We start from the raw sequence: 56,543 nt of genomic DNA on the forward strand, positions 1-56,543 counted from the left end.
ATCATCCCCCGACCGCCCCACCCCTCGCGCGGCGGGCCCGCCGTTCCGACCGACAGGGCGCCCCCGTGCGGCCCTGGCCCGTTCCGTCGTGCCGTGATCGGAGCCCCCCATGCACCGCCGTACCCTGCTCGCGACGGGCGCCGCCCTGGCGGTCGGCCCCGCCGTCGCGGCCCCCATCCCCGCCCTGGGAGCCACCACCGTGCTGAGACCGACGACCTCCCGGCGCCGGACGGACGCCTCCGTCCGGGCCCTGTGGCACAGCTGGACCGCGCTGCTGCGCCACGACGCGGCCCGCGGCTGGTGGGCCGTGCGCGCCGACGCCCAGGGCGGGGCGAACGCCTACGTCGCCGAGGGGCAGGGCTACGGCCTGATGCTCTGCGCCCAGCTCGCCCCCGCCGACCCCCGGGCGCGCACCTACGCCGAAGGGATCACCCGGTACGTCCTGGACCACCCCTCCCGCATCGACCCCGGACTGCACGCCGCCGAGCAGGACCACCGGATGGTCACCCAGCACGGCGGGGACAGCGCCACCGACGGGGACCTGGACATCGCCATGGGCTGGCTGATGGCCCACCGGCGGTGGGGGTCCGCCGGCACCTACGACTACCTCCGGCTGGCCCGGGACCGGATCGCCGCCGTGAAGCGCTCCCTGGTCTCGCCCACCACCGGGCTGCTCGAGCTCGGCGACTGGTCCCACGGGGCCTGGCAGAACGTCTCCCGCCCCAGCGACTGGATGATCGGGCACTTCGGGGCGTTCCACCGCGCCACCGGCGACGCGAGCTGGGGCACCGTCTGGGCCCGGCACCTGGTGGCGATCCGACGGCTGCAGTCGGTGCACGCGCCCCGGACCGGCCTGCTGCCCGACTTCACGGTCGGCCCGCCGGCGAGCATCGCCCCGGCACCGGCCCACACCCTGGAGTCCGCCCACGACGGGCACTGCTACTACAACTCCTGCCGCCTCCCGCTGCGGCTCGGCTCGTCCCGGCATCCCGAGGCGCGCGCCGCCGCGGCCCGCATCTCCCGCTGGGCCAGGACGAAGTGCGGAGGCGACCCCGCCCGCCTGCCCACCGGCTACACCCTGGGCGGGGCCACCCTGCCCGGCGGGGCCTACCAGGACCTGGCCTTCATCGCGCCCCTGGCGGTCGGCGCCCGCTGGGGCGGGGACCAGGCGTGGCTCGACGCCCTGTGGCGTCACCTGGCCGCCCGCACCCAGCTCAACGGCTACTACGCGAGCTCCCTGCAGCTGCTGTCCATGGTGCAGGTCTCCGGCACCTACGCCCTGAGCCCCTGACCGGGCGGGCGGACCCGGACGCCGGGCTCAGGACTCCGCCTGCCCCTGCCGCCAGTAGCCCATGAAGGAGACGTTGTCCTTGGGGATGCCCGCGGCGTCCACGCACAGCCGGCGCAGCGCCTTGACCGTGCCGGACTCCCCGGCGAGGAAGACGTAGGGGACGTCGGGGTGCCCGGGAGCCGCCACCGACCACGCCCGGGGCTCCTCGGGCCGCTCGCCGACCCGCAGCGGCACCGGCGCGTGCTCCCCGCGCTGCGGGCGCCGGCCCGCCAGGACGTCGTCCACGGCCCCGCCGGGCAGCCCCAGCAGGCGCGCGAGCCGCGTGGCGGCCCGGTGCCCGTGCCCCGCGGGGGCCCCGCGGCCGGCGCGGGGCAGGACGTGCAGGCGCACGTCGGGCAGCTCGGCGGCCAGCCGGTGGGCCGCCACGTCGTCGTGGTGCGGCACCTCCAGCACCACGTCGAGACGGGGGCGGGAGCCGTCGGCGGCGGCCGCGCCCGGGAACTCCTCGGCGAACTTCTCGGCGAACTCCTCGGCCACGGACATCAGGGCCGGCGCCGCGGTCTCGTCCCCCACGGCCAGCACGCGCCGCGCGACGCCGTGGTCCCAGGCCGCCCACGGCCGCTCCTGGGGGCCGGGGCCCAGCAGGTAGACGCGCTCGCCGGGGGCTGCGGCCGCCGCCCACCGGCTGCCGGGCCCGTCCTGGCCGTGCCCGTCGTGCACCACGACGTCGATCACCAGCTCCGGCACCACGATCCCGCAGAAGGTGGTGCGCCGGACGCCGCGCACGGTGTAGGTGCGCATCCAGCCGCGCTCCTCGGCGGGGCGGGCGAACCAGCCCTCGCGCAGGCCCAGGGAGAGGTCCGCCCGCTCGGGTGCCCGGCCGGGCGGCGGGACGAGCAGCTTGATGTACGCGTCCCGGCACCGGGTCAGGTCCCCGGCCCCGAGCAGGGCGGGGGAGAGGCCGGCGAGCTCCGGGCCCGCCAGGGTGATGCGGCGGAAGGACGGGCACAGCTGCGTCACGGACGTCACGGCGGCCTCGACGCAGAGCACAGGGGCGGCGGGGGCGGTCCCCGGGATGCTGGTGACGGTCACGACAGGTTCCTCACGGTCTCGGCGGCGGGACGGGCGCCCGCCGCGGGGGTCGGGTCCAGGGCCACGGCGGGCGGAGCGGGGTGGGCGCCCTCCCGGGCCCGCCCGCGGGGCAGGACGACGGGGCGCCCGCCCACGGGGTCGGGCACCACGTCGGCGCGCAGCCCGAAGACCTCGGCCAGCAGCTCCGGGGTGAGCACCTCGGCCGGCGGCCCCACGGCCACGATCCGGCCCGCGGCCATCGCCACGAGCCGGTCGGCCACGCGGGCGGCCAGGTTGAGCTCGTGCAGGACGGCCACCACGGTGGCCCGGCCCCGGCGCGGCCCCTCCGGGTGCTCGAGCCCGCGCAGCATGTCCAGCAGGTCCACCTGGTGGGCCAGGTCGAGGTAGGAGGTGGGCTCGTCGAGCAGCATGGTGCGGGCCCGCTGGGCCAGGGTGAGGGCGATCCAGACCCGCTGGCGTTGCCCGCCGGAGAGCTCCTCCACGGGGCGCCCGGCGAGCTCGGTGAGCTCCGTGAGCTCCATGGCCCGCGCCACGGCCGCGTCGTCGTCGGGGGAGGGGGCGCCCCACCAGCGGCGGTGCGGGTGCCGCCCGCGCTCCACGAGCTCGGCGACGGTCAGCCCCTCCGGCACCACCGGGGACTGCGGCAGGAGGCTGACGGAGCGGGCGTACTGGCGGGAGTGCCACTCGCGCACCCCGCGGCCGTCGGCCTCGAGGGTCCCGGCCAGCGGCCTGAGCTGCCGGGACAGGCCCTTGAGCAGCGTCGTCTTGCCGCACCCGTTGGCGCCGATGAGCACGGTGGTGCCGCCGTGCGGGATGTCCAGGTCGACCTCCCGCACCACGGTGCGGTCGTCGTAGCCCAGGGACAGCCTGCGCATCCGGAACGCCGGGACCTCGCCCTCCGGGTCCGCCACGGCGTGCAGATCGGGTGTCATGCGGTACCTCCTCTCCGCTGCCGTACGAGCAGCCACAGCATCACGGGGGCGCCCACGGCCCCGGTGACCACACCGGCCGGCAGCTGCGTGCCCGCCAGCAGGTCGGAGCCGAGCGAGTCGGCGACCACCACGACCACCGCGCCCACCAGGGCGCAGGCCAGGATCGAGGTCCGGCCGCGGGTCAGGGCGGTGGCCACCGGGGTGGACATCAGGGCCACGAAGGCCAGCGGGCCGGTGGCGGCCGTCGCGGCGGCGGCCAGCAGCACGCCCAGGCCCAGGGCGAGGGCCCGGCTGCGGCCCGGGTGCGCGCCCAGTCCCGCGGCGAGCTCGGGGCCGAGCTCGGCGGGCTCGAGGGCCCGGTGCACGGCCACGGCCGCGGGCACCGCCAGCAGCAGGCAGGCGCCGAGCACGGTGATCCGCTCCCACGTGGCGGCGCTCAGGGACCCCGCGGTCCACACCGCGGCGTCCTGGGCGGAGTTCAGGGCCAGCCGCGTCAGCATGGCGGCGGTGACCGCCTGGGCCAGGGCGGCCACGCCGATCCCGGCGAGCAGGAACCGTTCGCCCACGATCCCGCCGCCGCGCAGGCGCACCGAGGCGGTGGCGATCAGGGCGGCGGCGAGCAGCGCCCCGGCCAGCGCCGTCCAGGACACGGCGGTGCCGCGCAGGCCCCACAGCGCCGTGCCCGCCACGGCGCCCGCGGCCGCCCCGTAGGTGATGCCCAGGATGTCGGGGCTGGCCAGCGGATTGCGCAGCACCCGGCGGAACAGCGCCCCGGAGCAGCCGAGGGCGGTCCCCGCCAGGGCGCCCAGCACCGCGCGCGGCAGCTTCTCCTGCAGGACGATGAAGCTCGCCCCGGGGATCTGCTCGCCTGCGAGGATCGCGAAGAAGTCGGGGATCGTCACCGTGTAGCGCCCCAGCAGCACCCGCACGGCCAGGGCCGCCAGCAGGGCGAGGGCGAGCAGGGCCACGGCGCGGCGGGTCCGCCGGGCGCGGGTGCGGCGGACCGCCCGCAGCGCCTCGGCGGCCCCGGTCCCCTCCGGGGCGGCGGGGGCCAGCACGGTGCCGGTCACAGGGTCACGCTCCGTCCCCGGCGCAGCAGCGCCAGCAGCACGGGCACGCCGAGGACCACCGTGGTGATGCCCACGTGGATCTCCTGCGGCGGGGTGAGCACGCGCCCCAGGACGTCGGCCAGCAGCAGCAGCGCCGGCCCGAGCACCGCGCTGAGCAGCACGATCCAGCGGTAGTCGCCGCCCAGGAGGCGGCGCACGGCGTGCGGGACGAGCAGGCCCACGAAGGCGATGGGCCCGGCCAGGGCGGTCGCGGAGCCCGAGAGCAGGACCACGCCCACGAAGACCAGCACGCGCTGCAGGCCCAGGTCCACACCGAGGCCGCGCGCGAGCTCGTCGCCCAGGGCCATGGCGTTGAGCCCGGAGGAGCCGCCCAGCACGAGCAGCACGCCGAGGAGCACGAGGGGGGCCACGGCGGTGAGGTCGGTGCTCTCGGCGCGGGCGACCGAGCCGATGCTCCAGAACCGGAAGCGGTCCAGCACCGCCGGCTGGCTCAGCACCACGGAGGTGGTCAGCGCGGTGAAGCCGGCGCTGACCGCGGCGCCGGAGAGGACCAGGCCCGCCGGGGTGGGGGCGCCGCCGCCCAGCCGGGAGGAGCCGAAGACGAGCACGGCGGCCACGGCGGAGCCCGTGAGGGCGAGCGCGGTCAGCTGCCACGTGGCCGCCACGCCGAGCCAGCCGAGGCCGAGCACCACGGCGCAGGAGGCGCCGGCGGTCAGGCCCAGCAGCCCCGGGTCGCCCAGGGGGTTGCGGCTGACGCCCTGCATCCCGGCGCCGGCCACGGCGAGCGCCGCCCCGACGAGCACGGCGGTGAGGGTCCGCGGGATCCGGCTCTGCACCACGGCGGCGTCGATGCCCAGCCCGGCGGTGAGCTGGGACCCGCCGTCCAGCAGGGCGGCGGGCAGCCCGGCGAGCACCTGGACCACCGTGGCGGGATTCACCGAGCGGGCGCCCCAGAACAGGGACGCCGCCGCGGAGACCGCCAGGAGCAGGAGGGCGGCGAGCAGGGCGAGGCCCCGGCGCCGCTGGGCGGCGCCGGGGATCCGGGGGGCGGCGGGGGAGGCCGTGCTGGTGCTGCTCACCGGGACCGGGGACTCACTGCCCGTCGGCGGAGGCCGCGGCCTCGGCGATGTCCGGCAGCACGTTCTCGAGCGCCCACGGGATGCTCAGCGGGGACGCCGCCGAGACCGAGAGCACCTCCTGCTGGTCGCTCTGGAGCACCAGGGCGCCGTCGGCCACCGCGGGGACGCGGCTGAGCAGGGGGTCGTTCTCGATGGCCTCGCGCACGCCCTCGTCCTCGGCCCAGCTCACGAAGACGTCCGAGGTCAGCTGGTCGGCCCGCTCCGGGGACCAGGTGATGTAGAACTCGTCCTCCTTGCCCGCGGCGGCCTCCTCGACCGCCTCGGACTGGACCATGCCGAGGGACTGGAGGAACTTGGGGCGGTTGTCCACCGCGGTGTAGGCGAAGATCTGGTCGGCCGCGGACGGGTCCAGCGTGCCGTACACGAAGGAGGTGCCCGCCAGCTCCGGGTACTCGGCGGCCGCGTCCGCGATCTGCTGCTCGACGTCCGCCACGACCTCGGCGGCCTGCTCCTCCCGGCCCAGGGCCTGGCCGATGAGCTCCGTGGAGTCCTGCCAGGACGTCCCGTAGGCCACGGCGTCCTCGGGGTAGGCCACGACGGGGGCGATCTCCGAGAGCTTGTCGTAGTCCTCCTGCGTCAGCCCGGAGTAGGCGCCCAGGATGACGTCCGGCTCCAGGGCGGCGATCGCCTCGAAGTTGATGCCGTCCGTCTCGGAGTAGGTCTCCGGGGCCTCGGCGCCGGACTCCTCGAGCGCGGCGTCGAACCAGTCCGTGGACCCGTTCTCGTTGGCGCCGAAGTCCAGGGCGGGCACCCCGACCGGGACCACGCCGAGAGCGGTCGCCACGTCGTGGTTGACCCAGGAGACCGTGGCCACGCGCTCGGGGGCCTCCTCGATCGTGGTCTCGCCGAACTCGTGTTGCACGGTGCGGGGGAACTCGCCGGTGGCGCCGGCCGCGGCGGTCGACCCGCTCCCGGACTCCCCGCCCGCCGTCCCGGTCGAGCACCCGGTGAGCAGCAGGGCCCCGGTGGTCAGCAGGGCGACCGGCGCGAGGGCGCGGCGGGCGGAGGACAGCGGGCGCGGAGCGCGGGGGAGGAGAGGGGCCACGGCCACCCTTTCGACGGACGACGGCGGGGCCGCCGGTGCGAATGCGGTTAGGGAAGGTTTGCCTAACCACCGGACACGGATCACCCTAGGGTGGAGAACTGCGAATACGCAACACGGGCATGATGTAATCGCTGCGCCGATGTGGTTAGGTAAGGCTTGCCTCACTCCGAGGCGAGCCCCCGGCCCCATCGATCCCCCTTGCGAGGAGCCCATGAACGACTTCCTGTTCACCCGTCGCACCCCGGCCCAGTACGCCGGTGCCCTGCACGGCGCCGTCGACGCGGTGGCCGTCCACCTGGCCGGCACGGAGCGCCCCCGCTCCGCCGCCACGCCCGCCGAGCTCGAGGACCTCGTCGCGCGCGTCGACCTCGACCGCCCCCTCGGGGACGTCGCCGCCGCGCTGGAGGAGACGCGCCGGCTCTACCTCGACCACGCGGTGCACTTCCACGACCCCGGCTACATAGCCCACCTCAACTGCCCGGTGGCCATCCCCGCCGTGGCCGCCGAGGCCCTCACCGCGGCCGTGAACACCGCGGTCGAGACGTGGGACCAGTCCACCACCGCGACGCTGGTGGAGCAGCGGCTCGTGGACTGGACCACCGCCCGGATCGGCTTCCCCGCGGCGGGGGAGCCGGACGGGGTGTTCACCACCGGGGGCACCCAGTCCAACCTCCAGGCCCTCTTCACCGCCCGCGAGCAGCGGCTGTCCCGCCCGCACCCGGCCCCGCGGCAGGAGCGCCTCGGGCGGCTGCGGATCGTGGCGGGCGAGCACGCGCACTTCAGCGTGGACCGGGCCGCCCACCTGCTCGGGCTGCCCGCGGACGCGGTCGTCCCCGTGCCCGCCGGCCGGGACGGGGCGCTGGACCCGGTCGCCCTCGAACGGGCCCTGCACGAGGTCGCCGTGTCCGGCGACGAGGTCGCCGCCGTGGTGGCCACCGCCGGGAGCACGGACCTCGGCGTGATCGACCCGCTGCCGGCGGTCGCGGACCTGTGCCGGGCGCACGAGGTGTGGCTGCACGTGGACGCCGCCTACGGCGGGGGCCTGCTCGTCTCGCCCACCCGGCGGCACCTGCTGGAAGGGATCGAGCGGGCCGACTCCGTGACCGTGGACTTCCACAAGTCCTGGTTCCAGCCGGTGGCCGCCTCCGCGCTGCTGCTGGCCCGGGGACGGGACCTGCGCTTCTCGACCTGGAGCGCCGAGTACCTCAACCCCCGCCACGCGGTGCGGCCCAACCTGGTGGACAAGTCCCTGCAGACCACCCGGCGCTTCGACGCGCTCAAGCTGTGGATGACCCTGCGCACCGTCGGGGCCCCGGAGCTCGGCCGGGCCCTGGACCGGGTCCTGGACCTCGCGCAGGAGGCCGGCCGGATCGTGGCGGACGCCCCCGACATGGAGCTCGTGGCCCGGCCGGTGCTCTCCACCGTCCTGTTCCGGCACCGGCCCCAGGGCACCGACGACGACGACGCAGAGCGTCTCGTCGAGCCGGTCCGGGCCGCGCTGTTCGACTCGGGGCGCGCGGTCGTGGCCTCGACCGTCGTCGGCGGCCGCCGCTGCCTGAAGTTCACCTTCCTCAACCCGGTGACCACCGCCGCGGACGTCGAGCGGGTGCTGGACCTGGTCCGCGCCGCCGCGCGGGACGCCGCGCCGCTGCCCGCCGCGGCGGGGGCGCGCTGATGGCCGCCGCGACCGGGCGCGTGCACGACCTGCTCGGCATCGGGATCGGCCCCTTCAACCTGGGCCTGGCCTGCCTCGCCGCGCCCCTGGAGGACCTCGACGCGGTGTTCCTCGACGCCCGCGAGGGCTTCGACTGGCACCCCGGACTGATGCTCGAGGACGCCACCATCCAGGTCCCGTTCCTCGCCGACCTGGTCACGCTGGCCGACCCGACCTCCCCCTGGTCGTTCCTCAACTACCTCAAGCGGACCGGGCGGCTCTACCCCTTCTACATCCGCGAGGACTTCAACCCGCTGCGCGCCGAGTACAGCGCCTACTGCCGGTGGGCGAGCGAGCGGCTGGAGAGCCTGCACTGGGGCCGCGAGGTCGTCGCCGTCGAGCGCGACGCCGCCGCGGACGCCTACACGGTCACCGCCCGCACCCGGACCGGGACGGAGCAGTGGCGGACCCGGCGCCTGGTCCTCGGCGTGGGCACCGTGCCGTGGGTGCCCGCCGGTGTCGAGCCCGGGGCCGGACCCGTCCTGCACACCAGCGACTACCTGCCCCGGCGCGAGGAGCTGCTGGGGCGGGAGAGCGTGACCGTGCTCGGCAGCGGCCAGTCCGCCGCGGAGGTCTACCGGGACCTGCTCGAGCGCGCCGGGGCGGACGGTCCCCGGGTCGACTGGATCACCCGCTCCCCACGGTTCTTCCCCATGGAGTACACCAAGCTCACCCTCGAGATGACCTCCCCCGAGTACGTCGACCACTTCCACGGCCTCGACCGGCACCGGCGGGACCGGCTCAACCGCGAGCACACGACGCTCTACAAGGGCATCAGCACGGACCTCGTCAACGGAATCCACGAGCTGCTCTACCGCCGCTCGGTGCACGGGCACCCGGCGGGGCTGCTCACCACGAACACCTCCCTGACGGGCGCCCGGTGGGACGCCGCGGCCGGGACGGTGGAGCTGGCGCTGCGCGACGACGAGCTCGAGCGCTGTTGGCAGCATACCACCGGCGCCCTGGTGCTCGCCACCGGCTACCGCCCCGAGGTCCCGGCCTTCCTGGACCCGGTGCGCGAGGAGATCGCCTGGGACGCCGCCGGGCGCTACGACGTCTCCCGCGACTACGCGATCGACCGGGAGCGGAGCCGGATCTGGGTGCAGAACGCCGAGGTGCACACCCACGGCCTGACCGCCCCCGACCTCGGCATGGGCGCCTACCGCAACAGCGTGATCCTCCGGGCCGTGACGGGCCGGGAGGTCTATCCGGTCGAGCCCGCCATCGCCTTCCAGACCTTCGGCATTCCCCAGGAGACCGCATGAGCACCCCGCACCCCGCCCCCGTCGAGCGCTTCGCCACCCCCGGCGGCGTCCTCACCCTCGAGCCGCTGGTGCTGGACGGACCCATCGTGGAGCTCCTCCACGCGTGGCTGACCCACCCCCGGTCCCGCTTCTGGGGCCTGCTCGACGCCGACCCCGCCACCGTCCGGGGCGCCTTCGAGGCCGTCGCGGCCCACCCCCGCTGCGAGGCCCGGCTGGCCCGCCTCGACGGGGTCCCGCTGGGCGTCGTGGAGACCTACGACCCCGCCGAGGTGCTCCTCGCCGGCCGCTACGCCCACCGCGCCGGCGACGTGGGGATGCACCTGCTCCTCGCCCCGGCCCGGACCCCGGTGCCCGGCACGAGCGCCGCCCTGATGGCCGCCACGCTGCGCGGGCTGTTCGAGCGGCCCGGGACCCGGCGCGTCGTCGTCGAGCCCGACGTCCGCAACGAGGCCGTGCACCGGCTCAACGCCCGGGCGGGCTTCGAGGTCCACGGGCCCCTGCCGCTGCCGGAGAAGACGGCGCTGCTCAGCACCTGCACCCGGGAGCAGTTCGAGGCCTCGGAGCTGGCGGGGTCCGCCCGCCCGGTCCCGGCCGCCGCCGGCCCCGCCGGCCCCGCCGAGGCCGGCCACCTGGGCCTGCACCCGATGCGCGTCGCCCACCGCCACCTGTGCTGCAAGGCCCTGGCCGAGTTCGCCCACGAGCGGCTGGTGCACCCCGAGCCGGTCGGCGAGGACGCCTTCGAGGTCCGGGCCGGGGCCGCCCGCTACCGGTTCCGGGCGCGGCGCACCCCGCTGGAGCACTGGGTGCTCGACGAGGGCTCGCTGCGCCGCACGGTGGCCGGCGTCGCCGCCGAGCCCGACGCCCAGGCCCTGGTCACCGAGCTCGCCCCGCAGCTGGGCATCCCCGCGCACCTGCTGGCCACCTACCTCGAGGAGATCGCGAGCACCCTCGCCTCCGCGGCCTACAAGCTGGTGCACCGCACCCGCCCGGCATCGGCGCTGGCGGACGCCGGCTTCCAGGAGGTCGAGGCCGCCATGACCGAGGGGCACCCCGGCTTCGTGGCCAACAACGGGCGGATCGGCCTGGGCGTCACCGAGCACGACCGGTACGCCCCCGAGGCGGCCCGGCCCGTGCACCTCGTGTGGGTGGCCGCGCGCCGCCCGCTCAGCCGCCTCGACACCGGGCGCGGCCTCGACGAGGACGCCCTGTACGCCGCGGAGCTGGACACCGGGACCCGCGCACGCTTCCGGGCCCGGCTGACCGGGCTGGGCCTGGACCCACGGGACTACCGCTTCCTGCCGGTGCACCCCCACCAGTGGGAGCACCGCGTCACCGTGACCTTCGCCCCCGACCTCGCCCGCCGGGACCTCGTGCTGCTGGGGGAGGGCGGGGACGCGCACCGCGCCCAGCAGTCCGTGCGCACCTTCTTCAACTCGACCCGCCCCGAGCGGCACTACGTGAAGACGGCCCTGGCCGTGCAGAACATGGGCTTCCTGCGCGGGCTCTCCCCCCGGTACATGCGCGACACCCCCGCGATCAACGACTGGGTGGCCGACCTCGTGGCCGCCGACCCGGTGCTGGCCCGCACCGGGTTCTCGGTCCTGCGCGAGGTCGCGGCGATCGGCTACACCGGGGACGCCTACCACCGCGCGGCCGCCTCGGGCCACGGGGAGGAGGGCCCGCACACCAAGATGCTCGCGGCGCTGTGGCGGGAGAGCCCCGTGGCGCGCACCGGACCGGGGGAGCGGCTGGCGACCCTCGCCTCCCTGCTGCACGTGGACGCCCTGGGCACCCCGCTCGTCTCCGTGCACGTGCGGGCCTCCGGGCTGAGCGCCGAGGAGTGGGTCCGGCGGCTGCTGGACGCCTACCTCGCCCCGGTCGCCCGGTGCCTGCTCGCCCACGACCTCGTGTTCATGCCCCACGGCGAGAACGTGGTCCTCGTGCTGCACGAGCACGTCCCGCGGCGGGCGATCATGAAGGACATCGGCGAGGAGGTCGCCGTCGTCACCGACCGTCCCCTGCCGGAGGGCCTCGACCGGATCCGGCACGTCGTGGACCCCGCGACCGCGGCCCTGTCCGTGCACACCGACGTGTTCGACGGCGTGCTGCGCCACCTGGCGGGCCTGCTCGAGGCCGACGGGCTGCTGGCGGCCGGCGCGTTCTGGGACCTGGCGGCGCGGTGCCTGCACGAGGTGGCCGAGGCCGATCCGGCCGGTGCGGCGCGGGTGCCGCTCTTCGCGCCCCGCTTCGAGCACTCCTGCCTCAACCGGCTGCAGCTGCTCAACACCCTGCAGATGGTCGACCTCACGGACCAGGCCGCGTCCCTGCAGTACGCCGGGACGCTGGAGAACCCGGTGGCGGCCCGGGTGCCCGCCCGCTGACCCGGCCGTTCCGTCCGCCCCGTCCCTGCGGGGCGGACGGAACGAGGGGCTCAGGCCGCGTCGCGGGCGTCGAGCTCGTGCACGACCTCCTGGAGCCGGTCGGTGGTGCAGGGGTGGGGGCCCTCCGGTCCGGTCAGGTACTCCCGGTCGAGCTGGCGGCAGATCCTGGAGTGCAGCACCTGCAGCTCGCCCATGCTCAGGGCGGCCAGGGCGGCCGGGAAGGTCTCGTCCGGCCCCAGGCAGGAGCAGGGCCGGCCCTGCGGGGACGGGGCGGGGCTGTGGCTGTGCTGGGTCACGGTGGGTGCGCTCATGGTGATGTCCTTCGCGGGAAGTGCGGTGCAGATGTGTGGAGCAGGGGCCGCACCCGAGGGGACGCGGTAATGGTCACGGTGGTGGTCACGGTGCGGGTCGCAGTGCGGGGAAGGCGGCGGTGCCCGGTCCGGCGGCCCGTTCATCGGGGAAGGACGGGCCATGCGGAGGGGCACCGGGCGGGGCGCGCGGGACGAGGGCGCAGGGAAGGCGGTCCGGGATCTCCTGGTGTGCAGCCGTCACGGGGAAAGGCCGTGTGCTCGACCTGCTCCCACCGTAGGCGAGACCTCCGGTATTGACCATCCCGGCGCCGGCCGCCCGTGGGTGCCCGACGGCGACTCGGGGCGGGTGCGGTCCGCGGGTCCCCATGCCCCGGCCGCAGGCGCCGCCGGTCCGTGCGCGTCCCGGCCGGAGCGTGTATGCTTCATCGGTTGTCGCATTTCGCGTTCTCGCCGGTCCGGCTGTCCGCCCCTCCGGGCGCAGCAGGTCTTCCGGACGACGTCCACGGCACGCAGCGCAGCGCCCGAGTGCCCCGGACACGGGGGACGCGCCGTGGTCCCGGACGACGGGCCGCACCCGACGAGCGGCAGGGCGCAGCGGTCCGGCGCCGCCGAGGGCGTCGGCCGCAGCACCCCCGTGGACCGCTCGACGGGCGGGGTCGGGCCCGTCCCGGCGACCGGCTCCAACGGTGCCGCTCACTCGAGCGGCACCGGCCCACGGAGCTCGACACCCAGCACGGCACCCAGGCCGCGGACGTCGCCGTCCTCACCCGGGGCCGCACTGATCTCCTGAGCTCTCCGGCGCCCGGGCACGGCACGGGGCCGGACCCGTCATCGGGCACACCGCGCGCTTCCGGGGCGCGGTCCCGCGTCCGGGACGCCCGCCCGTGGCACCGCCCCCGGTGGTGCGGTGCCCGGGCTCCAGCACTGCCACGGCACCCCCGGAGGTGCCCTGCCCCCGGCAGCGCCCTGTGCTCCGCAGCGTCCGGCAACCCGCTGCGTCCTGCACCCGGCCGGCCGCACGGCCCGCCCGGGCGGCTCCTCGGACCGACCGGCGGCGCCGGCCCGTCCGTTCCTCACCGGCGACCAGCACGGTCGCCGCCCCCGATTCTCGAAAGTTCTCATCATGAAACACACCATGTCCGTCCTGGTCCAGGTGGACCTCGACGCCACCCACGTCCGCGTCCTCGTCACGGGATGCCTCACGGAGGCCAACCAGCACGTGCTCCACCCCGTGATCGGCCGCGCCCGCACGCTCGGCGCCGCCGTGCACGTCGACCTGGACTCCGTCCGGCACCTGCAGCCCGCCGCGGCGACGCAGCTGCGCGCGGCCGTCGACCACGAGGGGGCCTCGCCCGGCCTCGGGGCCGTGCGCATCAGCGTCCCCACCGGGCCCCGCACCCATCCGCTGGGGGAGCTGCCGGTCCGACCGCTCCCGGACTCCGCGCCCCTCCCCGCCCTGGCCGCCTGAACCGCACCCGGCGGCCACCGGCTCCCGTCCGCACCCCGTTGCCGGAGCCGGCGGCGCCCTCGGTCGAAGGGGCACCGTCCTGCGCCGGGTGGGCCAGGGCGCCGCGGGGCGTCGGGGAGTGGCAATTCCGCGGGTCCTGGCGCAGGATTGAGCGGTGCCCGACGACCGTTCCGCCACCGCCGCCGACCCCGCTGCCGCCCACGAACCCGTGCCGGAGCTGCTGGTCGGCCTCGTCCTCTCGCCCCAGATCGCCGGTGTCCTGCCCCGGGACCTCGCCGGCTCCCTGCTCAACCCGCTGCACGAGCGCTACCCCGGGGTGCGCTGGCGCCTGACCGCGGCCGAGGACCGGCTGGTGGTACCGCCGGCCGACGGGCTCGACCTGCTGGAGGCCGCCCGCGACCGGATGCTCGACGAGGACTGGGACCTCGTCGTCGTCCTCACGGACGTCCCGCTCAAGGACGGCCGCAGCCCGGTGCTCACGCAGCTGAGCCCCGTGCACGGCGTGGGCCTCGTCGCCGTCCCGGCCCTCGGACCGGTGCACGTGGGGCAGAAGGTCCGGCAGACCGTGGTCCGGGTGGTCGGCCACCTGCTGGGCCACGACGCCGAGGACGCGGACGACGCCGAGGCGCAGGAGGAGCTCGTCCGGCGCGCCCGGCAGCGCTCGGAGGACCTCGAGGACCGGCCGGAGGACAACGCCGTGCAGTTCACCGCCCGGGTGCTGGGCGGCAACGTGCGCCTGCTGCTGGGGATGATCCGGGCCAACCGGCCCTGGACCCTGGTGGTGCGGCTGTCCCGGCTGCTCGCCCTGGCCGCGGCCACCGGGGTGCTGACCCTGGTGGCCTCGGACCTGTGGCTGCTCGCCGCCGCCTACGGGCCGTGGCGCCTGGGGCTGCTGGGCCTGCTCTCGGTGGGTGCGGTGACCGGTGCGCTGATCGTGGGCGCCCGGCTCTGGGAGCGTCCGCGACGGCGCGCCGAGCGCGAGCAGGTGGCGCTGTTCAACCTGGCCACGGCCGCGACCGTGGCCATCGGCGTGGTCGTGTTCTACGCCGCGGTCTTCGCCCTGTCCTGGCTCGGCGCCCTGCTGCTCGTGGACGGCGACGTCTTCGCGGCGGTGATCGGCGCCCCGGCCGGGGCGGACGAGTACGGCAAGCTGGCGTGGCTGACGGCCACGCTCGCCACCGTGGGCGGGGCCCTCGGCGCCGGGCTCGAGGACGACGACGCCGTGCGCGCCGCCGCGTACACCCGCTCGGAGCCCTGAGCGCCGCGGCGCTCAGCGGCCGGACCGGCCAGCCGGCTCCTCGCGGTGGCGCCGTGCCGGGTGGGGCAGGCGGCGAGCACGCGCACGGCGGGTCCTTCCGCTCGGTGGGCGTGCTTCGGGGCTCCGTCGCGCCGCGGTCGTGCTCCAGGAGACGGCCCAGGGGGACGCAGTGCGCCGCAGCCGCGGTGATCAGTAGACTTGGTGTCCCCGGCGTGGTCCGGGAACTCTTCCCGAGAGGACACGATGACCGCCACGCAGCAGACCCCTCCCGCGCCCCGCACCCCGCGCCGGCCGCGGCTCCGGCGCAGCAACTGCCACCGCCCCGGCATCACGCGCCGCGGCCACGGCAGGGGCTACGTGTACCGGCACGCCGACGGGACCAAGGTCGAGGCGCCCGAGGAGCTCGACCGGATCCGGGGCCTGGCGATCCCCCCGGCCTGGAAGAACGTCTGGATCAGCCCGCAGCCCAACGGCCACATCCAGGCCACCGGGACGGACGACGCCGGGCGGCGCCAGTACATCTACCACCCCCGGTGGCGGGAGCTGAAGGACCGGGAGAAGTTCGACCGGGTCCTGGACTTCGGCGACACCCTGCCCCGGGCCCGGCCGGCGGTGACGCGGCTGCTGCGCGCGGAGGGACTCACGGAGGAGAAGGCGTGCGCCGCGGCCTTCCGGCTGATGGACGACGCGGCCCTGCGGATCGGCAACGAGGAGTACGCCCAGTCCAACGGCTCCTACGGAGTGACCACCCTGCTGGTGCGGCACGTGCGGGTGGACGGGGACGACGTGCACCTGGACTTCCCCGGCAAGAGCGGGCACCAGTGGTCGCTGACCCTCCGGGACGCGGACCTCGCCGCCGCGCTGGCCCCCATGCTCGAGCGGGATCCGGACGAGCCCGCCCTGGCCTACCGGGACGAGGACGGGCAGTGGGCCACCACCACCAGCGCCCGGCTCAACGACTTCGTCCGGGACCGGTGCGGACAGGACTTCACCGCCAAGGACTTCCGCACGTGGCAGGGCACGGTGAGCGCCGCCCTCGCGCTGGCCGCCCGCGCGGACACGCGCCCCAGCCAGAGCGCCCGCAAGAAAGCCGTCTCCGCGGCCATGCGGGAGGTCGCCGAGCACCTGGGGAACACCCCCACCGTGGCCCGCAGCTCCTACGTGGACCCGCGGGTGGTCGACCGCTTCCACCACGGGGAGACCATCGACGCCGACACCTACCGGGCGGCCGAGCGGAACCTGCGGTCCTTCCTGACCTGAGGCGGTTCCGCCCGCGCGTCAGCGCCGGATGCCGTACCGGAAGTACAGGACGGGCCCGACGAAGTTGATCGCGATGATCGCCGCCCACTTGCCCTTGCCGCCGTCGACCTCCTCAGTGGGGCGCAGGGCCAGGTCCGCCCAGGCGGTGGCGGCCAGTGAGACCTGCACGGAGGCCAGCGCCAGCAGCGCCGTCTGCTGCCCGGCCGTGAGGTCCTGCCACCTGGTCCTCCACCCACGGGCGCTCCTGCGGGTGGTGCTCCTGCTCGTCCCGGTGCGGGTCATGGTCGTCCTCCCGTTGGTCGGGGACGCGGTGTCCCCCTCGGCCGGCCGCTCCTGTCACGTCGGCGCCGCGGCCAGGCGCTCGACGAGCAGCGGGTGCCGAAGTATCCCGTCCCCGTGGACAGCCTCTGACGCGGGGGCGGGGCGTGGCCGGCCATGCGTGCGGCCGCCGGCGCGTTGCGCGCTGCGCTGCATCCCACGTCCACGACGACCTCCTCCGGCCGCTCGCGGCGCGGCCCCGGTCCTCATGGTGGAGCGGGCGCCGCCGGCAGTCAATGCCGCCGTCCCGGCACGGCCCGCGTGGCTTCACACACTGGTGCCGTGCCACAGGGAGCGCAGGCCACCGCGAGGCCCAGCGCACCGGCCGGGGCGGTGACGGCAGCGCCGCCCCGGTCGCGGCGACCACCCCGCTGCGGCTCCGTGTCCCAGTGTGACCGAGGAGCACGGGCGTCCGCCGCGACCGCGGCCGGGTGGCCGGTCTAGCGTGGGGGAATGACCCGGTGCCCCACCCCGTCGCAGGCCCCGCCCGGCCTCGTCCCCTGGCCGCCCGCGGCAGTGCGCGCCCAACTGCTCGCCGGCCTCACCCCCGTCCCGGACACGGGGCCGCGGTCCCCGTTCCGGGAGCCGACCGGTGCACCGCGGCCGGTGCCCCTGCTGCACTTCCCGGCGGCCGACGTCCCGGTGCCCCGGAGCCGGCCGTGACCCGGCCGCTGCCGCGCGCCGCCCGGAGGCACTGGGCTGCCCTGGAGCGCACGGGCTCCCCGGCGCCGCCCGCCGCGGCTCCCGCGGCGCTCGCCGGCCTGCCCGAGCCCGCGCGCCGCTGGCTGGCCCGCGCCGTGCCGCCCGGCACTCCGGTGTGGTCGATGGCGGAGCTGCGGATGCGCGGTGAGATCCGGCTGGGCGGCAGGTGGCGCGCCTTCTCCGCGCGCCAGCTCCTGGCACCGGGGGTCGGCTTCGTGTGGGCCGCCCGCACCCGGGTCCTCGGCCTGCCGGTGACCGGCTTCGACCGCTACGGCGCCGACGAGGGCGAGCTGCGGTGGCGGCTGCTGGGGGTCGTGCCCGTGCTGTCCGCGACGGGTCCGGACATCACTCGCAGCGCCGCCGGGAGGCTCGCCGGCGAGGGCGTCCTCGTTCCGCCGGCCTGCGTGCGCGCCGCCTGGTCCGCGGGGACGGTCCCGGGCACCGCCGTCATGTCCTGGGTCCTGGACGGAACGCCCGAGGAATGCCTGGTCCGGGTCGACCCGGAGGGCCGGCTCGTGGAGCTGCGCATGCAGCGGTGGGGTGATCCGGACGGCACCGGATCCGGCCGTCACCCGTTCGGGGTCGCGCTGTCCGCGGAGAAGTCCTTCGACGGCGTGCGGGTGCCCACCGCGCTGCGCGCCGGATGGGGGTGGGGGACCGACCGGCAGGCCGAGGGGGAGTTCTTCCGGGCCCGGATCGAGGACGTCCGCTTCCGCTGAGCCCCTCGAACGGCGCCCCGGAGGGACCGCCCCGGAAGAGCCCGATCAGCGCGCCGGGTCCTGGTCGCCCAGGGGGTCACCCGATCGGTCGTCCCGGCGGTCCGGGGCCGGAGGATCCGCGGGCGCCGGGGGCATCGCCGCTTCCCGGGGCGGAGGCTCCACAGGACCCTGGTCGAGCCGGAAGGGCGGGTACTCGTCCCGCATCAGCAGGACGTAGGCCAGCACCCGGTTGACCCAGCGGTTGATGCCCACCACGAGGGCGAACAGCTCGGGGCGGTACCGGCCCGTGAAGAGCAGGATCACAGCGGCGACGAGCACGAGCAGACCGAGCAGGGACGGCCCCCAGCTGGTCGTGGTCGTGCTGCCGTCCGTCTCCGAGACGCTGGTCCACCTGCTCCCGCCCGTGAGCACGCCCAGGACCAGCAGGTGCGGGATCGCCAGCAGCCACCACTTCACGAGCACCAGGCCGCGGGACAGCCGCTCCGGATAGGCGACCTCCAGCTCCGCGGGGTAGTCCGCGCGGGCCGGCGTGAACGGCGGGTACCGGTCGGTGCCCAGCGCCGCGTACGAGTAGAACCCCACGCGCCAGCTCCACCGCAGCACCCCGGCGCAGAAGGAGAACCACGAGGGCGGGTACCGACCCGTGAACAGGACGACGATCCCCGCCGCCACCGTGGTGACCACGAGGGCGAACCACAGCACGGCCAGCACGATCAGGTGCGGGATCACCAGCAGCCACTTCACCAGCCACAGCCACCGGGACAGCCCCGTGTCGAGGAGGCCGGTCAGGCGCACCGGATACGGCGGTGCCGGTGCCCCGTCCCGGGACGGGACCCCGGCGAGGGCCGCACCCGGGCCCGTGCCGCGCGGCGGGGTGCCCGGGCCGATGTCCCGGCCGAGTCCGGCGGCGCCGAGCAGCAGCAGCGGGACGCCCGCGGCCAGGCCCACCAGACCGCCGATCAGCTGGCCGCCGGCCAGCGGGCCGAACAGGTCCGAGCGCGCCCCGACCTGCACGTCGGCCCACACGGGGCGGGTGGCGTCGGCGTTCATGACCACCAGCGTCCAGCTGCCCGAGCGCAGGTCCAGGGTGAGCTCCCGGGTGCCGGGGCCCTGGTCCGAGTCGGCCCAGAAGGTCCGGTTCCCGGGCCGGCCGGGCGCCCGCTCGCCGGGGACCCGGTCCGGGGCGTCGTCCCCGGCCTCCGTGCCGGCGCCCATCCGGGCATGGGCCACGCCGTCCAGGTACCGGTCGACGTCCTCCGAGGCGGCGACGCCCACGAAGAGCTCCTGCCCCGGGTCCACGGCCGTGACCCGGACCTGCACGCTGCCCAGCTCGTTCAGGAAGGGCACGGGGGACACCTCGGCCTCCCCGAGGTCGAGCACGGCCGGCGGTCCGACCAGGGCGTAGGTGATGGTCTGGTGCCGGTCCGGGGGCGAGCTGAGGTAGCGGCCTCCCTGCTGGGCCGAGGCGGCGGCGGCGAGGACCAGCCCGCTGACCAGCGCCGCCAGGCCCAGGGCCGTGAGAAGGGTGCCCACCACCAGCAGCACCCACTGCCCGGGCCGGGTGGGGCGCGGGCCGGGGTGCCGGCCGGCGGGAGCGGGCGGATCGGAGACGGGCTGCGCGGTCACGGGAACCCCCTGGTCGAGTGGTGGCGGGGCCGGGGACTCCCGGTCCGGTGGGCTCGGGGCGCGGCGGGACCCGCCGCGAGCGCCGCGCCGGCCCGGCGGATGCTGCCGTGCGCCGGCTCGTGGACGACCGGGGCGGTCATGGCGGGGCTCCTCTCAGTGGTCCTCCCGGCCGGGCGGCACGGGAAGGGCGCTCAGACGTGCAGGACGGCGGCTCCTGTGACCCGGTCCGCGGCCAGGTCCGCCAAGGCCCGGTCCGCGCCGCTCAACGGGTAGGGCACGGTGGTGGGACGCAGCCCCGTCCGGGCGGCCAGCCGCAGGAACTCCTCGCCGTCCTGCCGGGTGCTGGCGGTGACGCTGCGCAGCTGCCGCTCCTGGAACAGCTCGGCGGCGTAGTCGAGGGCCGGGATGTCGGTGAGGTGGATCCCGGCGACGGCGAGGGTGCCGCCGCGGTCCAGGGCACGCAGGGCCGGGGGTACGAGGGTGCCCACGGGGGCGAAGAGGATCGCCGCGTCCAGGGGCGCCGGGGGAGGCTCGTCGGCCGCTCCGACGAAGTGGGCGCCCAGTTCGCGGGCCAGCCCGCGGGCCTGCTCCGAGCGGGTCATCACGTGCACCTCTGCGCCCTGGTGCAGGGCCACCTGGGCGGCCAGGTGCGCGGACGCCCCGAACCCGTAGATGCCCAGGCGGCCTCCCGGCGGCAGCTGCGCCCGGCGCAGGGCCCGGTAGCCGATGATCCCCGCGCACAGCAGCGGGGCCGCGTGCTCGTCGTCGAACTGCTCGGGCAGCCGGTAGGCGAAGGCCTCGGGGACGAGTGTCAGCTCCGCGTAGCCGCCGTCGTGGTCCCACCCGGTGAAGCGCGGGTCCGTGCAGAGGTTCTCCTGGCCGCGGCGGCAGAACCGGCACCGCCCGCAGGTGCTGCGCAGCCACGCGACGCCCACGCGCTCGCCGGTCCGGAACCGGGAGCACCCGGGGCCCCGGCCCACGACCTCGCCGACGACCTCGTGGCCCGGGATCGTCCCGGCCCGGTGCAGGGGCAGGTCGCCCTCGGCCAGGTGCAGGTCGGTGCGGCACACGCCGCAGGTCCGGACCCGGACGAGAAGCTCCCCGGGTCCAGGCGCGGGGTCGGGGCACCGCCCGAACCGCATCGGTCCGCCGGCCACGGGGCCGGGCTCCTCGATCCACCAAGCGCGCATGGTTGCCCGTCCGTCCCCCGGCAGCCGGCCCGGCCGCAGGCCGGTTTCCTGTTCTGCTCCGAGTGTAGGAACGGATCCGCGGCCCCGGCGGGAAAGGAGGAATGTTAATGCCCGGGGCGGCGCGCGGATCCGGCGACCGGGGGTGTTCCCTTCCGGGCCGCGGGGGACGACCATGGGGGCGGAGGACCCCGGGCGCCGTCCGCGTCACGCCCGCCCGGTGGGCCCTGTCCCGGCGCGGTAGGAGAGGACGCAGACATGGCCGAGCGCATCGACCGGTGGCCCACGGGGGCGCCGTGCTGGGCGGACATCATGGTCTCCGACCTGGACCGCTCCATGGACTTCTACGCGTCCGTGCTCGGCTGGAGGTTCACGCCCTCGGACCCCGCGTACGGGGGCTACTGCAACGCCCTGGTGGACGGCGAGCCCGTGGCGGGCCTGTCCCCGGCGCTGCCGGAGACGGAGGACGACCCCCACGCCTGGGCGGTCTACCTCGCCTCCGACGACATCGTGGCGACCGGCCGGGCCGCCGTGGCCGCCGGGGCGCGCCAGCTCTTCGAGCCGATGGAGGTGGGCCGCTTCGGCACCATGGGCGTGTGGATCGATCCCACGGGGGCCGCCTTCGGGGTGTGGCAGCCGCGGGACCACACGGGCTTCAGCATCATCGGCAAGCACGGCGCCGTGGCGTGGTGCGACCTCCTGACCTCGGACCAGCAGGCCGCCGAACGGTTCTACGCGGAGGTCTTCGGCTACGACTACCAGGACATCGGGACCCGGCACGAGGCCTACGCGGTGTTCACGGTGCCGGGGATGGACCGCAGCGCGGGCGGGATCGGGGTGCCGGCCGAGGACGTCGACCACCTGCAGGAGGCGCCGCCCCTGTGGTGGGTGTGCTTCGAGGTCGACGACGCCGACACCGCCGCCGAGCGGGTGATCGGGGCCGGGGGCAGCCTGCTCGGGGAGCCGGAGGAGTTCGGCTACGGAGAGCTGGTGTTCGCCGCCGGCCCGGACGGCGAGCGCTTCGCCCTCATGGGGCCCTCCTCGGAGGACTGGGCCGAGGCGCACGACGAGGACGACGAGGACGACGAGCGGTGAGCGCGTCCCGGGCCCGCGGCGCGCCGCCGGTCCGGGAGGCGCCTCGGGCGCTGCCGCTCAGGTGCTTCGGCGGCGGGGCCGCGGTCGAGGACCGTCGGCCGGGGCGCCGGGTTCCGTCGGCTCAGAACAGGCCCACGACGGCACCCACGAACCACAGCACGGCGAACAGCAGCACCAGGCCCAGGATGGCGGCGATCGCGATCTTGCCCTTCGCGGAGTCCCCGGGGTGGTCCACGTCCAGGTCGGGGTTGTCGGGCCCGACGCCCACGCCGGCGTCGGGAGGGGTGTCGCCGGCGATGCTGCGGCCGGACTCCTCGTTCAAGGCGTCCTGGGCCTTCTCGGGGTCGTTGCGCGCCTGCTCGGGATTGATGTCGGCCACGGGGACCTGCTTTCTCGGGTCGGTCCTGCTCGGGATGTGTGTCCCAGCAGACTAGCAAGCCTGCTGGCGGTATGGGTGGGAGGGGAGCGGCGGATCGCGGGTGTGAGGCCCCGGAAACCTGCGCGCCATGTGCGTGTGGAAAGAATTGGCTGCTACTCGTGGTATCACTTGTACCGTGTGGTGCCCGTCACACCTGTCGGCAGCCCGGGGACCACGTCCCTGTTCCGTGACCCGGAGCGGGGTCTGCCGCTCGCCCCTTCCGAGGAGTCCGTTCATGTCCATGCCATTCCGCCCGGGGCGCGCCCGCCGCGCCCTCGCCGTCACGTCCCTGGCCGCCGCGGCCTCCCTGGCGCTCACCGGCTGCCTCGCCTCGGACCGGGAGGAGGGCGGGTCGGGGGAGGCCGCCGCCGGCGACGTCGACGGCACGTTCGTCTTCGCGGCGTCGTCCGACCCCAAGTCCCTGGACCCCGCGTTCGCCCAGGACGGCGAGTCCTTCCGCGTCTCGCGCCAGATCTTCGAGGGGCTCGTGGGCGTGCAGGAGGGCTCCGCGGAGCCGGAGCCGCTGCTGGCGGAGTCCTGGGAGCAGTCCGAGGACGGCCGGACCTACACGTTCCAGCTCAAGGACGGCGTCACCTTCCACGACGGCACGACGTTCGACGCGGAGGCGGTCTGCGCGAACTTCGACCGCTGGTACAACTTCGAGGGCCTGCTGCAGTCCGAGAACATGGCCTACTACTACGGCTCGCTGTTCAAGGGCTTCGCGGACTCCCCGGAGCAGGCCATCTACGCCGGCTGCGAGGCCACCGGTGAGCAGGAGGCCGAGGTCACGCTGAACAAGCCGTTCGCCGGCTTCATCGCCGCCCTGTCCCTGCCGGCCTTCGCCATGCAGTCCCCCACGGCGCTCGAGGAGTACGGCGCGGACACCGCCGGCGGCACCGCGGAGTCCCCGGAGCTGTCCGAGTACGCGCAGGGCCACCCCGTGGGCACGGGCCCGTTCCGGTTCGAGTCCTGGGACGTGGGCAACCAGGTGGTCCTGTCCGCCTACGAGGACTACTGGGGCGAGCAGGGCCAGGTCACCGACGTGATCTTCCGGATCATCGACGACCCGCAGGCGCGCCGCCAGGCCCTCGAGTCCGGCAGCGTGGACGGCTACGACCTCGTGGCGCCGGCCGACACCCAGGCGCTGCAGGACGGCGGCTACAACGTGGTCACCCGCGACCCGTTCACCATCCTGTACCTCGGCTTCAACCAGGCCCAGGAGGAGCTGGCGGATCCCCAGGTCCGCCAGGCCATCGCCCACGCGATCGACAAGGAGGCCCTGGTCTCCCAGACGCTGCCCGAGGGCACCACCGTGGCCACGCAGTTCATCCCCGAGTCCGTCAACGGCTACAACGAGGACGTCACCCAGTACGAGTACGACCCCGAGAGGGCCCGCCAGCTGCTCGAGGAGGCCGGCTACGCGGACGGCCTCGAGCTGGACTTCAGCTACCCCACGGGCGTCTCGCGGCCCTACATGCCCAACCCGGAGCAGACGTTCACCACGCTCACCGCGCAGCTCGAGGAGGTGGGCATCACCGTCAACCCGCAGCCGGACAAGTGGTCCCCGGACTACCTGGACCGCGTCAACGGCACCTCCGACCACGATCTGCACCTGCTGGGCTGGACCGGTGACTACAACGACACCGACAACTTCGTGGGCGTGTTCTTCGGCCAGGAGAAGCCCGAGTTCGGCTTCGACGACCCCGAGCTGTTCCAGGCGCTGGCCGACGCCCGCGAGCTGACCAGCGTCGAGGAGCAGACCCCGGTCTACGAGGAGATCAACGACCAGATCATGCAGAAGCTGCCGGCCGTGCCCCTGGCCAACCCGGCGCCGTCGCTCGCCTTCGACGCCCGCGTGGAGTCCTACCCGGTGAGCCCGGTCAACGACGAGGTCTTCAACCGGATCCAGCTCAGCGAGTGAGCCCCGGGCCCGGGGGCGGCGCACGCGCCGTCCCCGGGCCGCCCCGTCTCCCGACGGTCTTCCCCCTGCCCCTCTCCGCCCGGAAGGACCGGAATGCTCCGCGTCATCGGCAAGCGGATCGCCCTGCTGATCCCCACCCTCCTCGGCCTGTCGATCCTGCTCTTCGCCTGGGTCCGGGCCCTCCCCGGAGGGCCCGCCACGGCCCTGCTGGGGGACAAGGCCACCCCCGAGGCCGTGGCTCGCATCAACGAGGTCTACGGCTTCGACCGGCCCCTGGTCGAGCAGTACTTCGTCTACATGGGCCAGCTCCTCCGGGGGGACTTCGGTGCCTCCATCGTGACCGGCCGGCCCGTGGTCGAGGAGTTCCTCACCCGCTTCCCGGCCACCCTGGAGCTCGCCCTCGTGGCGCTGGTCTTCGCGGTGGGCGTGGGAGTCCCGCTGGGCTACGTGGCCGCCCGCCACCGCGGCCGGCCCCTCGACCACTCATCCGTGGTGCTGTCCCTGCTGGGGATCACCGTGCCCGTCTTCTTCCTGGCGTTCATCCTCAAGTGGCTGCTCGCCATCAAGGTGCCGCTCTTCCCCGCGGACGGGCGGCAGGACCCGCGCATCGACGCGACGCACTACACCAACTTCTTCGTCCTCGACGGTCTGCTCACCGGGGAGTGGGACGCCGCGTGGGACGCGTTCCTGCACCTGATCCTGCCCGGGGTGGCCCTGGGCACGATCCCGCTGGCGATCATCGTGCGCATCACCCGCGCCTCGGTGCTGGAGGTGCAGAGCGCCGACTACGTGCGCACCGCCCGCGCCAAGGGGCTGACGCGCAGCCTCATCCGCGGCCGCTACATCCTGCGCAACGCCATGCTGCCCGTGGTCACGACCATCGGCCTGCAGACCGGCCTGCTGATCTCCGGGGCGGTGCTGACCGAGACCGTCTTCGCGTTCAACGGCATCGGCCGGTTCCTGCGGGACGCCATCTTCAACCTGGACTACCCCGTCCTGCAGGGCTTCATCATCTTCATCGCCCTGGCCTACTCCCTGATCAACCTGCTGGTGGACATCTCCTACAGCCTCATCGACCCCCGGGTGCGTGTTCAATGAGTGCCACACTTCCCCCCGCCCCCTCCGGGCCCGCGCACACCGAGGGCCCCGAGTCCGTCGCGGTCGTCCCGGGCACCGCCGAGCAGACCGGCACGAGCCTGTGGAAGGACGCCTTCCGGCGGCTGCGCCGCAACCCCGCGGCCATCGCCGGCGCCGTGATCGTGGGCGTGTTCCTGCTCGTCGCCCTCCTCGCCCCGTGGCTCGCCCCGTTCGGCGGCGAGGAGCTGCCCGGGCGCACCGAGATCACCCCCACCGAGATCCCCGGCCCCGGCGACGTCGAGGGCTACCCGCTGGGCCTGGACCGCTTCGGCGGGGACCTGCTGTCCAAGCTGATCTGGGGCGCCCGTGCCTCCCTGGTCATCGGCGTGGTCTCCACCGCGCTGGGGCTGGCCGGCGGGATGCTGCTCGGTCTGCTGGCGGGCGGCTTCGGCGGCTGGGTGGACAGCGTCATCATGCGCTTCGTCGACATCCTGCTCTCCGTGCCCAACCTGCTCCTCGCGGTGTCCATCGCCGCGATCATGGGCCAGAGCCAGTGGGCCGTGATGATCGCGATCGGCGCCTCGCAGGTGCCCATCTTCGCCCGGCTGCTGCGCTCCTCGATGCTCTCCCAGAAGGGGGCGGACTACGTCCTGGCGGCGCAGACCCTGGGACTGTCCCGGAGCACCATCACCATGAGCCACCTGCTGCCCAACAGCACCGGGCCGGTCATCGTGCAGGGCACCCTGACCCTGGCCACGGCGGTGATCGACGCGGCCGCCCTGTCCTTCCTGGGGCTGGGGGGCGGCGTGCCGCAGACGGCGGAGTGGGGCCGGATGCTCACCTACGCCCAGGCCGAGCTGGCGATCGCCCCGCAGCTGGCGTTCCTGCCCGGGCTGTGCATCGCCGTCACCGCCCTGGGCTTCACCCTGCTGGGAGAGTCCCTGCGGGAGTCCCTCGACCCCAAGTCCCGAACCGCGTGAGGTGCACCCAGCGATGACCGCAGCAGACACCGCCCCCGGGGCGGCCGACGCCCCCCTGCTCGAGGTCGAGGACCTCGCCGTGGCGTTCACGACGATGAACGGGCCGGTCCAGGCCGTCCACGCGGCGTCCCTGACGCTGCGCCAGGGACGCACCCTGGCCATCGTCGGGGAGTCCGGCTCGGGCAAGTCCACCACGGCGATGTCCGTGATCGGCCTGCTGCCCGGCAACGGCCGGGTCACCGGCGGGTCCGTGCGGTTCGCCGGACAGGAGCTCGTGGGCCTCGACGAGTCCCGGATGCGAGCCGTCCGCGGCCGCCAGATCGGCCTGGTGCCGCAGGATCCCATGTCCAACCTCAACCCCGTGACCACGGTGGGGCAGCAGGTCGCCGAGACGCTGCTCGTGCACGGCCTGGCCACCCGCAAGGACGTGCACGAGCACGTCGTCGCGGCCCTGGGGGCCGCCGGCCTGCCCGAGCCCGAGCGCCGCGCCGCCCAGTACCCGCACGAGTTCTCCGGCGGCATGCGCCAGCGCGCCCTCATCGCGATCGGGCTCGCCTGCCGGCCGCGGCTGCTCATCGCCGACGAGCCGACCTCCGCCCTGGACGTCACCGTGCAGCGGACCATCCTGGACCAGATCGAGCGGATGACCGAGGAGATCGGCACGTCCGTGCTGCTCATCACCCACGACCTCGGTCTGGCCGCCGAGCGCGCCCAGGACATCGTGGTGATGCACCGGGGCCGCATCGTGGAGGCCGGTCCGTCCGCGCAGGTGCTGGAGGACCCGCAGCACGAGTACACGCGCCGGCTCGTGCAGGCGGCGCCCTCGGTGGCGGCGGCCCGCGTCGGCGTGCCGCCGGCGGCGGGGACGGCCGCGGGGCCGGCGGCGGACCCGCAGCGGAGCCCTGCGGCGGTCCCGGGGCAGGGCTCGACGGCCGTTCCCGCCGCGGTCTCCGCGGCCCCCGCTCCCGGGCCGGCCACCGGGCCCGCCCCCGGGTCCGACCCCCGATCCGCGCGCGAGCCGCTCGTGGTGATCGAGGACCTCACGAAGGTGTTCAAGGGGCGGCTGGGACAGCCCGACTTCACGGCGGTCCGCGACGTCTCGCTCACCGTGCCCCGGGGCAGGACCGTGGCGATCGTGGGGGAGTCCGGGTCCGGCAAGACGACGACGGCGCGGATGCTGCTGAAGCTCTACGAGCCCACCTCCGGTTCGATCCGGTTCGACGGCCAGGACGTGACGGGTCTGCGCGGCAAGGAGCTGGCGGGGTTCCGGCAGCGCGTGCAGCCGATCTTCCAGGACCCCTACTCCTCCCTGAACCCCATGTTCACCATCGGGCGGATCATCGAGGAGCCGCTGTCCACCTACGGCCGCGGCGACCGGGGCGAGCGGCGGGACCGGGTGAAGTGGCTGCTCGAGGAGGTGGCCCTGCCGCCCTCCACGGTCAACCGCTACCCCAACGAGCTCTCGGGCGGCCAGCGCCAGCGCGTGGCGATCGCGCGGGCCCTGGCGCTGCAGCCGGAGCTCATCGTGTGCGACGAGCCGGTCTCCGCGCTCGACGTGCTCGTGCAGAAGCAGATCCTGGACCTGCTGGGCCGGCTGCAGGAGGAGTTCGGGCTGTCCTACCTGTTCATCTCCCACGACCTCGCGGTGGTCCGGCTCATCTCCGACGAGGTGTGCGTGATGAAGGACGGCGAGCTCGTGGAGGCGGCCCCGAGCGAGGAGATCTTCACGAACCCGCGCCACCCCTACACCCGGAGGCTGCTGGCCTCGATCCCGGGCAACGAGCTGCGCGTCGAGGCCTGAGCCCGCGCACGGGGTGGCAACGACGGGGCCGCGGACCGGCCCGTGCACCGGTGCCGCGACGCTCGGCGGCACGGACCGCGGCGCCGGCGACGGATGTCCCCGCGCCGGCGGACGACCCGGTGCTCAGAACAGCGGCGCGGCCGCGGCCAGCCCGGCGAGCACGGCGAGCACGGTGAGCGCTGCGGTGCCCACGGCGTTGAGCACCGCGTCCCGCACCTGCCCGTCGCGGGCCAGCCGCACGGTGTCGGCCATCGCGGTGGAGAAGGTGGTGTAGCCGCCGCAGAAGCCGGTGACGGCCGCGGTGACGGCCGGACCGCCCAGCGCCCCGGCCAGTGCGGCGCCGGTGAGCAGCCCGGCGAGGAAGGACCCCGTCACGTTGACGGTCACCGTGCCGACCGGGAAGGACGTCGCCGCGCGCCGGCGCAGCACCCCGTCGACGACGAACCGGGCCGTCGCCCCGACCCCGCCGAGGAGGCAGATCAGCAGGGCGGTCACGTGCGGCGTCCCCGGGCGGCGAGGAGGGCGCCGGCGAGGCACGCGGCGAAGCCGCCGGCCAGGGAGAGCCCCACGTAGGCCAGCGCCTGGCCGGGCGCCCCGGCCGAGAGCATCCGCTGCGCCTCGAGGGCGAGGGAGGAGAACGTCGTGAACCCGCCCAGGAAACCGGTCCCGGCGCCCAGTCGCAGCAGCAGCCTGCGGGGGGTCTCCTCGCCGCGCAGCAGGAGGGCCTCCAGGAGCATCCCCAGCAGGAAGGACCCGAGCAGGTTCACCGCCAGGGTGGCCACCGGCCAGCCGGACACCACCGGCAGCGCCACCGAGACCCCGTGGCGGGCACCGGTCCCGAGGGCGCCGCCCAGACCCACGGCGAGGACCAGCAGCAGGCGCCGGTGCGGCGGTCGGCTCAAGAGGGCCCCTTCGTGGTCGATCTCCTCGCGGGCCTCCCGGGGGATTTCGGGAGGGCGGCTCGATCCTACCGGCCGGTCCGTAGGATGTCGGGGTGCACACCATACGCGGCGCCAGGATCCTGCTCGCCCTCAAGACGTCCCTGGCGGTGGCCCTGTCCTGGGTCGTGGCCCAGCGGATGCCGGGGGTGATCGACCAGTACCCGTACTACGCGCCCCTCGGGGCGATCTCCGCGATGTACCCCACCGTGTTCGGCTCGGTGCGCGCGGGCCTGCAGACCGTGGCCGGCATCGCCCTGGGCATCGCCCTCGCCGCCGGGGTGCTGCTGGTGGGCGACCCGAACCTGGTGACGGTCGCCGTGGCGGTGGGCATCGGCGTGCTGCTGGCCGGGATCCGCCGGCTCGGGGCCGGGGCGGAGTACGTGCCCGTGGGGGCGCTGTTCGTGCTGATCATCGGCGGCCAGGACGCCGAGGGCTTCTCCGCAGGCTTCCTGGTGCAGATGTCCGTGGGGGTCGCCATCGGCCTGCTCGTCAACGCGCTGGTCTTCCCGCCGCTGGACTTCCGCACCGCCCGCCTGCAGCTGGACCGGCTGCAGGGCGTCGTCGTCGACTACCTCGAGGACGCCGCCGGGGAGCTGGCCGAGCCCGGGACCACCGCGGGACGGGACTGGGAGGAGCGCAACCACTCGCTCGTGCGGATCACGGCCGAGGTCCGCGAGGCCGTGGACGAGTCCGCGCAGAGCGCCCGGGGCAACCCCCGCGTGCTCCTCCGGCGCGGGCGGCAGACGGACCCGGGGTACGCCGCGATGCTCCAGCTCGAGAGCGTGGTCTTCCACCTCCGGGGGTTCACGGACGCACTGCGTGAGCTCTACGACCACAAGGGCCACGACTGGGTGATCCCCGCGGCCCTGAGCAGCCGGCTCGCCGAGGCGGCGCAGTCCTCCGCCGACGGCGTGCGGGCGTGGGCCGCGGGGGAGGACCCGGGGGAGGCGGCCGAGCGGGTCCGCTCCCTCGTGGGACGGCTCAGCTCCGAGCTCACCGATCCCTCGAGGCACGAAGGGCGCCTGGTCATCACCGCGGCCCACGACCTCGCCCGGCTCGTGGCCGTGCTGGATCCCCCCACCGCGCCCACCGAGGGCAGCAGCGCCGTGACGCGCGGCTGACGTTCCCGGACCGGCGGACCGGTCCGGCCGTGCCGAGGGCCCGCGCGGGCCCTCGGCACGGCCGCGCGGTTCAGGCCCGGCCGCGCCGCCGCAGCCGCAGCACGGCAGCGGCCGACAGCGCCGCCCCGGCGGCGAACAGAGCGGCCAGCAGGCCCGTGCCCGGTCCCTCGGCCGGCTCCGCGGCGGCGGTCTGCATGTTGAGCCCCGGGTTGACGGCCACCGGAGCGGTCTCGGCGGGAGCCTGCACCACCGGGGTATCCACCACCGGGGCCTCCAGCACGGGAGCTCCCACCACGGGGGCGGCCTCCACCGGGGCGGCGGGTGCCGGGGCCACGGGGGCACCGACGGGGAACTGGCCGAGCCCGCCCTCGCAGGCCACGACGGCCTGCTCCAGCAGCACGAGGAGCTGGTCGACGGTCGCCTCGTCGAGCACCAGCTCCGCCAGGAGCGCGTCGAACGCCGCGCCGGTCTCGACGACCGCCGCCTCGAGTGCGGCGGGGTCCACGGTGCCGAGGGCGGCGGCCAGCGCCGCGTCCAGCTCGGCGATCGTGGCCTCTGCCTGGGCCAGGGCCACCGGGTCACCGGACTCCTGGGCCGCCGCCAGCGCCGTCGCGGCGGCCTGGAGCTCCGCCAGGCTCGGACCGCCCGCGTTCACCACCAGCGCGGTGTACTGCGCCTCGGCGGTGGCCACGGCGTCCGCGGTCCGGTCGAGGGACATGATGGCGTCGGGGGTGATGCCGGCGCCGGCCAGCGCGGCGTCGAGCTGGCTCGTGGCCTGCAGGCAGGCGGCGTCGCCGGGTGCGGCGACGGCGGCCGGGGCGCCCAGGACGAGGCCCCCCACCAGCATCGTGGCCGCGGACCCCGCGGCGGCCCAGGTCTTGGCAGCGGTCATCTCGTGTGTCTCCTGAATCCGGTCGTGGCCCCGGGCCGGTCCCGCGGGCTGCAGCGCGCGGCAGGACACCTCCGGCGTCACCCGTCCGCGCGCGGTGGCGGAGGCGACAGGAGACGTCGTGCTGCTGGTCGCGCGGCGGCTCGCAGGGGCCCCGTCGAGCGGTAGGGCGCCTGGGCGGCGGCCGAAGGACTGCTGTGCCGTCAAACTACGTGCCGGTAGCACTTGTTGGCAATAGTGAAGGCCCCGGCCGGTGGGGCCACGGCCGGGGCCGCGCCGGTGCCCCCGGCCGGGCCGTCAGCGCCGCGTCCGGGACCGGGGGCGTGTCCGGGCTCCCCGGGACACGCCCCCGGGGACACCGCGGCCGGGCCGCTCCCGGCGGGTCCGGTGCCGTTCGACCGTCTGGTCGTAGAAGCCCACGAGCGCCTCCGTCGCGGCCCGCCAGCCGTGCCCCTCGGCGTCGGCGCGGCCGGCCGCGCCCATGCGGGCGCGCAGCGCGTCGTCGCCGAGCAGCCGGGCGAGGTGCGCCGTGAGCTCGTCGGCACTGCCGGGGGCGGCGAGCAGACCCGTCCGCCCGTCGGCGACCGCGAACGGGATGCCGCCGGCCCGGGCGCCGACCACCGGCACCCCGCTGGCCAGGGACTCCAGGGCCACCAGACCGAGGGTCTCGGTGGTGGACGGGAACGCGAACACGTCCGCGGACGCATAGGCGGCGGCGAGCTCCTCCCCGGCCAGCGGCCCGACGAAGGTCGTCGGGGTGCCGGCGAAGCGCCGCTCGAGCTCCGCCCGGTGCGGGCCCGTGCCGACCACGGCGAGCCGGGTGCCCGGCAACCGCCGGATCGGCTCGAGCAGGGCCTCGAGGTTCTTCTCCTTGGACAGCCGCCCCACGGAGAGCACCAGCCGCTCCTCCGGGTGCCCGCCGGTGAGGCGCCGGCGCACGGCGGGGGAGGCCTTCGCGGGCGAGAAGAGCCGGGTGTCCACGCCCTTGGGCCACAGTGCGAGGTCCCGCACGCCCATCCCGGCGGCCCGCTCGAGCATCGGCCCGGACGTGCACAGGTTGACCCGGGCCAGGTTGTGGGTGGCGCGGATCCACCGCTCCACACCCCCGCGCAGGGGTCCGAGGCCGAGGGCGCTCATGTACTGCGGCACGTCGGTGTGGAAGGAGGCCAGCAGCGGCAGGTCCCGGCACCGGGCCGAGAGGGCGCCCCAGGCGCCGAACCACACCGGGTTCACCGCGTGCACCACGTCCGGGCGGAACGCCGTCACGGCGCGCTCGGCCGCCGGGGTGGGCAGCCCGCCCCGGATGTCGGGGTACCAGGGAAAGGTCACGGACCGGGCCCGGACCACCCGGTGCGGCCCGTACGCCTCCGGCGGCCGCCCCGAGGTGAGCACCAGGGCCTCGTGGCCGAGGTCGCCGAGCTCGTCGAGGGTGCGCAGCAGCCGGGTCACCACCCCGTCGACGTTGGGCAGGAAGACGTCCGTGAACAGCGCGATCCGCATCCGCCGGCTCAGGCGCCCACCGGCGCCGGGCGGGACGCCGAGGCGGGGACGCCCGGCCGGCGCCGCCCGTTCCACACGGAGGTCGCCGGGATCCGGGAGAGGTCCACGCGGTGCGCCCAGCGCTCGGCCGTCTGCTCGACCTCCAGGAGCAGACCCTCCGAGAGCGTCGTGGGCTGCAGGCCCAGGCTCAGGAAGGCCTCGTTGACCACGTGCAGGTCGTTCTCCGCGGACTCCTGGCGGGGGTTGGGCACCGTCTCGACCTGCGCGCCGGTGAGCTCGGAGACCAGCTGGGCGAGGTCGCGGACCCGGTGGGTCTCGGTCATCTGGTTGAAGATCTTCACCCGGTCCCCGGCCGCCGGGGGGTGCGCCAGGGCCAGCTCGACGCACCGGACCATGTCCTGGATGTGGATGAACGCCCGGGTCTGCCCCCCGGTGCCGTGCACCGTCAGCGGATGGCCGACCGCCGCCTGGACCAGGAACCGGTTGAGCACGGTGCCGTAGTCGCCGTCGTAGTCGAAGCGGTTGACCAGCCGCTCGTCGAGCGCCGTCTCCACGGTGCTGGTGCCCCAGATGATGCCCTGGTGCAGGTCGGTGATCCGCAGCCCGTCGTTCTTGGCGTAGAACGCGAACATGGTCTGGTCCAGCACCTTGGTCATGTGGTAGAGGGAGCCGGGGTTGGAGGGGTAGAGGATCTCCTGGGGGACGTTGCCGTGCGGGCCGGGGACCTCCACGTCCAGGTAGCCCTCGGGGATCTGCATCCCGGCGGTGCCGTACCCGTAGACGCCCATGGTGCCCAGGTGCACCAGGTGGACGTCCAGACCGGACTCCACGATCGCGCACAACACGTTGTGCGTGGCGTTGACGTTGTTGTCCACCGTGTAGCGCTTCGTCCGGGGGGTCTTCATGGAGAAGGGCGCGGCCCGCTGCTCCGCGAAGTGCACCACGGCGTCCGGGCGCTCGCTGCGCAGCAGCCCGAGGAACTCCTCGTAGTCCTGGGCCAGGTCGAGCTCCGCGGCGTCGATCCTGCGGCCGGTGACCTCCGCCCACGCCGCGCGGCGCTCGTCCAGGTCGCGGATGGGGGTCAGCGACTCGGTGCCGAGGTCGGCGTCGATGGCGCGCCGGGAGAAGTTGTCGACGACGAGCACGTCGTGGCCCCGGGCCGACAGGTGCAGTGCGGCGGGCCAGCCGCAGAAGCCGTCGCCTCCGAGGATCGCGATCTTCACGTGGTCTCCGTTCCCGGGCCGGTCCGGCCCGCTCGTGTGGTCGTCGCTGTCAGGGTGCGCCACTCGGCTGAACCGGAAGTGAACGCGCGCGCACCAGCTGCTGGTAGGCGAACGTGCCCGGGCGGACCTCCCAGCCCGGCCCGGCCAGCGCGCGCAGCTCGTCGGGGACGTAGGCCCGGCGCAGGGAGCGCAGCCCGTCGGTGCGCAGGAAGGAGCCCGGGGCCAGGGGCAGGACGCCCACCGAGTACAGCCGGTAGGCCGCGGGGCTGCGCACCAGGTCGTTGTGCACCACGAGGCGGCGGGCCAGCCGCTCCGAGTCCGCCACGAGGCCCCGCACCTGCTCCGGGGCCAGGTGGTGGAGCAGGTGGTTGGAGACCACCACGTCGAAGGTCTCGCCCGCCGCGACGAGCTCGCGGCTGGTGGTGCGCCGGAAGGCCGGTGGCGTCAGGTGCGTCCGCCGGGCCGACCAGCGGGCGGTGCGCGCCACCGCCCACTCGTGGGCGCGGGCGTCCGGGTCCACGCCCGTGACCCGCAGGTCGACGCCGTCCCGGTGCGCCCAGCGGGCCAGGGCCCGGGCGACGTCCCCGCCGCCGGAGCCCACGTCGAGGACGGTCAGGGGCCGGCCGGGGACGGCCAGCGGGCGGATCCGCCGCCGGTAGGCGGCCGACCACCCGGCGAGCAGGAAGTTGATCGCCTCGAAGCGCGCGTAGGTGCGCCGCAGGGCGCCGAGGTCGCAGTCGGGGTCGTCCATGAGCTCCTGCAGCCCGGAGTCCCGCCGGGAGAGGTCGGGGCGCGGGTGCGGGGCGAAGCGGAGCATCTGCCCATTCTCGTGCGGCCCGGCACGTTTCGCCAAGGAGCGGCGCCGCGGAGCCCTCGCGCCCGGGCGTCACTAGACTGGGCCTCCCGTCCGGTGCCGGAGGGGAGACCGGAAGGGGAGTCCCGTGGGAGACACCGTGCGGGCCCCGGGCCCGCCGCCCGGGCCGTGGATCGGCCTGGCGAGCGCGTGCTGGGCGGCCAACGCCGCGCTGGGGGCCTCCGTGGGGGTCGGGCTCGTGCACACGGGCCGGTTCCGCTGGATCCACCACGCCCTCTACATCGCCACGACGACGACGACGGCCCTGGCCACGCTGCTCGGCGCCGGCTCGTCCTCCGCCGCGCGGCGGGCGGCCGCCCGTGCGCTGGCGCCGGCGCTGCTGCCGCTGGCCGCCCTGCCGCACGTGGGCACGCCCGCCCAGGGCCACCCGCGCCGGCACGCCGTGGCGGCACTGTCCGCGGCGCCGTTCTACGCCACCGCCCTGATCCGAGCCCGCGCCGACCGCGCGCGCTGACCGCACCGACCGAACCGGAGAGCACATGGAGTTCCTCGACGTCGTCTTCAACCGCCGCACCACCAACGGGCCGTTCCTGCCGGACCCGGTGTCCCCGGAGCACCAGCGGCTGCTGCTGCGCACCGCCGCGGCGGCGCCCTCCCAGTTCAACAGCCAGCCGTGGCGCTTCGTGCTGATCGAGGACCGGGGGACCATCGACCGGATCGCCCGGATCAGTGCCGAGTCCATGACCCAGGTGATGGCGGAGGGGACGTTCTTCGACCGGTACAAGCGCTACTTCCGCTTCAGCAAGCAGGAGATGGAGGAGCAGCGCTTCGGGATGCTCTTCGACAAGCTCCCCGCCGTGCTGCGCCCGTTCACCAAGAAGGCGTTCACCCCGGGCGGGCAGGCCATGATGAACCGGCTGCGGGTGCCGCAGACGCTGGGCTCGGAGAACCACAAGCTCGTCGCCGGGGCGCCGCTGCTGCTGGGCGTGATGCTCGACCGCCGCGAGTACCGGCCCGGGGAGCTCTCCGGGTTCTACTCGCTGTTCTCGATGGGCGCGGCGATGGAGAACCTCTGGCTCACCACGGTGGAGCTGGGCATGGGCATCCAGTTCGTCTCGTTCCCCATGGAGGCCCCGGCACGGTGGGCCGAGATCGTGGAGCTGCTGGAGGTGCCCGAGGAGCTCGAGCTCATGGCCGTCTACCGCCTCGGCTACGTGCCGGAGGCGCACCGCCGGCCCGCGATCGACTGGTCCTCCCGCGAGCGGCGGCGGATCTCCCAGTACGTCTTCCGGGAGTCCTGCGCCACCCCGCAGGAGGGCTGGGACGACTGAGCCCCGCAGCGGCGCGGCCCGGTCCCGCCGCACCCGCCGGATGCGCCCGGAAGGGCCGCGGATCGGCTAGCGTCCGTGCTGTGACCCGCGACACGGACCCGACCTTCCGCCCGCTGACCCTCCAGGACACGCCCGCGTGGTCCGCGCTGATCCGCGCGCTGGCCGCGGCGGACGGCACCGGGGAGGCCTACGAGCCCGACGACCTGGCCGAGGAGCTCGTCCAGGCCGGCGTGGACGCCGCCGCGGACACCTGGGGCGTCTGGGCCGGCCGCACCCTGGTGGCCTACGGGCAGGTGCACGTGAGCACGGCCCTGACCGCCGAGGGCCTGGCCCGTGCGCACCTCGGCGGCGGGGTGCACCCGCGGTGGCGCGGCCGGGGCATCGCCACCGCGCTGTTCGAGCGCATGGAGCCGCGCGCCCTGGGGATCGCCGGCCGGCGCCACCCGGGCGCCGCCGTGCAGCTCTCCGCCTCGGGCGGGATCGACGGCGCGGAGGCCCGGACCTTCCTCGCCGGACGCGGCTACGCCCCGGCGCGGTGGTTCACCGACATGGAACGGCCGCTGCCCGGTCCGCCCCCAGGCCCGCTCGACGCCCGCGCCGAGCCGTACGAGGACGCCCTGGCCGAGGAGCTGCGGCTCGCGCACAACGACGCCTTCTCGACCCACTGGGGCTCCACGGCGCGGTCGCCGGAGGCCTGGGCGGACCTGGTGGGCGCCCGCAGCGCCCGCAAGGACCTGTGGCGGGTGGTCCGGGAGCCCGGCGGCCGGATCCTGGCCTACTGCGTCGTGAGCCAGTGGCGCGAGGGCGTCCTCTACGTGGACCTCGTGGGCACGCGGCAGGAGGCTCGCGGCCGGGGGCTGGCGCGGGCGGTGCTGCTGGGCGCCGTGGCCGCCGCCGCGGCGGACGGGGCGTGGGCCACGATGGAGCTGACCGTGGACACCGCGAACCCCACGCGCGCCGACGCGCTCTACCGCTCCGTGGGCTTCGTCCCCGTCCGGACCCAGGCCGCGTTCGCGCGCACCGTGCCGCCCGGGGCCTGAGCGCGGCCGGACGGGCGACGGGTTCGCGCGGATCGGCGTCGCCGCCGTCGTGCTCAGCACCGTCCGGGTCCTGGTGGCGCCCTAACCCGCCTGCCGACGGTCGGTGGCCGGGCGCCGCTGAGCGGACCCGGGAGGTGCTCGGCCCGCGGGAGCTCCGGGGAGCTCCGGGGAGCTCCCGCGGGCCGGGAGGACCTGCCGCTGCGGGGTGGTGAGCGGTTCGGGCGCGGGACGCCTCGTGGGCGGCCTGCGCCGGTCGGGTGCGCCGTCGCCGATCAGCTGGTGCACCGTGTGATCATCAGTTCACAACCTCCACGGCACCCTGCGCAAACGTCTAGTCTCAAGTTGATCAGAACGACCAAGAACGGGCTGCGTGGAGGAGTGACGGTGGTCAGCATGACGAACTCCGGGGCCGGGGGCGCCGGACTGGACGCGACGGACCGGAGGATCCTGGCGGCCCTGGACGAGGACCCGCGCATGACCGTGCTCGCCCTGGCCCAGCGCACCGGGCTGGCGCGCGGCACCATCCACGCCCGGCTCGAGCGGTACCGGACCGGGGGTGCGCTGCGCCCGCACAGCACCCGGGTGACGCCCGCCGCACTGGGCTACGGCCTGGCCGCCAGCGTGGCGGTGGAGCTGGACCAGCACCAGCTGGACCAGGCGATCGCCGGGCTGCAGGCCATCGCGCAGGTCATCGAGGTGTTCGCCCCGGCCGGGCAGACGGACCTGCTGTGCCGGGTGGTGGCGAAGGACCCCGAGGACCTCTACCGGGTCTCCGAGGAGATCCGGCTGTGCCCCGGGATCCTGCGGACCTCCACGAGCATGTTCCTGCGCACCGTCATCCCGTACCGGGTGGCGCCGCTGCTGGCGGAGGGCGCCTGAGTGCTGGCCATCTGCCGGACCGGAGGGGTATCGTAAGCACACTGGCGAATTCGCAGCCGTTCGCCATCCCGGACCGACGAGACAGATCGAAGGAGATGCCATGAGCACCAAGGTCGAGAAAACCGTTGTGGTCGACGTGCCCCTGAGCACGGTGTACAACCAGTGGACGCAGTTCGAGGACTTCCCCCAGTTCATGAACGGCGTCAAGAGCGTCCGCCAGCTGAGCGACTCCCGGCTCGAGTGGGTCGCCGAGATCGGCGGCGTCCGCCGCCAGTGGGAGGCGCGGATCGTCGACCAGGTCCCGGACAGCCGGGTCTCCTGGGCCGCCACCGAGGGAGCCACCAACGCCGGCACCGTGATGTTCCACGACGCCGGCAACGGCCGGACCGAGGTGCACCTCGTCCTGGAGTACGAGCCCGAGGGTCTCGTGGAGAAGGCCGGGGACAAGCTCAACGTGGTGGAGAACCAGGCCGAGGGCGACCTCGAGCGGTTCAAGAAGTTCATCGAGGACGAGGGGTACGCCACCGGGGCGTGGCGCGGCTCGGTCGACGAGGGCGCCCCCGTCGGCACCCCCGGCGTCGAGGCCGCCGCCGCCTCCCGCGGTGACGACGGCAAGGCCGGGATCTCCGGCAAGGTGGTCGCCGCGGGCGTCGCCGCCGCCGGCGTGGCCGCCGCCGGTGCCGCCGCGGCCGCCAAGAAGAAGGACTCCGACGAGGACACGGAGCCGGTCACCTTCGAGGCGGATGCGGCTCCGGCCCCCACGACCCCCACGGTCACGCCGGTGGCCCCCGAGACGGCCGTGCCCGGCGAGGTCCCCCCGGTCGCGCCCACCGGTCCCGCGCTGACCGATCCCGCCGTGGACGCGGACGTGGACGTCGACCCGACCTCCGGACGCACCGACGGCCGTCCCGCCGGTGGTGCGGTCTAGGACCCGCGGGCACGTGCAGGGCCCCCCGACCGCAGTGCGGTCGGGGGGCCCTGCACGTGCCGGCAGCCGGAGCGCCCGGCGTGCTCAGCCGGTGACCGCCCCGACCGAGGCCGAGCGCACCAGCTTGGCGTACTTGCCCAGCACCCCGCCCTCGTACTGCGGGGGCAGCGGGGCCCATCCGCTGCGGCGCCGGGCCAGCTCCTCCTCGTCCACCTGCAGGTCGAGGCGGCGGGTGGTGAGGTCCACCCGGATCCGGTCGCCGTCGCGCACGAGGGCGACCGGTCCGCCGTCGACCGCCTCCGGCGCGATGTGGCCGATGCACAGGCCGGTGGTCCCGCCGGAGAAGCGGCCGTCCGTGAGCAGCAGGACGTCCTTGCCCAGGCCCGCGCCCTTGATCGCGCCGGTGATGGCCAGCATCTCCCGCATCCCGGGCCCGCCCTTGGGCCCCTCGTAGCGGATGACCAGCACGTCCCCGGCCGTGATCCGCCCCGCCTCCAGGGCGTCCATCGCCGCCTGCTCGCGCTCGAACACGCGGGCGGGACCCTCGAAGGCCTCGGCGTCGAACCCGGCCGACTTCACCACGGCCCCCTCCGGGGCCAGGGACCCGTGCAGGATCGTGATGCCGCCGGTGCGGTGGATCGGGTTGTCGAGGGTGCGGATGACCTCCCCGTCCACCGGGTCGGGGTCGATCACCGCGAGGTTCTCGGCGAGCGTCCGCCCGGTGACGGTGAGGACACCGCCGTGCAGCAGCCCGGCGTCGAGCAGGGCCTTCATGACCACCGGGATGCCGCCGTGGCGGTCGACGTCGTTCATCACGTAGCGGCCGAACGGCTTGACGTCGGCCAGGTGCGGGACGCGGTCGCCGATCCGGTCGAAGTCCTCCAGGGAGAGCTCGACCCCCGCCTCGTGCGCGATGGCGAGCAGGTGCAGGACGGCGTTGGTGGACCCGCCGAGGGCCATGAGCACCGTGATCGCGTTCTCGAAGGCCTCCCGGGTGAGGATGTCCCGGGCCGTGATGCCCTGGCGGAGCATCTCGACGACGGCCTCCCCGGAGCGGTGGGCGAACTGGTCGCGCCGCCGGTCCGCCGAGGGCGGGGCGGCGGAGCCGGGCAGGCTCATCCCGAGGGCCTCGGCCACGGACGCCATCGTGTTGGCCGTGTACATCCCGCCGCAGGCGCCCTCACCGGGGCAGATGGCCCGCTCGATCCGGTCCAGGTCCTGCCGGCCCATGAGCCCGGCCTTGCACGCGCCCACGGCCTCGAAGGCATCGATCAGGGTGACGTCCTTCTCGGTCCCGTCCGTCAGCTTCACCCACCCCGGGGCGATGGTCCCGGCGTAGAGGAACACGGAGGCCAGGTCCAGGCGGGCGGCGGCCATGAGCATGCCGGGCAGGGACTTGTCGCAGCCGGCCAGCAGCACGGAGCCGTCGAGGCGCTCAGCCTGCATCACGGTCTCCACCGAGTCGGCGATGACCTCGCGGGAGACCAGCGAGAAGTGCATCCCCTGGTGGCCCATGGAGATCCCGTCCGAGACGGAGATCGTGCCGAACTGCAGCGGGTACCCGCCGCCGGCGTGGACGCCCTCCTTGGCGCCCTGGGCGAGCCGGTCCAGGGACAGGTTGCAGGGGGTGATCTCGTTCCAGGAGCTGGCGATGCCCACCTGGGGCTTCTCCCAGTCGGAGTCTCCCATGCCCACGGCGCGGAGCATGCCGCGGCTGGCGGTGGCGTCGAGGCCGTCGGTCACCTGACGGCTGCGGGGCTTGATGTCGGGGCTCATGCGGTCTCTCCCGGGTCGGCGGCGCACCGGGCGGTGCGCGGGGCAGGGCGTGCCGCGAACCTATCAACGGAACTCGCGGAGCGTCGAGGGACGTCCATCCGCGGAGCGCAACTTTGTGGGCCCCGGGGGCAGACAACACCGGCCGCGACTCCTAGGGTGGGAGCAGAAGAACCGTAAGCAACCTGATCGAAGGAGCCCGTCATGCCCGAAGGACCCGTCTCGCAGCACGCCCGGTCGATGGCCGACGACGAGGGCGGGATGCCCGAGCAGCAGCAGACCCCGCCGGGTCTGACCGCGGCCATGGACCCCGTGCCCGACCACGGGGAGTCCTCCTGGCAGGGCCGCGGCCGGCTCGAGGGGCTCAAGGCGCTGATCACCGGCGGGGACTCCGGGATCGGCCGGGCCGTGGCCATCGCCTTCGCCCGGGAGGGCGCCGACGTCGCGATCAACTACCTGCCCGAGGAGCAGGAGGACGCCCAGGACGTCGTCGGGTGGATCGAGAAGGCCGGCCGCACCGCCGTCCTGGTGCCGGGGGATCTGCGCGAGGAGCAGAGCTGCCAGGAGATCGTGGACCGCGCGGTCGAGGGCCTCGGCGGGCTCAACGTCGTGGTGAACAACGCCGGCTACCACTGGGCCCGCGGCGAGTCCGGGCTGCAGGGGCTGCGCACGGAGGACCTGGAGCGTGCCGTGCGCACCAACCTCTACGGCACCCTGTGGATCAGCCGGGCGGCGCTGCCGCACCTGGGGCGCGGCGACAGCATCATCAACACCACCTCCGTGCAGGCCTACGACCCGTCGGCGACCATGATCGACTACGCCGCCACGAAGGCTGCCCTCAACAACGTCACCGCCAACCTCGCCGCCGACCTCGGCCCGGCGGGCGTCCGGGTCAACGCCGTGGCCCCCGGGCCCGTCTGGACCCCGCTGCAGCCGGCCACCAAGGAGCCCGCCGCGGTGGCGCACATGGGCGAGGACACGCCCTTGGGGCGCATCGCCCAGCCGGCCGAGCTGGCCGGCGCCTACGTCTTCCTGGCCTGCCCGGCCGAGGCGAGCTACGTCAGCGGCACCGTCCTCGGCGTCACCGGGGGCCTGCCCGTCTTCTGAGCCGCGTCCCGACAACCCTCGACGGAAGGAGCATCCCGTGCCGAAGACCGGCAAGGACGACCACGCCAAGAAGTCCGAGCTGCCCTCCACCCTGCAGCGCTCGGGGCGGAAGGCCCAGGACACCTTCGCCAAGACCTACGACTCGGCGATGGAGGAGTACGGCGACGAGGAGCGCGCGGCCCGCACCGCCTACAGCGCGCTCAAGCACACCCACGAGAAGGTGGGCGACCACTGGGAGGCCAAGGAGGAGTACGGTCCCTCCGACGAGCACGCCGCGGGCGGGCGGGACTCCGGGGCGCGGACCGCCGGGGGCGTGGACGCCAACGCCTCGAAGCAGCACCTCTACGAGGTGGCGAAGCGGCTCGGCGTGGAGGGCCGCTCCTACATGACCAAGAAGGAGCTGGTCGAGGCCATCCAGAAGGCCAACGACGCCGCGACACGCCGGGCCCGCGGGGACTGAGCCGCCCGGCCCGGTGCTCACAGGACGCCGAGCAGCCCGCGCACCAGGGTCACCCCGCCGCCGAGGCCGGCGAGCACGAGGGCGGTGGTGCGTGCCGCGCTCAGCGGCACGCGGCGGGCGACGACCGCGCCGATCCGCACGCCCAGCAGCACGGTGAGCACCACTCCCGGCGCCACCCACCACGGGGGCAGCCCGCCCGTCCCGGCGGCCCCGAGCAGCGTCTTGGTGAGCACGGACAGGGCGCCCATCGTCATGAACACCGGCTGCAGGGTCGCGGCGAAGGACCGCTGCTCCCAGCGGGCCAGCCGGGAGTGGATGACCATGACCGGCCCGGCCACCCCGGCGGTGGTGTTGAAGAACCCGCCGATGGTCCCCGCGAGCACCGTCGGCAGCCGTCCCGGCCAGTCGGGCAGGCGGGGCAGGCCGAACATGGTGGTGAGGGCCAGCAGCACCACGCCGCCCACCACGACCTGCAGCCAGGCCGCCGGCAGCTCGCGGACCACGAGGGCGGCCGGCACGGCGCCCACGGCCGCGGCCGGGGCGATCAGTGCGAAGCGCCGCCAGTCGACGTGCTGCCACACCGAGAGCATGATGAGGAACCCGGAGACCGTCGTGGTCGCGTTGGTGACGAGCACCCCGGTGGCGGGCCCCAGCAGCAGCGCAAGGGTGGGCGCGACGACGAGCCCGACCCCGGTGCCCGAGACGCGCTGGAGCACCGAGCCCACGAGGATGGCGAGGGCGGCGACGACGACGAGTTCCACAGGCCCCATTCTGCGCCCCGGCCGGGCCCGCCCCGTCCGCCCGGCCGGTGTCGTTGGCGATCTCCCGGGTGATAAGTAAGCTTGCGGTCATGCGAGGTCCCTCTCCGGGGACGACGTCCAGCGAAAGGTGCGCCATGAGCATCACCCGAGACCTGATCATCGACGGCGAGCACGTGCCCGCCCTCAGCGGCCGGACCGCCGAGGACATCAATCCCTACACGGGCGAGGTCTTCGCCACCGTCGCCGCCGGCGGTCCCGAGGACGTGACCCGCGCCGTCGACGCCGCGGCGTCGGCCGCGGAGGAGTGGGCCGGCACCACCCCCAGCGCCCGGCGCCGGATCTTCCTGCGCGCGGCCGACCTGCTGGAGGAGCGCATCGAGCAGGGCGCCGAGATCATGGCCAAGGAGGTCGGCGGCGTCCGCGGCTGGGCCGAGTTCAACACCCATCTGGCCGCCAACATCCTGCGCGAGGCCGCCGGCGCCACCACCCTGCCCCAGGGGGAGGTGCTCGCCACCGACATGCCGGGCGTGCGCTCGATGTCCGTGCGCCGGCCCTACGGGGTGGTCGCGGCGATCTCGCCCTGGAACGCCCCTTTCATCCTCGGCATGCGCTCCATCGCCGTGCCCCTGGCCGTGGGCAACACCGTGGTGCTGAAGCCCAGCGAGGACGCCCCCCTGGCGTGCGGGCTGTTCCTGGCCGACTCCCTGGTCGACGCCGGGCTGCCCGCCGGCGTGCTCAACGTGGTCACCAACGACCGTGCGGACGCCGCGGAGGTGGTCTCCGCGCTGATCTCCGACCAGCGGGTGCGGATCGTGAACTTCACCGGCTCCACCGCCGTGGGCCGCACCATCGGCACCCTCGCCGCGCAGCACCTGAAGCCGGCGGTGCTCGAGCTCGGCGGGAAGAACAGCCTGGTGGTGCTCCGGGACGCGGACCTCGACTACGCCGTGGACGCCGCGGCATTCGGCGCCTACATGAACGCCGGGCAGATCTGCATGTCGGTGGACCGGGTGCTCGTGGACCGCAGCATCGCCGAGGAGTTCACCGAGCGCTTCGCGCGCAAGGTGCAGGACCTGCCCACCGGCGACCCGACCGACCCGGGCACGGTGATCGGCCCGGCCGTCAACGCCCGGTCGGCCGCACGGCAGTACGCGCTCGTCGACGACGCCGTGGCCAAGGGCGCCGTGCTGCGGGCGGGCGGCCACCGGCTGGAGAACTCCCTGGTCCCCGCCACCGTCCTCACGGACGTGACCCCCGAGATGGACATCTTCCACGACGAGATCTTCGGCGCCGTCACCACCGTCTTCGAGGTGGACGGCCCGGACGAGGCCGTGGAGTTCGCCAACAACACCAACTACGGGCTCACGGCCGGTGTCATCACCGAGGACCTGGGCGAGGGCATCGCGGTGGCGCAGCGGCTGAAGACCGGCATCGTGCACGTCAACGACCAGTCCGTGGCCGACGAGCCGCAGGCGCCCTTCGGCGGGATCCAGGAGTCCGGGTACGGGAAGTTCGGCGGCCAGGCCGGCGTGGAGTCGTTCAGCGAGCGGCGGTGGATCACCGTCCAGGAGGAGGGCCACGCCCGGTTCCCGTTCTAGGCCCCGGCCCGCCGGCGGAAGACCCGTGACACACCAGGAGGACACCATGGACCGGACGGACAGGCTGCTGCGAGAGGTCGCCGCGTCCCGCTTCGGCATCGAGGAGTTCCGCGAGGGGCAGCTCGAGGCCATGGAAGCGGCGGCCGGGGGCCGGGACGTGCTGGCCGTGATGCCCACCGGCCACGGCAAGTCCGCGATCTACCAGGTGGTGGGCGCCGCCCTGCCCGGCACCGCCGTGGTGGTCTCCCCGCTGATCGCCCTGCAGCACGACCAGGTCGAGGCGATCAACGAGGACCTCGGCACGGAGGCCGCCTTCGCGGTGAACTCCCGGGTCGGCGCCCGCCGCGAGCGCGCGGCGTGGGCGGCGGTGGAGGACGGGCAGGCGAAGTTCATGTTCCTCGCCCCCGAGCAGCTGGCCCGCGAGGAGACCGTCGAGCGCCTCGCCGCGCACCGGCCGTCCCTGTTCGTGGTGGACGAGGCGCACTGCATCTCCTCGTGGGGCCACGACTTCCGCCCCGACTACCTCGTGCTCAGCGAGACCGTCGAGCGCCTGGGGCACCCGCCCGTGGTCGCGCTGACCGCCACCGCCTCCCCGCACACCCGCGCCGAGATCGTGGACCGGCTGGGCATGCGGGACCCGCTGGTGATCGTGCAGAGCTTCGACCGGCCCAACATCGAGCTGCGGGTGGTGCGCCACCACGAGGCCGCGGACAAGCGGCGGGCCCTGCTCCGGCAGGTCGAGGGCCTGGCCGGGCCGGGCCTGGTCTACGTGGCCACCCGCCGGGAGACGGAGGAGTACGCCGCCGAGCTGCGCGAGCGCGGGGTGCGCGCCGAGGCGTACCACGCCGGGCGCCGGCAGCCGGAGCGGGAGGACGTGCACGCCCGCTTCCTCGACAACGCGCTCGACGTCGTGGTGGCCACCACCGCGTTCGGGATGGGCATCGACAAGCCGGACGTGCGCTTCGTGGTGCACGCGGACATCCCCGACTCCCTGGACAGCTACTACCAGCAGATCGGGCGCGCCGGCCGGGACGGCGCGCCCGCCCTGGCCGAGCTGCACTACCGCTCCGAGGACCTGGGCCTGCAGCAGTACTTCGCCGGCGCCGCCCCCGATCCGGAGGACCTGGAGAAGGTCTTCCGGGCGGTCCGGCGCGAGGGCCCGGTCCGTGCGCGCGAGCTGCGCGAGCACACCGGCCTGGGTCCGCGCGCCCAGGCCCGGGCCCTGCACCTGCTCGAGCACAGCGGCGGCGTCCGGGCCCGGCGCCGGGGCTACCGGGCCGCCCCCGGCGCCGAGGTCGGCCCCGCCGTGGCCGCCGCGCTCGAGGAGGCCGAGTCCCAGCACCGGATCGACCGGTCCCGGATCGAGATGATGCGCGGCTACGCCGAGACCGACGGGTGCCGGCGGGACTGGCTGCTGAACTACTTCGGTGAGGAGACCGACGGGTGGTGCGGCAACTGCGACCAGTGCGAGGAGGAGGGCTCCGCGGCCGAGGCCGAGGAGCGGGCCGCCGCCACGCCGCACGGCTGGGAGATCCAGACCCCGGTCGCCCACCGCGAGTGGGGGCACGGGATCGTGATGGGGGCGGAGCCCGACCGGATCACGGTCCTGTTCGACTCGGTGGGCTACAAGGAGCTGTCCCTGCGGCTGATCGAGGAGCAGGACGGGCTGCTGGTGCACGAGCGGGCCAAGAGCGCGTAGCGTTTCCTGCATGGACGACGCCGTTCCCGAGATCGTCACCACCACCTGCTGCGTGGTGGGCGGCGGCCCGGCCGGGCTGATGGCCGGGGTGCTGCTCGCGCGCCAGGGCGTGGACGTGGTCGTGCTCGAGAAGCACGCCGACTTCCTGCGCGACTTCCGCGGGGACACGATCCACCCCTCCACCACGGAGCTGATGGCCGAGCTCGGCTGGCTGGACGGCTTCCTGCGTCTGCCGCACACGCGGGTGGACCGGGCGACCATCGGGCTCGGCGGGGAGAGCGTGGTCGTCGGCCGCTTCGACCGCCTGCCCGTCCGGTGCCCCTTCATCGCGTTCATGCCGCAGTGGGACTTCCTCGACTTCCTCGCCGACCGGGGCGCGGAGCTGCCCGGCTTCCGGCTCCTGCGCTCCACGCCCGCCGACGGCCTGCTCGTCGAGGACGGGCACTGCGTCGGCGTCACCGCCCGCAACCGCGCCGGGGCGCCCGTGCACGTGCGCGCCGAGCTGGTCCTGGCCACGGACGGGCGGGACTCCGTGCTGCGCGAGGCCGCCGGGCTGCGGCCGGTCGCCTCGCCCTCGCGGATGGACGTCCTGTGGTTCCGGGTGCCCCGGGTCCCGGGCCGGGAGGCGCCGCTGTTCAACGCCGGGGACGGCGCCGTGGTCGCCCTGAACCGGGGGGAGTACTGGCAGGCGGCCCTGATCATCCCGGCCGGCCAGCACGACGCGCTGCGGCAGCAGGGCATCGAGGCCCTGCGCGAGCGCGTGCGCGGGATCGCCCCGGTGCTGGCGGAGGGCCTCGCCTCGCTCGAGAGCTGGGACCAGGTGCGGCTGCTGCGGGTCCGGGTGGACCGGCTGCGCCGCTGGTGGCGCCCCGGGATCCTGTTCCTCGGCGACGCCGCCCATGCGATGTCCCCCGCCGGCGGGGTCGGCGTGAACCTGGCGATCCAGGACGCGGTCGCCGCGGCCAACCTCCTCGGACCGCGGCTGCGGGACGGGGGAGTGCGGACCCGGGACCTGGCGCGCGTGCAGCGACGGCGCGCGTGGCCGGCCCGGGTGACCCAGCTGTTCCAGCTCGTGCTGGCCCGCCGGCTCGTGCCCCGGCCCGGGGGAGGCCCCCCGAAACCGCCGCTGCCGGTGGGCCTGGTGCGGGCGCTGCCCGTCCTGCCGCACCTGGCCGGGCGGTTCATCGGCCTGGGCCTGCGCCCGGAGCACGTCCGCCTCCACCCCCGCCTCCGGGCGAGGGCACGGGGCGGGGCCCAGGGCGGATGAGCGCGGGGGAGGATCGGCGTGCCCGCGTGGACGAGCCCCACGTGGCCCCGCTCAACACGCTGGTCCGGAGCTGGCGGGCGGGCGGCCGGTTCGTGCCGTGGGTCGACCCCGACGGCGGCGGCACCGGCACCCGCGTGCTCGCGCTCATGGAGGCACCCGGCCCGGCCACCGTGGCGGCCGGGGACCTGGGCTTCAGCTCGGAGGACAACCCCGGCCCCACCGCCCGGCTGTTCAAGACCCTGCGCGAGGAGTCCGGGCTGGCGCGCGGTGACTACCTGCGCTGGAACGTGGTGCCCTGGGCGCTGCACGACGAGGCGGGCCGGCACCGGCCGCCGCGCACCGACGACCTCGCGGAGGCCCAGCCCGCCCTGCGGGAGCTGCTCGCGGCCCTGCCCGAGCTGCGCGTCGTCGTGACCTTCGGCGCCCCGGCGCTGACCGGGATGATGCGGCTGCTCACCGTGGCGGAACCGCAGCGGCTGCTGCCGGTGCTCGGCGTCCCGCACCCGTCGCCGCGCAACGGGCACCGCCGGGCCGAGACGCACCGGCGGATCCTGGTGGCCCTGCGCACGGCCGCCGGTACCGCCCGCGCCGCGGGCCTCAGGAACGCGGGCTGAGCCGGTCCACCACGGCCAGGAGGTTCTCCAGGATCGTGTGCCGCTGCGCGCTGCCGTCCGGGAGCAGCCCGATCGAGGCGTTGTGGTAGAGCCCGTCGCCCATCTGCTGCACGGCGGTGGCGACCACGGGGTCACCCACGTCGGCGAGGACCAGCGCGTACCACGCCTCCCCGAGCCGCTGCAGGCTCGCCCGGGCGTTCTCGTCCCCCGACTGGGCCAGCCGGGAGGCCACGACGAGGGCCCGGTCGAGCTGGCTGTCCTCGAACAGCGACGTGACGAGGAAGTACCGCGCGGCGCCCTCCGGGGCCGCGGCCATCGCCTCGAGGTCCAGCTGGAGCAGCTCCTCCAGCCGCTGCAGCGTCGCGTCCACGAGGGCCCGGCGGTGCGGGAAGTGGTACAGCAGCCCGCCCTTGGACACCCCCGCGGCGCCGGCGACGGCGTCGAGGGTCGCGGCGCGCTCGCCCTCGGCAAGGACGAGCTGCTCGAAGGCGGCCAGGAGCTTGTCCCGGGCCGCAGGTGGGCGCGGCATGTGAGGAAGACCTCCCTGGATCGGATGTGCCGCCCATTGTGCCAGCCCCTCAATAACTGTACCGTCTAGACGGTACAGTTACGGAGCTGTGTGACCCGATCCGACCCCCGGAGGTGAACCATGACCACTCTGCTGACGCCCCGCCCCACGGCCGGCGCGCGCGAATGGGCCGCGCTCGCGGTCCTGATGATGCCTGTCCTGCTCGTGTCGGTGGACAACACCGCGCTGAGCTTCGCCCTGCCCACCATCTCCCAGGCCCTGCGTCCCACCGGCGAGCAGCTGCTGTGGATCGTGGACGTCTATCCCCTCGTCCTCGCGGGCCTGCTCGTGCCCATGGGCACGCTGGGGGACCGGATCGGCCGGCGCCGGCTGCTGCTGATCGGCGGCACCGGGTTCGCCGCCGTCTCCGCGGCCTCGGCCTTCGCGCCCACCGCCGAGGCGCTCGTCGCGGGGCGGGCTGCCATGGGCCTCTTCGGCGCCATGCTCATGCCCGCCACCCTGTCGCTGCTGCGCAACATCTTCCTGGACCCCGCCCAGCGGCGGATCGCCATCGCGGTGTGGGCCGGCGGCTTCAGCGGGGGCGCGGCGCTGGGCCCGGTCGTCGGCGGCTTCCTGCTCAACCACTTCTGGTGGGGCTCGGTGTTCCTGATGTCCGTGCCGGTGCTGGTCCCGCTGCTGGTGCTGGGGCCGTTGCTGGTCCCGGAGTCCCGTGACCCGCGCCCGGGGCCGGTGGACGTGCCCTCCGTGCTCCTCGCCATGCTGGCGCTGACCCCGGTGGTCTACGGCATCAAGGCGGCCACCGCCTCCGGCGAGCTCTTCCACGGTCTGCTCAGCGCGGCCTTCGGCGTGCTCGCGGGCCTGCTCTTCGTCCGCCGCCAGGCGACCCTGGAGCACCCGGTGCTGGACCTGGGACTGTTCCGGTCCCCGGAGTTCACGGGCGGGGTGACCGTCAACGTGCTGGGCAACGTGGGCCTCTACGGGTTCCTGTTCATGCTCACCCAGTACCTGCAGCTCGTGGTCGGCCTCGACCCGATGGCCGCGGGTCTGACCATGGTGCCCGGCCTGGCCCTGACCGTCCTCGCCGGCTTCCTGGCCGTGCGGGCGGTGCGCCGCTTCTCGGCGCGCACCGTGATCACCACGGGCATGCTGGTGTCCGCGGCCGGCTTCCTCGTGGTCGCCCTGGCGGACCTGTCCGCCCCGGCCGGGCCCCTGGTGGCCCTGGCCGCCTTCTGCCTGGTCGGCACCGGGATCGGCTTCGCCGAGACGCTGTCCAACGACCTTGTGCTCACGGCCGCTCCGCCGCACAAGGCCGGCGCGGCCTCGGCGATCTCCGAGACCGGCTACGAGGTCGGCGCGGTGCTGGGCACGGCGGTGCTCGGCGGGCTGCTGACCGCCTTCTACCAGAGCCACCTCGACCTGCCGGCCGCCCTGGGCGCCGGCCCGTCCGCCGCCGCGCACGAGACCCTCGGCGGTGCCGTCGAGATCGCCGAAGGCGCCGGGGCGCTGGGCCCGGCCGTGCGGGACGCCGCCTTCGGCGCGTTCACCGCGGGCATGCACTGGACGGCCGTCGTCATGACCGTGCTGGTCGCCCTGGCCGGGCTCACGGTCGCCCGCGTGCTGCGGCCAGCCACGCGCTGAGCAGCTCGGCGTCGACCCGGCCGGCCCGCAGCCCCACGTGACCGTCGGGGCGCACCACCGTGCCGCCCTCGCCCGGGCGGTCCTCGAGCCGGTGGACGTGCACCCGCGGCCCCGGCGTGCCGGGCCCCGCGCCGAGGGCCGCGGCGTCCAGCCCCGGGGCCGAGCGCTCCAGCAGGACGTGGAAGCCCGGCGCCGCCGTGAGCCCGTGCAGCCGCACGGCCCGGCCGCCGCAGCGCACCAGCGCGTCCGGGAGGCGGTCCCCGGGCCGCGGCGTGCCGTGCACCCGCCCCGACGTCACGGAGAGCGGACTGCCCCGGTACCGGACGTGGAACTGGGCGAGCACGCCCATCCCCGCCGCCGTCAGCCGGTGCCGCCCCAGCAGCGCCGGCGCGGCCGGAGCGGCCAGCGGGGCGACACGGCCGCGCAGGGCGCGGGGAAGGGGACCGGTGCCCGCCTCACCCCAGAACAGGACGTGCGTCAGGGCCAGCACCAGCCGGTCCGCGGGGCGGCGCTCCTGCTCGTAGGTGTCCAGCAGCACCTCCTGCGCCGGGCCCCCGGGAACCGGGGGCACGGCACAGGCCAGCTTCCAGCCGAGGTTGAGCGCGTCGAGGATGCCGGTGTTCATGCCCTGCCCGCCGGCGGGGGAGTGGGCGTGCGCGGCGTCCCCCACCAGGAACACGTCGCCCTCCCGGAAGCGCCCGGCGAGGCGGTGCTGGAGCCGGACGCGGGAGGACCAGGCCGCCCGGAGCATGCGGACGGGCAGCCCCGAGGCGTCGAGCACGGCCTGCAGCTCCTCCTCGGGAACGGGCGGGCCCGGCTGGCCGAACGGCGCCCCGGAGGGCGAGGAGCGGGTGGTCGCCAGCAGCCGCCACGGCGCCCGCTCGCCGATCGCGAAGAGGAACACCAGTCCTCCCGCCGCGGCCGCCACGTGGGCCCGCCCCGGGAGCAGGCCCTCCAGCTCGAGGTCGGCCAGCAGGATCTCCTGCCGGTACGGCCGGCCGCGCCAGGTCACCCCGGCGGCGGCGCGCACGGTGCTGCCCGGCCCGTCGCACCCGGCCAGCCAGCGGAAGGACGCCTCCTCGAGCGCTCCGTCGCGGTGCAGCACGGCCCGCTCCCCGCTGCGGCCCACGAACTCGGTGCCCCGCTCCACGGTCACGCCCCGCCGGGCCAGGGCCGCCCGCAGCACGGCCTCCACCTCGGCCTGGCGGGCCAGCACGGGGTGCGGGAACGCGGTGCCCGGCAGCGTGACGTCGTCGAGCCGGGCCGTGACCACCCGTGGACCCAGGTGCAGGTCCACCACCGGGGCGGTGTCGGCGCGGCTGAGCAGCTCGTCGGCGACCCCGAGCGGGCGCAGCCCCTCGAGGGTCCGCGGGTGCAGGATCAGGGCCCGGGACGGGCGGAACTCCTCGGTCCGGCGCTCGACCACCCGCACCCGTGCCCCGCAGTCGTGGGCCTGCAGGGCCAGGGCCAGGCCGCTCGTGCCCGCCCCGACCACGAGCACGTCGGTGGGGGCCTCCGCCCCGGCCCCCGGGGTCATGGCCCCGGGGGCGGGTCCACCGCGGTGAGCACGCTCCACGCGGGGGCGCCGTGGCCCGCGACCAGCTCCGGCTCCTGGAGCACCTCGTCGCGGTGCAGCCCGGGGAAGACCACCGCCTGCACCGACGCCGGCTCGCTGACCAGGGAGAGCACCCACCCGAGGGCCTGCACGTAGGCGCGGGCGCGCTCCGGGCCGTCCCACTCGTAGACGCCGCGGTAGCGGCCCCGGTCGTCGTGGGCCAGCCAGAGCTTGGAGACGAACCCCGGGAAGCCCGCGAACAGCGGGGTGTTGAGCTCGCTCTCCCACCGGAACAGGGTGTGCCCCCGGCCCCGCACCGCGCGCAGCCGGAAGACGACGACGAGCACGGCGGGCTCACGCGGGTCCTCGCCGTCCACCGTGGTCTCGCGGTAGACCCGGGAGCCCGTCCCGTCGGCGAAGTCCAGGCGCGCTCCCCGGTGGCCGGCCGGCTGGTGCAGGCGCCGCTCCGCGAGCAGGGCTGCCGTGGAGGACACGGACCCCGCCACGGCCCGGACCGCCGGTCCGGTCCCCAGGAACGGGCGGGTGATCGTCTGCGCTGTGCGTGGTGCTGTCATCGGATGATCCGCCTCCGGCTCGGGGACGTCCGGCCTCCAGGGTAGGACCGTGGACTCCGGCCCGTGCCCCGACCTGGGAAGTCACCGCTTTGTTGCGGCGGCCGCCGTGACCCCCGGGCGTGCCGCGGCCGCCGCGGACGTAGGCTCGGCACACAGGGCCCGTCCCGGCCCGGGCCGGAAGGAGCGATCGCGATGACGCCGCAGCAGCTGTTCGAGGACGCCGCCCGCCGCCCGTCCCAGGTGGCGCGGCAGGTGCTCGAGGGCATCCCCCTCGGCGTGCTGCACACCATGCCCGGCGGGACCTCCAACTCCGTGGCGTGGCTGGTCTGGCACGCGGCCCGGCAGCAGGACGCGCAGGTGGCCCGTCTGGCCGGCACCGAGGAGGTGTGGACGGATCAGGGCTGGAACGAACGGTTCGGCCTCCGTCTGCCCGACTCCTCGATGGGCTTCGGGCACCGGCCGGAGGACGTGGCGCGGGTCCGGGTGCCGTCCGCGGAGCTGCTCCAGGGCTATCTCGACGCGGTCGTCGAGCGCACCGTGGACTACGTGCGCGGCCTCACGGACGCGCAGCTCGACGAGGTCGTGGACCGGTCCTGGGACCCGCCCGTCACCCGGGGCGTGCGCCTGGTCAGCACGGTCGACGACGCCGCCCAGCACCTCGGCCAGGCCGCCTACGTCCGGGGCCTGGTCGACGGCGGGTGGTCGGGGCCGTACTGACGGCTGCCAGGAGCCCGTGCGGCCCGGCGCCGCCGGTCCAAGCGGTTGTCTTTGCATCGAGACGTTGTGTGACAAGGCGCCGATGTGGGGACGGCCCTTTCCTCGGTGGTCACCGTCCGTTCGCTTAAGCTGAGCACGCTGAGTCCCAGCACCTCGTTCCGCCGCTCCGTTCCTGCCGTCGCCGTCGGCGACTCCCTGGGGGAAACACCGTCATGCCCCGCAACTCCTCTCACCGTCCGTCCACCGCCGGCCTGCGCCGGCGCGCCGCCTCGCCGGTCACCGCCCTGACCGCGTTCTCGGCGCTGGTCGCCGTCAGTGTGGCGGTCAGCTCCGGCATCGCCCCGGACGCCGGCCCGGCGCGCGGCTCGGCCTTCGGCACGCCCTCGGAGGCCGCGGAACAGGTGGAGCGGACCGAGAGCCGGTGGAGCCTGATGGCCGCCGGGCCCGGCCGGCCGCAGCCGGCCGGGCCGCTGCGGGAGGTCCGTTCGGTCTCCCCGGTCCGGGACGGCGGCGCCGGCGAGGGATCGTGGCGGGAGGGGGCGGGCCGCGGCGAGGGCGGCCGCGACGGGGTCTCCACCGTGCGCCCGGGACGGCAGCCGCCGCGGCTCTACCAGGGGGAGCTGCCCGTCAACACGCTCATCGCCCCCACGTCCCCGGGGGTCGTGCTGCCCGGTGGGCAGTTCGGCTGGCGGATCGCCCCCGACCGCGGCGGGCGGGAGTTCCACAACGGCACCGACGTCTCCGCCCCGGCGGGTCTGCCGGTCGTGGCGGCCCTGGACGGGGAGGTGACGGCCGTGTTCTGGGACGTGTGGGGCGGCAACCGCGTGGAGGTCACCCACGCGGACGGGCTGAAGACCACCTACAACCACCTCGAGGACGTCCGGGTGCGGGTCGGGGACCGGCTGGCCGCCTCCGAGCAGCTGGGCGCGGTCGGGGCCACGGGCATCCGCGTCACCGGCCCGCACCTGCACTTCGAGACCTGGGTGGACGGACAGGCCGTGGACCCGCAGTCCTTCGACTGGGTCGACGGCATGCGCGTGATCCCCGCGTCCCGCAGCAAGTACTCCCTGGAGGTCCCCGTCCCGCAGACCGACGAGGAGCGGGCCGCCGCGGACCGGAAGGCGGCCGCCGATAAGGTCGCCGCAAAGCAGAAAGCTGCCCAGAAGAAGGCTGCCCAGAAGAAGGCCGCCGAGAAGAAGGCCGCCGAGAAGAAGGCGGCCGAGCAGAAGACCGCGCAGCAGAAGGCGGCCGCCGAGAAGCGTGCCGCGGCGCGGAAGGCCGCCGCCGACAAGGCCGCTGCCGAGAAGGCCGCTGCCGACAAGGCCGCCGAGTCGACGAAGGCCACGGCGCCGCCACCGCCTGCTCCCGCGCCGGAGCAGCCCGACGACGGCCCGGCGACAGTGCCCTCCACCCCACCGGCGCCGCCCAGGGGTACGGAGCCGCTGACGGGCACAGAGCAGCCGTTGCCGCCTGTTTCCTCACCGACCACGCCGCCGGCGCCCGAGCTCCAGCCTGCCCCGGCGCCCGGCACGAAGCCGTCGGGGCCTCCGGAAGCGGCGCCGGCCCCGACCCCGACTCCGACCCCGACACCGACCGCTCCCGGGGGGATCTCGCCGACCCCTGAACCCGGAGTCGCTCCCGTCGTGGCGGACACAGTGCGGGACACCGACAAGGACGGGATTCCGGACGTCGACGACGACAACCTCGACGGCGACTTCCACTCCGACCGCACGGACATCTTCAACCACGAGGACACGGACCTGGACGGCGACGGCATCGACAACGAGAAGGACCCCGACCTGGACGGCGACGGCCTGCGCAACGAGGTCGATCCGGACATGGACGGGGACGGTCTCATCAACGAGAAGGACGAGGAGCCGCGACGACCCGCCGCCCGGACGGTGAAGGTGCCCGCCGGGGAAACCGACAAGCCCCGTGCGGAGGGCGGGAACGGCGGGTCGGGCGAGCCGACCGGCCCGGCGGCGCCGGTCGGCGACACCGGTGCGGAGGTCCCCGCCCCCTGACCGGGAGCCGGGTCCGTGCGCGTTCCCGGGAGCGGCCCGGAGTTATCCAGCAGTGACGCGGCCCCCGGCCCGGACGGCTCCGAGGCGCACTAGAATTCTGCCGCCGGTGTTCGCATTTCCGCGCGGGGGTGATGGCGATGAGCACCACGCACCGGAGGGTCCCGGAGGACACGACGGCCCGGGCGCTCCGGGAGCTGGCGGAACGGCTGACGGGTCGGTTGGTCGCACCCGGGGACCCCGACTACGACCGCGCCCGGCGGTTCTGGAACAGCCTGCTGGACGTCCGCCCCCGAGCGGTCGTGCGGGCCGGCTCCGTGCAGGACATCGATCTCGCGGTGGCCGCCGCGCAGCGCATGCGCCTGCCCCTGGCGGTCCGCGGCGGGGGGCACGGGGTGGCCGGCTCCGGCGCTATGGAGGACTGCCTGCTGCTGGACCTCGGGCGGCTGCGGCAGATCGTCGTCGACCCGGCGAACCAGCTCGTGAGCGTGGAGCCGGGCACCACCATCGGCGCTCTGGACCGGGCCACCACGGCCCACGGGCTCGCCGTCCCGCTGGGGGCGGTCAGCACGGCGGGGGTCTCGGGCCTCGCTCTCGGCGGGGGCATGGGCTGGTTGACCCGCAGCAACGGGCTGACCCTCGACAACCTCGACTCCGCGGACGTCGTGACCGCCACGGGGGACCACCTGCACGCCAGCGAGGAGGAGAACCCCGAGCTGTTCTGGGGGCTGCGCGGGGGAGGGGGCAACTTCGGGGTGGTGTCCTCCTTCACCTTCGGCGCCCGCAGGATGCCGGCCCTCGTGCTCGCGGGCAGCCTCCGCTACCGCCGGCCGCACTGGACGGGCGCCCTGCGGGCCTTCGCCCGGTGGGCGCACGACCTGCCCGACGAGCTGAACCCGATCGTCACCTTCGGGCTCGGGCCACCGGGGGACGCGGCCGATGACGAGCCGGCGATGGCGGTGCGGTTCTGCTGGGTCGCGGAGGACCACGTCGCAGGCCGCACCCTGGTCGACGAGCTGCGGGTCGACGCCCCGCCCGATGCGGAGGACGTGGCGGCGGTGCCGTGGCTCGACTGGCAGAGCGCCCGGGACGGGGCCTTCCCGAAGGGCTCGCGCGGGCGCTGGCAGAACCTGCCCCTCGGCCGGCTGGACGACGAGGTCGTCGACGTCGTCGTCCGCCTGGCGTCCGGGATCGCCGACCGGGGCGCCGGCCTCGACCTCCACCGCCTGGGAGGCGCGTTCGGGCGGGTGGCCGAGGAGGCCACCGCCTTCCCCAACCGCTCCGCGCCGTACTGGGTGACGTCCCACGGCGTCCGGCAGGACCCCGCGGAGGACGAGGATCTCACCGCGTTCACCCGGAGGGTCCACGCGGAGCTGCAGCCGTTCGCCGAGCACGGCCAGTACCTCAACCTCCTCGGTCCCGACTCCGCGGTGCCGGGGAACGCGGACCGGGCCGTGCGTCAGGTGTACGGGCGGGAGAAGCTGCAGCGGCTG

50 protein-coding genes (1 of these 50 running past the window's edge) are annotated in these 56,543 nt (G+C 75.2%); 29 read left to right on the forward strand and 21 right to left on the reverse strand.

Annotated features, from left to right (window positions below; all coding sequences use genetic code 11):
- The first annotated feature begins 109 nt into the window (after positions 1-109).
- Entirely contained in the window at positions 110-1,291 is a 1,182-nt protein-coding gene (locus tag ABL57_RS00830; protein WP_047801562.1) for a glycosyl hydrolase family 8, read from the forward strand.
- Positions 1,292-1,318: 27 nt separating this feature from the next.
- Here the strand turns inward: ABL57_RS00830 and ABL57_RS00835 are convergent, their stop codons facing one another.
- Genes ABL57_RS00835 through ABL57_RS00855 form a run of 5 tightly spaced genes read right to left on the reverse strand, consistent with a single transcriptional unit; the run spans position 1,319 to position 6,569 of the window.
- A complete protein-coding gene (locus tag ABL57_RS00835; protein ID WP_053004669.1) occupies positions 1,319-2,383 on the reverse strand; it encodes a siderophore-interacting protein in 1,065 nt (354 codons plus the stop codon).
- On the reverse strand, positions 2,380-3,315 hold the full coding sequence (locus ABL57_RS00840) for an ABC transporter ATP-binding protein (protein ID WP_047801563.1): 936 nt from the start codon (positions 3,313-3,315) through the stop codon (positions 2,380-2,382). Before ABL57_RS00840 ends, ABL57_RS00835 begins: the two co-directional genes overlap by 4 nt.
- On the reverse strand, positions 3,312-4,385 hold the full coding sequence (locus ABL57_RS00845) for an iron chelate uptake ABC transporter family permease subunit (RefSeq protein ID WP_082157141.1): 1,074 nt from the start codon (positions 4,383-4,385) through the stop codon (positions 3,312-3,314). Before ABL57_RS00845 ends, ABL57_RS00840 begins: the two co-directional genes overlap by 4 nt.
- Positions 4,382-5,464, reverse strand: coding sequence for an iron ABC transporter permease (locus ABL57_RS00850; RefSeq protein WP_047801564.1), 1,083 nt, complete (start codon positions 5,462-5,464; stop codon positions 4,382-4,384). Before ABL57_RS00850 ends, ABL57_RS00845 begins: the two co-directional genes overlap by 4 nt.
- A gap of 13 nt (positions 5,465-5,477) precedes the next feature.
- A complete protein-coding gene (locus ABL57_RS00855) occupies positions 5,478-6,569 on the reverse strand; it encodes an iron-siderophore ABC transporter substrate-binding protein (RefSeq protein WP_371212438.1) in 1,092 nt (363 codons plus the stop codon).
- Positions 6,570-6,780: 211 nt separating this feature from the next.
- On the opposite strand from ABL57_RS00855, the gene ABL57_RS00860 reads away from it, so the two are divergent.
- The 3 genes from ABL57_RS00860 to ABL57_RS00870 are packed head-to-tail and all read left to right on the forward strand — an operon-like array spanning position 6,781 to position 11,929.
- Positions 6,781-8,244, forward strand: a complete 1,464-nt coding sequence (locus ABL57_RS00860) for a pyridoxal-dependent decarboxylase (RefSeq protein ID WP_047801566.1) — start codon at positions 6,781-6,783, stop codon at positions 8,242-8,244.
- Positions 8,244-9,548, forward strand: coding sequence for a lysine N(6)-hydroxylase/L-ornithine N(5)-oxygenase family protein (locus tag ABL57_RS00865; RefSeq protein ID WP_047801567.1), 1,305 nt, complete (start codon positions 8,244-8,246; stop codon positions 9,546-9,548). The genes ABL57_RS00860 and ABL57_RS00865 overlap by 1 nt, the downstream gene beginning before the upstream one ends.
- A complete protein-coding gene (locus ABL57_RS00870; protein ID WP_047801568.1) occupies positions 9,545-11,929 on the forward strand; it encodes a GNAT family N-acetyltransferase in 2,385 nt (794 codons plus the stop codon). The genes ABL57_RS00865 and ABL57_RS00870 overlap by 4 nt, the downstream gene beginning before the upstream one ends.
- Positions 11,930-11,979: 50 nt before the next feature.
- Here the strand turns inward: ABL57_RS00870 and ABL57_RS00875 are convergent, their stop codons facing one another.
- Complete coding sequence (locus ABL57_RS00875) at positions 11,980-12,240, reverse strand: hypothetical protein (protein ID WP_047801569.1); 261 nt, start codon at positions 12,238-12,240, stop codon at positions 11,980-11,982.
- A gap of 1,123 nt (positions 12,241-13,363) precedes the next feature.
- On the opposite strand from ABL57_RS00875, the gene ABL57_RS00880 reads away from it, so the two are divergent.
- The 3 genes from ABL57_RS00880 to ABL57_RS00890 all read left to right on the forward strand — a co-directional run bounded on the left by ABL57_RS00880 (position 13,364) and on the right by ABL57_RS00890 (position 16,226).
- Positions 13,364-13,708 carry a hypothetical protein gene (locus tag ABL57_RS00880; protein ID WP_152683235.1) on the forward strand — a complete coding sequence of 115 codons (345 nt, stop codon included), beginning with the start codon at positions 13,364-13,366 and terminating at the stop codon, positions 13,706-13,708.
- 154 nt (positions 13,709-13,862) lie between these two features.
- Complete coding sequence (locus ABL57_RS00885) at positions 13,863-14,966, forward strand: hypothetical protein (protein ID WP_047801571.1); 1,104 nt, start codon at positions 13,863-13,865, stop codon at positions 14,964-14,966.
- Positions 14,967-15,209: 243 nt separating this feature from the next.
- The gene (locus ABL57_RS00890) at positions 15,210-16,226 is read left to right on the forward strand and encodes a DNA topoisomerase IB (RefSeq protein WP_047801572.1); all 1,017 of its coding nucleotides are present in this window, start codon (positions 15,210-15,212) and stop codon (positions 16,224-16,226) included.
- An 18-nt stretch (positions 16,227-16,244) separates the two neighbouring features.
- On the opposite strand, the gene ABL57_RS00895 is transcribed toward ABL57_RS00890, so the two are convergent.
- Positions 16,245-16,508, reverse strand: coding sequence for a hypothetical protein (locus ABL57_RS00895; protein WP_047801573.1), 264 nt, complete (start codon positions 16,506-16,508; stop codon positions 16,245-16,247).
- Between the two features lie 695 nt (positions 16,509-17,203).
- Here ABL57_RS00895 and ABL57_RS00905 point away from each other — a divergent pair.
- Positions 17,204-17,965 (forward strand): DUF6544 family protein, encoded by a 762-nt coding sequence (locus ABL57_RS00905; RefSeq protein WP_053004670.1) that lies wholly within the window; start codon positions 17,204-17,206, stop codon positions 17,963-17,965.
- A 45-nt stretch (positions 17,966-18,010) separates the two neighbouring features.
- On the opposite strand, the gene ABL57_RS00910 is transcribed toward ABL57_RS00905, so the two are convergent.
- Together ABL57_RS00910 and ABL57_RS00915 are read right to left on the reverse strand one after the other, a co-directional pair.
- The gene (locus tag ABL57_RS00910) at positions 18,011-19,591 is read right to left on the reverse strand and encodes a DUF4389 domain-containing protein (protein ID WP_053004671.1); all 1,581 of its coding nucleotides are present in this window, start codon (positions 19,589-19,591) and stop codon (positions 18,011-18,013) included.
- Positions 19,592-19,782: 191 nt separating this feature from the next.
- Positions 19,783-20,781, reverse strand: a complete 999-nt coding sequence (locus ABL57_RS00915) for a zinc-dependent alcohol dehydrogenase family protein (RefSeq protein ID WP_047801575.1) — start codon at positions 20,779-20,781, stop codon at positions 19,783-19,785.
- A 255-nt stretch (positions 20,782-21,036) separates the two neighbouring features.
- Here ABL57_RS00915 and ABL57_RS00920 point away from each other — a divergent pair, with 255 nt between their 5' ends.
- Positions 21,037-21,873 (forward strand): VOC family protein, encoded by an 837-nt coding sequence (locus tag ABL57_RS00920; protein ID WP_047801576.1) that lies wholly within the window; start codon positions 21,037-21,039, stop codon positions 21,871-21,873.
- Between the two features lie 121 nt (positions 21,874-21,994).
- Here the strand turns inward: ABL57_RS00920 and ABL57_RS00925 are convergent, their stop codons facing one another.
- A complete protein-coding gene (locus tag ABL57_RS00925; RefSeq protein ID WP_047801577.1) occupies positions 21,995-22,252 on the reverse strand; it encodes a hypothetical protein in 258 nt (85 codons plus the stop codon).
- Positions 22,253-22,526: 274 nt separating this feature from the next.
- Here ABL57_RS00925 and ABL57_RS00930 point away from each other — a divergent pair, with 274 nt between their 5' ends.
- The 4 genes from ABL57_RS00930 (at position 22,527) to ABL57_RS00945 (ending at position 28,070) form a co-directional block, all read left to right on the forward strand.
- On the forward strand, positions 22,527-24,212 hold the full coding sequence (locus ABL57_RS00930; protein WP_152683236.1) for an ABC transporter substrate-binding protein: 1,686 nt from the start codon (positions 22,527-22,529) through the stop codon (positions 24,210-24,212).
- Positions 24,213-24,305: 93 nt separating this feature from the next.
- Complete coding sequence (locus tag ABL57_RS00935) at positions 24,306-25,310, forward strand: ABC transporter permease (protein WP_047801578.1); 1,005 nt, start codon at positions 24,306-24,308, stop codon at positions 25,308-25,310.
- Complete coding sequence (locus tag ABL57_RS00940) at positions 25,307-26,269, forward strand: ABC transporter permease (RefSeq protein ID WP_047801579.1); 963 nt, start codon at positions 25,307-25,309, stop codon at positions 26,267-26,269. The genes ABL57_RS00935 and ABL57_RS00940 overlap by 4 nt, the downstream gene beginning before the upstream one ends.
- A 13-nt stretch (positions 26,270-26,282) precedes the next feature.
- The gene (locus ABL57_RS00945) at positions 26,283-28,070 is read left to right on the forward strand and encodes an ABC transporter ATP-binding protein (RefSeq protein ID WP_047801580.1); all 1,788 of its coding nucleotides are present in this window, start codon (positions 26,283-26,285) and stop codon (positions 28,068-28,070) included.
- 123 nt (positions 28,071-28,193) lie between these two features.
- Here the strand turns inward: ABL57_RS00945 and ABL57_RS00950 are convergent, their stop codons facing one another.
- Both ABL57_RS00950 and ABL57_RS00955 read right to left on the reverse strand, forming a co-directional pair.
- Complete coding sequence (locus ABL57_RS00950) at positions 28,194-28,565, reverse strand: CrcB family protein (protein ID WP_047801581.1); 372 nt, start codon at positions 28,563-28,565, stop codon at positions 28,194-28,196.
- Complete coding sequence (locus ABL57_RS00955) at positions 28,562-28,972, reverse strand: CrcB family protein (RefSeq protein ID WP_047801582.1); 411 nt, start codon at positions 28,970-28,972, stop codon at positions 28,562-28,564. Before ABL57_RS00955 ends, ABL57_RS00950 begins: the two co-directional genes overlap by 4 nt.
- A gap of 92 nt (positions 28,973-29,064) precedes the next feature.
- Between ABL57_RS00955 and ABL57_RS00960 the strand changes: the two genes are divergently transcribed.
- On the forward strand, positions 29,065-30,132 hold the full coding sequence (locus ABL57_RS00960) for an aromatic acid exporter family protein (RefSeq protein ID WP_053004672.1): 1,068 nt from the start codon (positions 29,065-29,067) through the stop codon (positions 30,130-30,132).
- A 70-nt stretch (positions 30,133-30,202) separates the two neighbouring features.
- Here the strand turns inward: ABL57_RS00960 and ABL57_RS20525 are convergent, their stop codons facing one another.
- From ABL57_RS20525 to ABL57_RS00980, 4 genes are all read right to left on the reverse strand, one after another.
- Entirely contained in the window at positions 30,203-31,024 is an 822-nt protein-coding gene (locus tag ABL57_RS20525) for a hypothetical protein (protein ID WP_053004673.1), read from the reverse strand.
- Between the two features lie 294 nt (positions 31,025-31,318).
- On the reverse strand, positions 31,319-32,521 hold the full coding sequence (locus ABL57_RS00970) for a glycosyltransferase family 1 protein (RefSeq protein WP_047801661.1): 1,203 nt from the start codon (positions 32,519-32,521) through the stop codon (positions 31,319-31,321).
- Between the two features lie 8 nt (positions 32,522-32,529).
- Positions 32,530-33,744 (reverse strand): NAD-dependent epimerase/dehydratase family protein, encoded by a 1,215-nt coding sequence (locus ABL57_RS00975; protein ID WP_047801583.1) that lies wholly within the window; start codon positions 33,742-33,744, stop codon positions 32,530-32,532.
- A 49-nt stretch (positions 33,745-33,793) separates the two neighbouring features.
- Positions 33,794-34,561 (reverse strand): methyltransferase domain-containing protein, encoded by a 768-nt coding sequence (locus tag ABL57_RS00980; RefSeq protein WP_047801584.1) that lies wholly within the window; start codon positions 34,559-34,561, stop codon positions 33,794-33,796.
- Between the two features lie 124 nt (positions 34,562-34,685).
- Between ABL57_RS00980 and ABL57_RS00985 the strand changes: the two genes are divergently transcribed.
- The 5 genes from ABL57_RS00985 (at position 34,686) to ABL57_RS01005 (ending at position 38,736) form a co-directional block, all read left to right on the forward strand.
- On the forward strand, positions 34,686-35,072 hold the full coding sequence (locus ABL57_RS00985) for a hypothetical protein (RefSeq protein ID WP_238985941.1): 387 nt from the start codon (positions 34,686-34,688) through the stop codon (positions 35,070-35,072).
- A gap of 25 nt (positions 35,073-35,097) precedes the next feature.
- Positions 35,098-35,889: a nitroreductase family protein gene (locus tag ABL57_RS00990; RefSeq protein WP_047801585.1), complete on the forward strand. Its 792-nt coding sequence runs from the start codon at positions 35,098-35,100 to the stop codon at positions 35,887-35,889.
- A gap of 80 nt (positions 35,890-35,969) precedes the next feature.
- The gene (locus tag ABL57_RS20530) at positions 35,970-36,929 is read left to right on the forward strand and encodes a GNAT family N-acetyltransferase (protein ID WP_053004674.1); all 960 of its coding nucleotides are present in this window, start codon (positions 35,970-35,972) and stop codon (positions 36,927-36,929) included.
- A 393-nt stretch (positions 36,930-37,322) separates the two neighbouring features.
- Complete coding sequence (locus ABL57_RS01000) at positions 37,323-37,808, forward strand: Lrp/AsnC family transcriptional regulator (protein WP_047801664.1); 486 nt, start codon at positions 37,323-37,325, stop codon at positions 37,806-37,808.
- A gap of 100 nt (positions 37,809-37,908) precedes the next feature.
- Positions 37,909-38,736, forward strand: coding sequence for an SRPBCC family protein (locus ABL57_RS01005; protein WP_047801586.1), 828 nt, complete (start codon positions 37,909-37,911; stop codon positions 38,734-38,736).
- Positions 38,737-38,820: 84 nt separating this feature from the next.
- On the opposite strand, the gene ilvD is transcribed toward ABL57_RS01005, so the two are convergent.
- Entirely contained in the window at positions 38,821-40,512 is a 1,692-nt protein-coding gene (gene ilvD / locus ABL57_RS01010; RefSeq protein WP_047801587.1) for a dihydroxy-acid dehydratase, read from the reverse strand.
- Positions 40,513-40,713: 201 nt separating this feature from the next.
- Here ilvD and ABL57_RS01015 point away from each other — a divergent pair, with 201 nt between their 5' ends.
- Both ABL57_RS01015 and ABL57_RS01020 read left to right on the forward strand, forming a co-directional pair.
- Positions 40,714-41,616, forward strand: coding sequence for an SDR family oxidoreductase (locus ABL57_RS01015; protein WP_047801588.1), 903 nt, complete (start codon positions 40,714-40,716; stop codon positions 41,614-41,616).
- Between the two features lie 37 nt (positions 41,617-41,653).
- Entirely contained in the window at positions 41,654-42,076 is a 423-nt protein-coding gene (locus tag ABL57_RS01020) for a ChaB family protein (RefSeq protein ID WP_047801589.1), read from the forward strand.
- 17 nt (positions 42,077-42,093) lie between these two features.
- Here ABL57_RS01020 and ABL57_RS01025 read toward each other — a convergent pair whose 3' ends face one another.
- Positions 42,094-42,846: a TSUP family transporter gene (locus ABL57_RS01025; protein WP_047801590.1), complete on the reverse strand. Its 753-nt coding sequence runs from the start codon at positions 42,844-42,846 to the stop codon at positions 42,094-42,096.
- 125 nt (positions 42,847-42,971) lie between these two features.
- Here ABL57_RS01025 and ABL57_RS01030 point away from each other — a divergent pair, with 125 nt between their 5' ends.
- The 4 genes from ABL57_RS01030 to ABL57_RS01045 are packed head-to-tail and all read left to right on the forward strand — an operon-like array spanning position 42,972 to position 48,015.
- On the forward strand, positions 42,972-44,435 hold the full coding sequence (locus tag ABL57_RS01030) for an aldehyde dehydrogenase family protein (RefSeq protein ID WP_047801591.1): 1,464 nt from the start codon (positions 42,972-42,974) through the stop codon (positions 44,433-44,435).
- Between the two features lie 46 nt (positions 44,436-44,481).
- Positions 44,482-46,134 (forward strand): ATP-dependent DNA helicase RecQ, encoded by a 1,653-nt coding sequence (locus ABL57_RS01035; RefSeq protein WP_047801592.1) that lies wholly within the window; start codon positions 44,482-44,484, stop codon positions 46,132-46,134.
- Positions 46,135-46,144: 10 nt separating this feature from the next.
- Complete coding sequence (locus ABL57_RS01040; RefSeq protein ID WP_047801593.1) at positions 46,145-47,401, forward strand: FAD-dependent oxidoreductase; 1,257 nt, start codon at positions 46,145-46,147, stop codon at positions 47,399-47,401.
- Positions 47,402-47,427: 26 nt separating this feature from the next.
- The gene (locus tag ABL57_RS01045) at positions 47,428-48,015 is read left to right on the forward strand and encodes a uracil-DNA glycosylase (RefSeq protein ID WP_160310760.1); all 588 of its coding nucleotides are present in this window, start codon (positions 47,428-47,430) and stop codon (positions 48,013-48,015) included.
- Here the strand turns inward: ABL57_RS01045 and ABL57_RS01050 are convergent.
- The gene (locus tag ABL57_RS01050; RefSeq protein WP_047801595.1) at positions 47,999-48,544 is read right to left on the reverse strand and encodes a TetR/AcrR family transcriptional regulator; all 546 of its coding nucleotides are present in this window, start codon (positions 48,542-48,544) and stop codon (positions 47,999-48,001) included. The two genes, ABL57_RS01045 and ABL57_RS01050, sit on opposite strands and share 17 nt — an antisense overlap.
- A gap of 120 nt (positions 48,545-48,664) precedes the next feature.
- Between ABL57_RS01050 and ABL57_RS01055 the strand changes: the two genes are divergently transcribed.
- Positions 48,665-50,182, forward strand: a complete 1,518-nt coding sequence (locus ABL57_RS01055) for an MFS transporter (RefSeq protein WP_047801596.1) — start codon at positions 48,665-48,667, stop codon at positions 50,180-50,182.
- On the opposite strand, the gene ABL57_RS01060 is transcribed toward ABL57_RS01055, so the two are convergent.
- Positions 50,145-51,719 (reverse strand): FAD-dependent monooxygenase, encoded by a 1,575-nt coding sequence (locus ABL57_RS01060; protein WP_047801597.1) that lies wholly within the window; start codon positions 51,717-51,719, stop codon positions 50,145-50,147. The genes ABL57_RS01055 and ABL57_RS01060 overlap by 38 nt on opposite strands.
- On the reverse strand, positions 51,716-52,312 hold the full coding sequence (locus ABL57_RS01065; protein WP_047801598.1) for a hypothetical protein: 597 nt from the start codon (positions 52,310-52,312) through the stop codon (positions 51,716-51,718). Before ABL57_RS01065 ends, ABL57_RS01060 begins: the two co-directional genes overlap by 4 nt.
- A 192-nt stretch (positions 52,313-52,504) precedes the next feature.
- Between ABL57_RS01065 and ABL57_RS01070 the strand changes: the two genes are divergently transcribed.
- From ABL57_RS01070 to ABL57_RS01085, 3 genes are all read left to right on the forward strand, one after another.
- On the forward strand, positions 52,505-53,029 hold the full coding sequence (locus tag ABL57_RS01070) for a DinB family protein (protein ID WP_047801599.1): 525 nt from the start codon (positions 52,505-52,507) through the stop codon (positions 53,027-53,029).
- Positions 53,030-53,241: 212 nt separating this feature from the next.
- Positions 53,242-55,053 (forward strand): M23 family metallopeptidase, encoded by a 1,812-nt coding sequence (locus tag ABL57_RS20535; RefSeq protein WP_053004675.1) that lies wholly within the window; start codon positions 53,242-53,244, stop codon positions 55,051-55,053.
- 137 nt (positions 55,054-55,190) lie between these two features.
- Positions 55,191-56,543: the 5' portion of an FAD-binding oxidoreductase gene (locus ABL57_RS01085; protein WP_047801600.1), read on the forward strand. It continues 75 nt past the right edge of the window; only the first 1,353 of its 1,428 coding nucleotides appear in the window; its start codon is at positions 55,191-55,193; the stop codon falls past the right edge of the window.

Source organism: Kocuria sp. SM24M-10, from assembly GCF_001027955.1.
In the GTDB taxonomy this organism is placed as follows: domain Bacteria; phylum Actinomycetota; class Actinomycetes; order Actinomycetales; family Micrococcaceae; genus Kocuria; species Kocuria oceani.

Bases quoted from the DNA above. Each gene is read 5' to 3' on its own strand.
- ABL57_RS00830 (WP_047801562.1), top strand. From the start codon at position 110: ATGCACCGCCGTACCCTGCTCGCGACGGGCGCCGCCCTGGCGGTCGGC.
- ABL57_RS00840 (WP_047801563.1), bottom strand. From the start codon at position 3,315: ATGACACCCGATCTGCACGCCGTGGCGGACCCGGAGGGCGAGGTCCCG.
- ABL57_RS00860 (WP_047801566.1), top strand. From the start codon at position 6,781: ATGAACGACTTCCTGTTCACCCGTCGCACCCCGGCCCAGTACGCCGGT.
- ABL57_RS00865 (WP_047801567.1), top strand. From the start codon at position 8,244: ATGGCCGCCGCGACCGGGCGCGTGCACGACCTGCTCGGCATCGGGATC.
- ABL57_RS00870 (WP_047801568.1), top strand. From the start codon at position 9,545: ATGAGCACCCCGCACCCCGCCCCCGTCGAGCGCTTCGCCACCCCCGGC.
- ABL57_RS00875 (WP_047801569.1), bottom strand. From the start codon at position 12,240: ATGAGCGCACCCACCGTGACCCAGCACAGCCACAGCCCCGCCCCGTCC.
- ABL57_RS00880 (WP_152683235.1), top strand. From the start codon at position 13,364: ATGAAACACACCATGTCCGTCCTGGTCCAGGTGGACCTCGACGCCACC.
- ABL57_RS00890 (WP_047801572.1), top strand. From the start codon at position 15,210: ATGACCGCCACGCAGCAGACCCCTCCCGCGCCCCGCACCCCGCGCCGG.
- ABL57_RS00895 (WP_047801573.1), bottom strand. From the start codon at position 16,508: ATGACCCGCACCGGGACGAGCAGGAGCACCACCCGCAGGAGCGCCCGT.
- ABL57_RS00915 (WP_047801575.1), bottom strand. From the start codon at position 20,781: ATGCGCGCTTGGTGGATCGAGGAGCCCGGCCCCGTGGCCGGCGGACCG.
- ABL57_RS00920 (WP_047801576.1), top strand. From the start codon at position 21,037: ATGGCCGAGCGCATCGACCGGTGGCCCACGGGGGCGCCGTGCTGGGCG.
- ABL57_RS00930 (WP_152683236.1), top strand. From the start codon at position 22,527: ATGTCCATGCCATTCCGCCCGGGGCGCGCCCGCCGCGCCCTCGCCGTC.
- ABL57_RS00935 (WP_047801578.1), top strand. From the start codon at position 24,306: ATGCTCCGCGTCATCGGCAAGCGGATCGCCCTGCTGATCCCCACCCTC.
- ABL57_RS00940 (WP_047801579.1), top strand. From the start codon at position 25,307: ATGAGTGCCACACTTCCCCCCGCCCCCTCCGGGCCCGCGCACACCGAG.
- ABL57_RS00945 (WP_047801580.1), top strand. From the start codon at position 26,283: ATGACCGCAGCAGACACCGCCCCCGGGGCGGCCGACGCCCCCCTGCTC.
- ABL57_RS20525 (WP_053004673.1), bottom strand. From the start codon at position 31,024: ATGACCGCTGCCAAGACCTGGGCCGCCGCGGGGTCCGCGGCCACGATG.
- ABL57_RS00970 (WP_047801661.1), bottom strand. From the start codon at position 32,521: ATGCGGATCGCGCTGTTCACGGACGTCTTCCTGCCCAACGTCGACGGG.
- ABL57_RS00980 (WP_047801584.1), bottom strand. From the start codon at position 34,561: ATGCTCCGCTTCGCCCCGCACCCGCGCCCCGACCTCTCCCGGCGGGAC.
- ABL57_RS00990 (WP_047801585.1), top strand. From the start codon at position 35,098: ATGGAGTTCCTCGACGTCGTCTTCAACCGCCGCACCACCAACGGGCCG.
- ABL57_RS01000 (WP_047801664.1), top strand. From the start codon at position 37,323: ATGACGAACTCCGGGGCCGGGGGCGCCGGACTGGACGCGACGGACCGG.
- ABL57_RS01005 (WP_047801586.1), top strand. From the start codon at position 37,909: ATGAGCACCAAGGTCGAGAAAACCGTTGTGGTCGACGTGCCCCTGAGC.
- ilvD (WP_047801587.1), bottom strand. From the start codon at position 40,512: ATGAGCCCCGACATCAAGCCCCGCAGCCGTCAGGTGACCGACGGCCTC.
- ABL57_RS01015 (WP_047801588.1), top strand. From the start codon at position 40,714: ATGCCCGAAGGACCCGTCTCGCAGCACGCCCGGTCGATGGCCGACGAC.
- ABL57_RS01025 (WP_047801590.1), bottom strand. From the start codon at position 42,846: ATGGGGCCTGTGGAACTCGTCGTCGTCGCCGCCCTCGCCATCCTCGTG.
- ABL57_RS01030 (WP_047801591.1), top strand. From the start codon at position 42,972: ATGAGCATCACCCGAGACCTGATCATCGACGGCGAGCACGTGCCCGCC.
- ABL57_RS01035 (WP_047801592.1), top strand. From the start codon at position 44,482: ATGGACCGGACGGACAGGCTGCTGCGAGAGGTCGCCGCGTCCCGCTTC.
- ABL57_RS01040 (WP_047801593.1), top strand. From the start codon at position 46,145: ATGGACGACGCCGTTCCCGAGATCGTCACCACCACCTGCTGCGTGGTG.
- ABL57_RS01050 (WP_047801595.1), bottom strand. From the start codon at position 48,544: ATGCCGCGCCCACCTGCGGCCCGGGACAAGCTCCTGGCCGCCTTCGAG.
- ABL57_RS01055 (WP_047801596.1), top strand. From the start codon at position 48,665: ATGACCACTCTGCTGACGCCCCGCCCCACGGCCGGCGCGCGCGAATGG.
- ABL57_RS01060 (WP_047801597.1), bottom strand. From the start codon at position 51,719: ATGACCCCGGGGGCCGGGGCGGAGGCCCCCACCGACGTGCTCGTGGTC.
- ABL57_RS01065 (WP_047801598.1), bottom strand. From the start codon at position 52,312: ATGACAGCACCACGCACAGCGCAGACGATCACCCGCCCGTTCCTGGGG.
- ABL57_RS01070 (WP_047801599.1), top strand. From the start codon at position 52,505: ATGACGCCGCAGCAGCTGTTCGAGGACGCCGCCCGCCGCCCGTCCCAG.
- ABL57_RS20535 (WP_053004675.1), top strand. From the start codon at position 53,242: ATGCCCCGCAACTCCTCTCACCGTCCGTCCACCGCCGGCCTGCGCCGG.